At 29.3% G+C, this 57,671-nt stretch carries 52 protein-coding genes, 2 pseudogenes and 1 CRISPR repeat array (1 of these 55 running past the window's edge); of the genes and pseudogenes, 44 read left to right on the forward strand and 10 right to left on the reverse strand.

The annotated features are described in order from the left end of the window. From G594_RS0105980 to eno, 3 genes are all read left to right on the forward strand, one after another. Window positions 1–20 carry the 3' end of a TrkH family potassium uptake protein gene (locus G594_RS0105980; RefSeq protein ID WP_027097753.1) on the forward strand. 1,273 nt of this gene lie to the left of the window's left edge, so 20 of the gene's 1,293 nt are visible here — the last part of the coding sequence; its start codon lies beyond the left edge, outside the window; the stop codon is at window positions 18–20. Window positions 21–29: 9 nt separating this feature from the next. After that, window positions 30–701 (forward strand): potassium channel family protein, encoded by a 672-nt coding sequence (locus tag G594_RS0105985; RefSeq protein WP_027097754.1) that lies wholly within the window; start codon window positions 30–32, stop codon window positions 699–701. A 300-nt stretch (window positions 702–1,001) separates the two neighbouring features. After that, entirely contained in the window at window positions 1,002–2,294 is a 1,293-nt protein-coding gene (gene eno / locus G594_RS0105990) for a phosphopyruvate hydratase (protein WP_027097755.1), read from the forward strand. A gap of 45 nt (window positions 2,295–2,339) precedes the next feature. On the opposite strand, the gene G594_RS0105995 is transcribed toward eno, so the two are convergent. Together G594_RS0105995 and G594_RS0106000 are read right to left on the reverse strand one after the other, a co-directional pair. Next, window positions 2,340–3,713 carry a sensor histidine kinase gene (locus G594_RS0105995; protein ID WP_027097756.1) on the reverse strand — a complete coding sequence of 458 codons (1,374 nt, stop codon included), beginning with the start codon at window positions 3,711–3,713 and terminating at the stop codon, window positions 2,340–2,342. Next, window positions 3,703–4,404 (reverse strand): response regulator transcription factor, encoded by a 702-nt coding sequence (locus G594_RS0106000; RefSeq protein WP_242829704.1) that lies wholly within the window; start codon window positions 4,402–4,404, stop codon window positions 3,703–3,705. The genes G594_RS0105995 and G594_RS0106000 overlap by 11 nt, the downstream gene beginning before the upstream one ends. Window positions 4,405–4,561: 157 nt before the next feature. On the opposite strand from G594_RS0106000, the gene G594_RS0106005 reads away from it, so the two are divergent. Together G594_RS0106005 and G594_RS0106010 are read left to right on the forward strand one after the other, a co-directional pair. Further along, window positions 4,562–5,719 carry an ABC transporter permease gene (locus G594_RS0106005; protein WP_027097758.1) on the forward strand — a complete coding sequence of 386 codons (1,158 nt, stop codon included), beginning with the start codon at window positions 4,562–4,564 and terminating at the stop codon, window positions 5,717–5,719. Between the two features lie 9 nt (window positions 5,720–5,728). Further along, the gene (locus G594_RS0106010) at window positions 5,729–6,412 is read left to right on the forward strand and encodes an ABC transporter ATP-binding protein (protein ID WP_027097759.1); all 684 of its coding nucleotides are present in this window, start codon (window positions 5,729–5,731) and stop codon (window positions 6,410–6,412) included. Between the two features lie 89 nt (window positions 6,413–6,501). On the opposite strand, the gene G594_RS0106015 is transcribed toward G594_RS0106010, so the two are convergent. Further along, on the reverse strand, window positions 6,502–6,822 hold the full coding sequence (locus tag G594_RS0106015; RefSeq protein WP_027097760.1) for a hypothetical protein: 321 nt from the start codon (window positions 6,820–6,822) through the stop codon (window positions 6,502–6,504). 176 nt (window positions 6,823–6,998) lie between these two features. On the opposite strand from G594_RS0106015, the gene G594_RS0106020 reads away from it, so the two are divergent. The 3 genes and pseudogenes from G594_RS0106020 (at window position 6,999) to G594_RS18425 (ending at window position 10,036) form a co-directional block, all read left to right on the forward strand. Next, window positions 6,999–7,631, forward strand: coding sequence for a pentapeptide repeat-containing protein (locus G594_RS0106020; protein ID WP_027097761.1), 633 nt, complete (start codon window positions 6,999–7,001; stop codon window positions 7,629–7,631). 72 nt (window positions 7,632–7,703) lie between these two features. Then, window positions 7,704–8,294: a glycerol-3-phosphate 1-O-acyltransferase PlsY gene (gene plsY / locus G594_RS0106025; protein ID WP_034865941.1), complete on the forward strand. Its 591-nt coding sequence runs from the start codon at window positions 7,704–7,706 to the stop codon at window positions 8,292–8,294. 146 nt (window positions 8,295–8,440) lie between these two features. Beyond that, a pseudogene (locus G594_RS18425) lies at window positions 8,441–10,036 on the forward strand (beta-N-acetylhexosaminidase). 52 nt (window positions 10,037–10,088) lie between these two features. Here the strand turns inward: G594_RS18425 and G594_RS0106035 are convergent. Then, window positions 10,089–11,282: a coenzyme F420-0:L-glutamate ligase gene (locus G594_RS0106035; RefSeq protein WP_027097763.1), complete on the reverse strand. Its 1,194-nt coding sequence runs from the start codon at window positions 11,280–11,282 to the stop codon at window positions 10,089–10,091. A 118-nt stretch (window positions 11,283–11,400) separates the two neighbouring features. On the opposite strand from G594_RS0106035, the gene G594_RS0106040 reads away from it, so the two are divergent. From G594_RS0106040 to G594_RS19560, 6 genes are all read left to right on the forward strand, one after another. Beyond that, entirely contained in the window at window positions 11,401–12,288 is an 888-nt protein-coding gene (locus G594_RS0106040; RefSeq protein WP_027097764.1) for a LysR family transcriptional regulator, read from the forward strand. Window positions 12,289–12,357: 69 nt separating this feature from the next. Beyond that, window positions 12,358–12,699, forward strand: coding sequence for a zinc ribbon domain-containing protein YjdM (locus tag G594_RS0106045; RefSeq protein WP_027097765.1), 342 nt, complete (start codon window positions 12,358–12,360; stop codon window positions 12,697–12,699). A gap of 166 nt (window positions 12,700–12,865) precedes the next feature. Then, a complete protein-coding gene (locus G594_RS0106050) occupies window positions 12,866–13,270 on the forward strand; it encodes a hypothetical protein (protein ID WP_027097766.1) in 405 nt (134 codons plus the stop codon). A gap of 379 nt (window positions 13,271–13,649) precedes the next feature. Continuing rightward, window positions 13,650–14,234 carry a TetR/AcrR family transcriptional regulator gene (locus G594_RS19555; RefSeq protein ID WP_027097767.1) on the forward strand — a complete coding sequence of 195 codons (585 nt, stop codon included), beginning with the start codon at window positions 13,650–13,652 and terminating at the stop codon, window positions 14,232–14,234. Between the two features lie 23 nt (window positions 14,235–14,257). Further along, window positions 14,258–14,794 carry a flavodoxin family protein gene (locus G594_RS0106060; protein WP_242829707.1) on the forward strand — a complete coding sequence of 179 codons (537 nt, stop codon included), beginning with the start codon at window positions 14,258–14,260 and terminating at the stop codon, window positions 14,792–14,794. Window positions 14,795–15,100: 306 nt separating this feature from the next. After that, window positions 15,101–17,995, forward strand: a complete 2,895-nt coding sequence (locus tag G594_RS19560) for a cellulose binding domain-containing protein (protein ID WP_051195916.1) — start codon at window positions 15,101–15,103, stop codon at window positions 17,993–17,995. 257 nt (window positions 17,996–18,252) lie between these two features. After that, window positions 18,253–18,609: a CRISPR direct-repeat array (repeat unit 30 nt; unit sequence GATTAACATTAACATGAGATGTATTTAAAT). Between the two features lie 145 nt (window positions 18,610–18,754). Here the strand turns inward: G594_RS19560 and G594_RS0106075 are convergent. After that, on the reverse strand, window positions 18,755–19,255 hold the full coding sequence (locus G594_RS0106075) for an HD domain-containing protein (protein WP_027097769.1): 501 nt from the start codon (window positions 19,253–19,255) through the stop codon (window positions 18,755–18,757). Window positions 19,256–19,395: 140 nt separating this feature from the next. Here G594_RS0106075 and G594_RS0106080 point away from each other — a divergent pair, with 140 nt between their 5' ends. From G594_RS0106080 to G594_RS0106115, 8 genes are all read left to right on the forward strand, one after another. Then, entirely contained in the window at window positions 19,396–19,974 is a 579-nt protein-coding gene (locus tag G594_RS0106080) for an HD domain-containing protein (protein WP_027097770.1), read from the forward strand. A gap of 265 nt (window positions 19,975–20,239) precedes the next feature. Beyond that, window positions 20,240–22,363, forward strand: a complete 2,124-nt coding sequence (locus G594_RS19565) for an ATP-binding protein (protein ID WP_051195917.1) — start codon at window positions 20,240–20,242, stop codon at window positions 22,361–22,363. A gap of 27 nt (window positions 22,364–22,390) precedes the next feature. Next, complete coding sequence (locus G594_RS0106090) at window positions 22,391–22,753, forward strand: hypothetical protein (protein WP_027097771.1); 363 nt, start codon at window positions 22,391–22,393, stop codon at window positions 22,751–22,753. A 157-nt stretch (window positions 22,754–22,910) separates the two neighbouring features. Continuing rightward, the gene (locus G594_RS0106095) at window positions 22,911–24,002 is read left to right on the forward strand and encodes a DUF871 domain-containing protein (protein WP_027097772.1); all 1,092 of its coding nucleotides are present in this window, start codon (window positions 22,911–22,913) and stop codon (window positions 24,000–24,002) included. A 262-nt stretch (window positions 24,003–24,264) separates the two neighbouring features. Beyond that, window positions 24,265–24,597 (forward strand): hypothetical protein, encoded by a 333-nt coding sequence (locus tag G594_RS0106100; protein ID WP_027097773.1) that lies wholly within the window; start codon window positions 24,265–24,267, stop codon window positions 24,595–24,597. A gap of 55 nt (window positions 24,598–24,652) precedes the next feature. After that, window positions 24,653–25,021, forward strand: a complete 369-nt coding sequence (locus G594_RS0106105; protein ID WP_027097774.1) for a phage holin family protein — start codon at window positions 24,653–24,655, stop codon at window positions 25,019–25,021. A gap of 158 nt (window positions 25,022–25,179) precedes the next feature. Further along, the gene (locus tag G594_RS0106110) at window positions 25,180–26,688 is read left to right on the forward strand and encodes an IMP dehydrogenase (RefSeq protein ID WP_027097775.1); all 1,509 of its coding nucleotides are present in this window, start codon (window positions 25,180–25,182) and stop codon (window positions 26,686–26,688) included. Between the two features lie 337 nt (window positions 26,689–27,025). Beyond that, on the forward strand, window positions 27,026–27,229 hold the full coding sequence (locus G594_RS0106115) for a hypothetical protein (protein WP_027097776.1): 204 nt from the start codon (window positions 27,026–27,028) through the stop codon (window positions 27,227–27,229). A 144-nt stretch (window positions 27,230–27,373) separates the two neighbouring features. Here G594_RS0106115 and G594_RS0106120 read toward each other — a convergent pair whose 3' ends face one another. Continuing rightward, window positions 27,374–27,967, reverse strand: a complete 594-nt coding sequence (locus G594_RS0106120; RefSeq protein WP_027097777.1) for a zinc dependent phospholipase C family protein — start codon at window positions 27,965–27,967, stop codon at window positions 27,374–27,376. A gap of 308 nt (window positions 27,968–28,275) precedes the next feature. Here G594_RS0106120 and G594_RS0106125 point away from each other — a divergent pair, with 308 nt between their 5' ends. From G594_RS0106125 to G594_RS0106150, 6 genes are all read left to right on the forward strand, one after another. Continuing rightward, a complete protein-coding gene (locus G594_RS0106125) occupies window positions 28,276–28,650 on the forward strand; it encodes a GntR family transcriptional regulator (RefSeq protein ID WP_027097778.1) in 375 nt (124 codons plus the stop codon). 5 nt (window positions 28,651–28,655) lie between these two features. Beyond that, a complete protein-coding gene (locus G594_RS0106130) occupies window positions 28,656–29,516 on the forward strand; it encodes an ABC transporter ATP-binding protein (protein ID WP_027097779.1) in 861 nt (286 codons plus the stop codon). Further along, on the forward strand, window positions 29,509–30,126 hold the full coding sequence (locus G594_RS0106135; RefSeq protein ID WP_027097780.1) for an ABC-2 transporter permease: 618 nt from the start codon (window positions 29,509–29,511) through the stop codon (window positions 30,124–30,126). Before G594_RS0106130 ends, G594_RS0106135 begins: the two co-directional genes overlap by 8 nt. Window positions 30,127–30,147: 21 nt before the next feature. After that, window positions 30,148–30,768, forward strand: coding sequence for an ABC-2 transporter permease (locus tag G594_RS0106140; protein WP_027097781.1), 621 nt, complete (start codon window positions 30,148–30,150; stop codon window positions 30,766–30,768). Window positions 30,769–30,877: 109 nt separating this feature from the next. Further along, a complete protein-coding gene (locus tag G594_RS18445) occupies window positions 30,878–31,309 on the forward strand; it encodes a hypothetical protein (RefSeq protein WP_051195918.1) in 432 nt (143 codons plus the stop codon). A 47-nt stretch (window positions 31,310–31,356) separates the two neighbouring features. Then, complete coding sequence (locus G594_RS0106150; RefSeq protein WP_027097782.1) at window positions 31,357–32,304, forward strand: TRM11 family SAM-dependent methyltransferase; 948 nt, start codon at window positions 31,357–31,359, stop codon at window positions 32,302–32,304. A gap of 61 nt (window positions 32,305–32,365) precedes the next feature. On the opposite strand, the gene G594_RS0106155 is transcribed toward G594_RS0106150, so the two are convergent. Beyond that, the gene (locus G594_RS0106155; protein WP_027097783.1) at window positions 32,366–33,859 is read right to left on the reverse strand and encodes an immunoglobulin-like domain-containing protein; all 1,494 of its coding nucleotides are present in this window, start codon (window positions 33,857–33,859) and stop codon (window positions 32,366–32,368) included. Window positions 33,860–34,274: 415 nt separating this feature from the next. Here G594_RS0106155 and G594_RS0106160 point away from each other — a divergent pair, with 415 nt between their 5' ends. The 8 genes and pseudogenes from G594_RS0106160 (at window position 34,275) to G594_RS0106190 (ending at window position 46,330) form a co-directional block, all read left to right on the forward strand. Continuing rightward, entirely contained in the window at window positions 34,275–35,390 is a 1,116-nt protein-coding gene (locus G594_RS0106160; protein ID WP_027097784.1) for an SH3 domain-containing protein, read from the forward strand. Window positions 35,391–35,410: 20 nt separating this feature from the next. Beyond that, window positions 35,411–35,788, forward strand: a pseudogene (locus tag G594_RS20730) (SH3 domain-containing protein); the annotation flags it as partial. Between the two features lie 45 nt (window positions 35,789–35,833). Further along, window positions 35,834–36,832, forward strand: coding sequence for an N-acetylglucosaminidase (locus tag G594_RS18450; RefSeq protein ID WP_051195919.1), 999 nt, complete (start codon window positions 35,834–35,836; stop codon window positions 36,830–36,832). A gap of 257 nt (window positions 36,833–37,089) precedes the next feature. Beyond that, window positions 37,090–37,962: a hypothetical protein gene (locus G594_RS0106170; protein WP_027097785.1), complete on the forward strand. Its 873-nt coding sequence runs from the start codon at window positions 37,090–37,092 to the stop codon at window positions 37,960–37,962. 228 nt (window positions 37,963–38,190) lie between these two features. Then, complete coding sequence (locus G594_RS0106175; RefSeq protein WP_027097786.1) at window positions 38,191–38,694, forward strand: QueT transporter family protein; 504 nt, start codon at window positions 38,191–38,193, stop codon at window positions 38,692–38,694. 244 nt (window positions 38,695–38,938) lie between these two features. Beyond that, window positions 38,939–42,124 (forward strand): type I pullulanase, encoded by a 3,186-nt coding sequence (gene pulA / locus G594_RS19865; protein ID WP_081663585.1) that lies wholly within the window; start codon window positions 38,939–38,941, stop codon window positions 42,122–42,124. Between the two features lie 105 nt (window positions 42,125–42,229). After that, window positions 42,230–43,213, forward strand: coding sequence for a hypothetical protein (locus G594_RS18460; protein ID WP_027097787.1), 984 nt, complete (start codon window positions 42,230–42,232; stop codon window positions 43,211–43,213). 66 nt (window positions 43,214–43,279) lie between these two features. Next, the gene (locus tag G594_RS0106190; protein ID WP_027097788.1) at window positions 43,280–46,330 is read left to right on the forward strand and encodes a DEAD/DEAH box helicase; all 3,051 of its coding nucleotides are present in this window, start codon (window positions 43,280–43,282) and stop codon (window positions 46,328–46,330) included. 40 nt (window positions 46,331–46,370) lie between these two features. Here the strand turns inward: G594_RS0106190 and G594_RS0106195 are convergent, their stop codons facing one another. Continuing rightward, a complete protein-coding gene (locus G594_RS0106195; protein ID WP_027097789.1) occupies window positions 46,371–46,613 on the reverse strand; it encodes a hypothetical protein in 243 nt (80 codons plus the stop codon). Window positions 46,614–47,049: 436 nt separating this feature from the next. Here G594_RS0106195 and G594_RS0106200 point away from each other — a divergent pair, with 436 nt between their 5' ends. Then, on the forward strand, window positions 47,050–48,933 hold the full coding sequence (locus G594_RS0106200) for an endonuclease MutS2 (RefSeq protein WP_027097790.1): 1,884 nt from the start codon (window positions 47,050–47,052) through the stop codon (window positions 48,931–48,933). Window positions 48,934–48,964: 31 nt separating this feature from the next. On the opposite strand, the gene G594_RS0106205 is transcribed toward G594_RS0106200, so the two are convergent. Next, the gene (locus G594_RS0106205) at window positions 48,965–49,738 is read right to left on the reverse strand and encodes a MurR/RpiR family transcriptional regulator (protein WP_027097791.1); all 774 of its coding nucleotides are present in this window, start codon (window positions 49,736–49,738) and stop codon (window positions 48,965–48,967) included. Between the two features lie 205 nt (window positions 49,739–49,943). Here G594_RS0106205 and G594_RS0106210 point away from each other — a divergent pair, with 205 nt between their 5' ends. The 6 genes from G594_RS0106210 to G594_RS0106240 all read left to right on the forward strand — a co-directional run bounded on the left by G594_RS0106210 (window position 49,944) and on the right by G594_RS0106240 (window position 55,521). Next, complete coding sequence (locus G594_RS0106210) at window positions 49,944–51,251, forward strand: PTS sugar transporter subunit IIC (protein ID WP_027097792.1); 1,308 nt, start codon at window positions 49,944–49,946, stop codon at window positions 51,249–51,251. Between the two features lie 22 nt (window positions 51,252–51,273). Further along, window positions 51,274–52,749, forward strand: a complete 1,476-nt coding sequence (locus G594_RS0106215; protein WP_027097793.1) for a sulfatase family protein — start codon at window positions 51,274–51,276, stop codon at window positions 52,747–52,749. A 99-nt stretch (window positions 52,750–52,848) separates the two neighbouring features. After that, the gene (locus tag G594_RS0106220) at window positions 52,849–53,961 is read left to right on the forward strand and encodes a radical SAM/SPASM domain-containing protein (RefSeq protein ID WP_027097794.1); all 1,113 of its coding nucleotides are present in this window, start codon (window positions 52,849–52,851) and stop codon (window positions 53,959–53,961) included. A gap of 110 nt (window positions 53,962–54,071) precedes the next feature. After that, window positions 54,072–54,620 (forward strand): alkaline phosphatase family protein, encoded by a 549-nt coding sequence (locus G594_RS0106225; RefSeq protein ID WP_027097795.1) that lies wholly within the window; start codon window positions 54,072–54,074, stop codon window positions 54,618–54,620. Between the two features lie 83 nt (window positions 54,621–54,703). After that, window positions 54,704–54,913 (forward strand): hypothetical protein, encoded by a 210-nt coding sequence (locus G594_RS0106235; protein WP_027097796.1) that lies wholly within the window; start codon window positions 54,704–54,706, stop codon window positions 54,911–54,913. Between the two features lie 170 nt (window positions 54,914–55,083). Beyond that, the gene (locus tag G594_RS0106240) at window positions 55,084–55,521 is read left to right on the forward strand and encodes an immunoglobulin-like domain-containing protein (protein ID WP_027097797.1); all 438 of its coding nucleotides are present in this window, start codon (window positions 55,084–55,086) and stop codon (window positions 55,519–55,521) included. Window positions 55,522–55,564: 43 nt separating this feature from the next. On the opposite strand, the gene G594_RS0106245 is transcribed toward G594_RS0106240, so the two are convergent. Beyond that, window positions 55,565–56,314 (reverse strand): FAD-binding oxidoreductase, encoded by a 750-nt coding sequence (locus G594_RS0106245; RefSeq protein ID WP_034865950.1) that lies wholly within the window; start codon window positions 56,312–56,314, stop codon window positions 55,565–55,567. Between the two features lie 190 nt (window positions 56,315–56,504). Here G594_RS0106245 and G594_RS0106250 point away from each other — a divergent pair, with 190 nt between their 5' ends. Continuing rightward, a complete protein-coding gene (locus G594_RS0106250; RefSeq protein WP_027097799.1) occupies window positions 56,505–57,671 on the forward strand; it encodes an iron-containing alcohol dehydrogenase in 1,167 nt (388 codons plus the stop codon).

Consider the following 57,671-nt stretch of genomic DNA (forward strand, 5'->3'; position numbering starts at 1 on the left):
AGTCTGTAATTATTGGATAGGAGGATTTTATGTTTAAAGAGAATAAATTTATGGAGTATGGAATAATTGGACTTGGTAGGTTTGGGTTTGCTCTAGCAAAAACTTTAATAGAAGCTGGAAAAGAAGTATTAGTTATAGATAGTGATGAGAGCAAAATAAAACAAATAAGGCAATATACAAATAATGCTTTTGTTGTAGAGATACTAGATAGAGAAACATTAGAGGAGACAGGAATACAAAATTGTGAGACAGCAGTTGTATGTATTGGTGAAAAAATGGATGCTAGCATTCTTACAGCTTTAAATTTAATTAATATGGGAATCCCAAGAGTTATAGCAAAGGCAGTAAGTTTTGACCATGGATCTGTGTTAACAAAGATTGGGGCAGAAGTAGTATATCCAGAAAATGATATGGCTATAAGAGTTGCTAATAGACTTTTATATTCAAAGGCTTTAGATTTTATAGAGCTTAACGATGATATAAATATTTGTGAAATGGAGGTTCCTAAAAAACTTGATGGAATTCAAATAAGAGAGTCAAACATCCGAAAAAAGTACAAGCTTAATATTATTGCCATTGAAGGAAAGGGGGGAACCATATTAGAAATATCACCTGATTATATATTAAAGACTGGTGAACTAATAGTAGTTATAGGGAAAAAGAATAATATAACTAGCTTCGAAGAATATTTAGTTGATTAGTAAATACTTTAGGAGAAAGTATACACAGTTGGTATTTAAATAAAAGTATTGACAAAATATTTATACAATAGTATTATCTAGGTGAGAAGAATAATCAATAGTGATTAGTAATTACAATTATGGAAAGGTACAATATTTTTATCAATGTACTTACACACTACATTGACTTAATTGAATACATCATGAATCATATAAATTGTACTGCATAATTATAAATAGTTGGAGGCCTATACACTATGTGTAGGTCTCTTTTGTAAAATAGCTAAATTTTTATTTATATAGATTAAAGGAGTGATATTTATGAAAACTTATGTAGAAATAATCGACATAGTTGGAAGACAAATTTTGGATTCTAGGTGTTTCCCTACTGTAGAGGTTGAAGTTTACTTAGAAGATGGAACAGTAGGAAGAGCAGCTGTACCTTCAGGAGCATCAACAGGTATATACGAAGCTGTGGAATTAAGAGATGGTGACAAAGATAATTATTTAGGAAAGAGCGTAGAAAATGCTGTTAAAAACGTTAATGATATAATTGCAGAAGAATTAATAGGTTGCAATGTATTTGACCAAACATATATTGATAAAATTATGATTGAATTAGATGGTACACCAAATAAAGGAAAGCTTGGTGCTAATGCTATCTTAGGTGTATCTTTAGCATGTGCACAAGCAGCTGCTAACTCATTAGGATTACCTCTTTATAAGTATATTGGAGGAGTTAATGCTAAGACTTTACCAGTGCCAATGATGAACATTATAAATGGTGGTTCACATGCAGACAACTCAGTTGATTTACAAGAATTCATGGTTATGCCAGTAGGGGCTAAAACTTTTTCAGATGCTATGAGAATGTGCGCTACTGTGTACCACACTTTAAAGAAGACATTACATGATAAGGGATATTCAACAGCTATTGGAGATGAAGGTGGATTCGCTCCAAACCTTAAATCAAACGAAGAAGCTATCGAAGTTATTATCGAAGCTATAACTAAGGCTGGATATAAGGCTGGAGAAGATATGTTTATAGCTATCGATGCTGCATCTTCAGAATACTATAAAGATGGTAAGTATGTATTAGAACACGAAGGAAAGACTTTAACTGCTGAAGAAATGGTTGATTTCTTAGAAGCTTGGGTTGATAAGTATCCAATAATTTCAATCGAAGACGGTATGGCTGAAGAAGATTGGGAAGGATGGAAGCTACTTACTGACAGATTAGGTAAGAAGGTTCAATTAGTTGGAGATGACTTATTTGTAACTAACACTGAAAGATTAGAAATGGGAATTGAAAAGGGAGTTGCTAACTCAATTCTTATTAAGCTTAACCAAATCGGTACTTTAACTGAAACTTTAAATGCTATTGAAATGGCTAACAGAGCAGGAATGACTGCAGTAGTTTCTCATAGATCAGGAGAAACTGAAGATACAACAATAGCTGATTTAGTTGTTGCTGTTAATGCAGGACAAATTAAAACTGGTGCACCAGCAAGATCTGAAAGAGTTGCTAAGTACAATCAATTACTTAGAATTGAAGAAGAATTAGAAGATGTAGCTGAATATAGAGGAAGAAAAGCATTCTTCAATATAAAATAGTAAAGAATTTTAAAAGAACTGCCTTAGGCAGTTCTTTTCTTACGTCTATAAAAGTATAGTTATTTTCATTCCGTTACCTTCAAGACTTTCAGCATAAATAGCCCCTGAATGTGCTTCTATTATATCGTGAGCTATTGCCATACCTAATCCAGAACCTTCTATCTGGCTTGATGTATTAGTGCCTCTATAATATCTTTCAAAAATGTATCTTAAGTCTTTTGGGGATACACCTTTGCCATCATCTTTTATTACAATTTTCACCTTAGACTTATTTATTCTTTCAACCTTTACTTCTACATTAACCTTATAGTCGTTATGAAGGAAGGCGTTTATAATTAAATTAATAAAAACTCTTTTAATTAAGTTTTCATCTAAATTAATCTTTATATCTTTCTCATAAAAAGTAAAATTAATTGAGCCATTATTAAATTTGTCATCATTCATTATATCTATTATTACATGTCTTATTAGGGAAATAATATTAACTTCTTTTTTATTTAATAGTAAATTTTTATCTTTAAGATGAGAGGAAAGGTTTAAATCCTCAACTAAATTTTTAATGTAATCAACCTTATTAATAATTATGTTAGAATACCGAATTCTTTGTTCATCATTAATTTTATAATCTTCTACAGACATTATTTCTGCATTTCCCCTAATTGAAGTTAAGGGAGTTTTTATATCATGAGATATATTTGAAATCCATTCTTTTCTCATTTCCTCTAGTTTATTTCTTTCAAGTTCATTAGTATACAGCCTATTTGAAAGTATATTTAGACTTTCTCTAACATCTGAATATATTCCTTTCCCAACATTCTCTATAGAATATTTCCCTTTGGATAGGTTATTAATTCTATGGACTAATCTCTTAATTGGACGGGTAATATGTATTAAATAAATGCAGCTAATAAGTAGTATAAAAATTATAACTATTGCTATAAACAATGGAAAGTTATGAGCTTTAATTAATTGGTCTTTATTATAAGCAAATATTAATCTTTCAACTTTATTAGGATTAAAAAACAAAATAGTAGTATAATCATTTCCTTGGAAATAATTGGAAAACAAAAACATAGTTTGATCTGTATTTGTATATAGATTAATTAAGATTTCATTATTATATTCTTTTGGATAGTCCTTTGGTTTATTATAGCTATAAACTTCCTTATTATTTTTATCTAGTATTTGTAGTTTTACATCATTACTATTTAGTAAAGCTAAACCTTCAGAATCTACATAAATATTATCATTATTATCTAAATGTATATGTGTTTTAAATGAATTAATAAAGTCAGAAGGATAATAGTCTGAAGCAAAGCTATGTTTAACACTTACATCATATAGTCCTATTGTTATGCAAATTAATATTATTGCAATTATAGAAGAAACTATAAATTTTAATGAAGGTTTAAATATCATTTTTACCCTCCTTTATAAATTTATATCCAAGCCCTATTACTGTAGTTATATATTTAGGATTTGAGGGATCCTTTTCAATTTTCTTTCTAAGCTTTCTAATATGAACAGTTATAGTATTGTCATATCCAAAGAAATCTTCACCCCAAACTTCATTACAGATCATCTCTTTACTTAAAATTCTATTAGGATTATCAATAAAGTATAAAAGAAGCTTTAACTCTTTTGCAGTAAATTCTAAAAGGTTACCATCCTTATATACTGTTCCTTTATCTTTATGTATTTCTATATTGTCAAATTTAATTATTTTATTATCATCTATACTGATTTTACTAAAGGTTCTAAGACGAGCTTTAACCCTAAAAGCAACTTCTCTTGCACTAAAAGGTTTTGTAATATAATCATCAGCTCCTAGGGCAAAGCCTAGAAGTCTATCTACTTCTTCTGATTTTGCTGAAAGAAAGAGTATTGGAACTTCACTTATTTTTCTTATTTCTTTAAAAACATCATATCCTATAATGTCTGGAAGCATTATATCTAAAAGTACTATATCAGGATTTTCTTTTCTAAATAATTCTATTCCTTCTTTTCCTGAAGTTGCCCTATATATATACTTAAAACCTTCCATTTCTAAAACAGTAGTTAAAATATCTAAAATTTCAATTTCATCATCTATTAATAAAATTTTATTCATTTCAATCATCCTTTGTTTTTTATAAATTATAACATAAATAGTTTTTCCTAAAATATTTATGTAAATTAATTAAGATGGAATTAAGACCATTTTTATTTAGAATAAATATCTCTCCATTAAAGTAGTAGTGACAAAAGAAAAAAGTGAGGGAAAAACAATGAGAAATAATTTTAAAATAGCTTATAGATTTATAAAGTCTAATAAAGCTCAGACAATTTTAATAGCATTAGGTATTGCTTTAGGAGTCACAGTACAACTTTTCTTAGGGTTACTTATTAATAACTTAAATGATAATTTATTAAATAAAACAATAGGTAATACCTCTCAGATAACAGTTTCTTCAAAAGATAAGGGGATATCTAATTATAATGAGATTATATCTAATATAAAAGATAAAGAAGATAAGATTACAAATATAATGGGGGTATTAGATAATCCTGCAATAGTAAAAGAAGGAGATTCTAATAAATCAATTATAGTTAGAGGATTAGATTTATCTAAAGAAAATGATATCTATGATTTAACTAATAAAATAAGTGAAGGTAAATTTCCTGAAAATGAAAATGAAGTGTTAATTGGTAAGGGATTAAGTGAAGATTTAAGTTTAAAAGTGGATGATGAATTAATGTTTTCATCACCTAGCATTGGGGAAAAGAAGGTTAAGGTAACTGGAATAGTTGACTTGAAAGTAAAAGGAATGAATGATTCATGGGTAATTACAACATTAACTAACTCTCAAAATATTTTTTCTAAAGATGGGGAAGTGTCTTCTATAGAAATGAGGATTAATAATGAATATGTTTTTGAGAGTGATGAAATTAGTAAAAGTATATCTTCCTACATTCCTAGTGATTTAGATATTGTAAATTGGAAAGAGGATAATGAAAGTTTATTAGATGCATTAAGTGGACAGAAGACATCAAGTATTACAATACAAGTATTTATTATAATATCTGTAACTATGAGTATTGCTGGAGTGTTAGCTATTTCAGTTATTCAAAAGTCAAAGCAAATAGGAATACTTAAGGCAATGGGAATAAGAAATAGAAGTGCAGCATCTATTTTTATACTTCAAGGATTAATTTTTGGTGTAGTTGGAGCTTTATCTGGAGGAATATTAGGAATAACCTTATTTAAAATATTCACAGTTATGGTTAAAACATCTGATGGAAGTCCATTAGTTCCAGGAAATATGTATTATGGGTTTATTTTAATGAGCATAGTTATTTCAATTTTAGCAGCAGTTTTAGCTTCAATAATAGCAGCTAAAAAGTCACTTAAATTAGATCCAATAGATATTATAAGAAACAATTAGGAGGAAGTTATGAGTGCATTAGAGCTTAAAAATATAACAAAAGTATATGGAGAAAAAGTAAAAACTAAGGTATTAAATAATACAGATCTAACAATAAACGAAGGAGAATTTGTTTCTATTATAGGACAAAGTGGAAGTGGTAAAAGTACATTGCTAAACATAATGGGAACTTTATCTAAAGGAAGTAGTGGAACACTTTATATTAATGGTATTAATGTAGAAGGTATGAACAAGAATGAACTTGCTGATTTAAGAAATAGTGAACTAGGCTTTATATTTCAGTTTCATTATCTTTTACCTGAATTTACAGTTATTGAAAATATATTAATGCCTTATTCCATTTCAGGAAAGAAAGTAAACAAGGAAATCCTAGAAAGGGCTAATGAGCTTATAGATTTAGTAGGATTAACTAAAGTTAAAAATAACATGGCTACAGATTTATCTGGAGGACAGCAACAAAGAGCAGCAATAGCTAGAGCATTAATAAATAGTCCTAAAATAATTTTGGCAGATGAACCAACAGGAAATTTAGATTCAAATACGACTAATGATATATATAATCTACTTAGAGATATTAATAAAAAGTATAATACAACCTTTGTAATAATAACTCATGATAACAGAATAGCTGAAAAGGCAGATAGAGTTATAGAAGTATTAGATGGAAATATAATAAAAGACTATTTAAATTAGTTGAAGAAGTAATAAATCATTGATTTTATTATAAAAAGAGAGGATATTTATTTTGAACAGAATAAGCAAAATAAATACCCTCTCTAATTTTATTGTCTAATCCATTCTACAACACCAGGTGTAAGTGAAGCTAAATCTTCTTTATCAACTTTATTTACAAAAATCATATCTTTTTCTTCTAAGAAGTCTTTTAAGAATGAAACTATTTCTTCAGAGTTCTTATCAGTTTTTACTAAGAAACTTGTAGGCATTAAATGAGCCCATGCTCCTAATGTTTTAATATGTGCTGTTACTTCATAGTCATCACGTTCTTCATGATGATGGTGGTGATGATCATGGTCACCGTGGTTTTCACATCCACAAGAATGAGATTCTTCTTTTAAATAATAAGTTATTAAATATGTATTCATTTTTGTACCTACCTTTAATTAATGTTTAAATTAATAATAATATAGATAGCTTTTAAATGCTAGTTAAATATAAAATAAATAATTGGCATCTGCACCATGTAGGAGTATAATATCTAAGGAATTATATAAAGTAGACTAGCTTAATAAAGAATTTATATAGATAGTAGGAGAGGTATATGGTTAAGATACAGAAGCCTAAATTTATAAATTTAGAAGATGTTCAAGATTTTTATGATGAAGTTATATATGCAGAAGAAATAGTAAGTAAGATTGTTGAGGGATATTCTATAGAAGGAAAAAATGAACGAGGATTAACTATAGATTCATGCAAGTTTAAAAATGTTGTATTTACAAATTGTTCTTTTGAAAATCTTGATTTAATAGATACTAGATTTGAAAGCTGTGATTTATCAAATGTTAACTTAAGTAATAGTGGAATTCATAGAGTAGAATTTGTAAATTGTAAGCTTGTTGGTACAAGGTTTGATGAAAGTAATATAAAGGATGTACTAATTAAAGATTCTATAGGAAGATATTCTAATTTCTCTTTTTCAAAAGTAAATGGGATGAATATATTAAATAGTGATTTTGAAGAAGCAACCTTTCAAGAGGTTAAACATAAGAAGTTATCAGTTGAGGAAAGTAGTTTTATAAATGCATATTGTAACAAAACTTCCTTTGAAAAGGTGGATTTAACCTCCTGTGACATAGATGGTATAAATGTAGATATTGAAGATGTTAGGGGAGCTATTGTTACAACGATGCAAGCGTTACATCTAACAAAGTTATTAAATTTGCAAATTAAATAGGATTTTTAACTGACTATAAGCGCAAATTTTGTTATAATAAGACGAAAAAAACTAAGACAGATGGAGGAGTTTATGACAATATTAAGTATTATTGCTTCATTTTTTATAGGGGCTATACCTACAGGATTTATTTTAGCTAAGAAGTTTAAGGGAGTAGATATAAGAACTGAAGGTAGTGGAAATATTGGTTCGACAAATGTTAGAAGAGTATTAGGTCATAAATTGGCAGTAGCAACACAGGTTATTGATGTATTAAAGGGGCTTGTACCTGTAGCAATAGCAATAGGGATACATAAAAGTGGACTTATAGATATGGATTATTCTCTATATGTATCATTAGTAGCATTAGCTTCTATACTAGGACATAATTTTACACCTTTTCTATCTTTTAAGGGAGGAAAGGGAGTTAACACAACTCTAGGATCTTTCTTTTTATTAAGTCCTTTATCAGTAGTAGTAGGAGTAGCTACTTATTTTATATTAAAGTATTTTACTAAAATAGTATCTATTAGGTCTATAGCTCTTGGAATATCTATGCCAATCACTTGTTTATTAACAGGAGCAGATATGACAATTACAATTTCAGCGTTTTTATCTACACTATTATTAATTGTAAGGCATAAATCAAATATTATTAGAATAATGAATGGTACTGAAAAATAATAAGGTATAGTAATAAACCACCTAATTTTAGGTGGTTTTTAATTTAAGGAAACTACTACTATATACAATATTTTAGGATATTAGTGTATATTGATTATATGGAAGCAATAGGAATTTATAATGAGTAATTTCAAAGGGGGGAGGTTATGAGTGGGAAATTCAAAAGTAACTTTAATATTTCAACTTTATGCTTATTTTTTGGGGTAATACTAATATTTAATTTTATAGGTTGTGCAGATAATAATGAACTAACTGTTAAGGAAACACCTAAGTTAGATAATTATATTCTACCTAAACCTTTAAGTTATAAAAAAGGAGAAGGGGAATTTTCATTATCAAAGGATACAATTATATATGTAAAAGGAAATAGTGAAGAAGAAACAGAAGAGATATATAAGATAGGGAAGTATTTTAAAGATAAGATTAAACCATCTACAGACTTTGAACTAATTATTCATAAGTCATTAGGTGAAATGAATAATAGTATAACATTAACTACTGTAAATGGGGAAAAAAACTTAGGTGATGAGGGATACAAGTTATTTGTAACAGAGAAAGGGATTGAAATTGTTGCATACTCACCTGAAGGAATATTTAGAGGAATACAAAGTTTAAGACAGCTATTACCAGTAGAGATAGAGTCAAGGGAGGTTGTAGAAAATCATCATTGGAGCATTCCTTTTGTAGAAATAGAGGACATGCCAGAATATGAATACAGAGGGATAATGATAGATGTAGCAAGGCACTTTTTTCCTGTTGAAGACATAAAGCGGCAGATAGATTTAGTGGCTCAATATAAAATTAATAAGCTTCATTTACATTTAAGTGATGATCAAGGGTGGAGGTTAGAAATTAAAAAGTGGCCTGATTAAACTAATATTGGCTCTAAAAGTGAGGTTGGTGGAGGAAAAGGTGGTTATTACACTCAAGATGATTTTAAGGAAATAGTTAAATATGCTGCTGATAGATATATTGAGGTTATACCAGAATTTGATATGCCGGGTCATACAAATTCTGCGTTAGCATCCTATGGGTTCTTAAATTCTGATGGTAAGAAGAAGGAGCATTATACAGGTATAGATATTGGATTTAGTTCTTTAATGTGTAGAGATGAGAAAACTTATAAATTTATTGAAGATATAATAAGGGAAGTTTCAGAAATATCACCTTCTAAATACATTCATATAGGTGGTGATGAGGCTGATAGTACATCAAAAGAAGATTATAAGTATTTTATGGGTAGAGTTTCTAAAATAGTAGAGAATCACGGAAAGGTTCCAATTGGATGGGATCCAGCAGATACATCAGAAGATATATCTTCTAACTTCATTCTTCAAAACTGGTCTGGTTCTAATAAGGTAGCAAGGGAAAAGAATTTAAAAATGATAATTTCAATAGCTAAAAAATCATATTTAGATATGAAGTATCATGAAGATATAAAGCTTGGGTTAAAATGGGCTGGATATATTTCAATAATTAAAGGATATGATTGGGATCCTACTAATTGTGCTCCTAAGGAGTTGATTTTAGGAATTGAAGCTCCTCTTTGGAGTGAAACCTTAAGAAATCAAGAGGATATGGATTATATGATTTACCCAAGAGTCTTAGGATATGCAGAAATAGGATGGACTCCTAAAGAAGGTAGAAATACTGGAGAATATATTCAAAGAATGAAAGAAAATGCAAAGAGATTAGAACTTCAGGGAGTTAATTATTATAAAGATCCAAGCCTTTGGAAATAAGAAATAAAAGGGTTAAATTCTCATTGTGAGAATTTAACCCTTAATTATTATACTATTTAGTATAGTTATCAAAATATCCTTGGATGTATATAATAGGAGTTCCTTTATCACCACTACCAGATGTTAAATCAGATAAAGAACCTATTAAATCAGTAAGTCTTCTTGGAGTTGTTCCTTGAGAAGCCATATTACCAACTAAGTCTGCATCCTTATTCTTAATGTATTCAGATATAGCCTTCTTTAATTCTTCACCCTTTAAATCAGCGAAATCATTATCAGCAAGGTATTTTAATTTAATTTCATTTGGAGTTCCTTCTAATCCAGCAGTATAAGCAGGAGATACAACTGGGTCAGCAAGTTCCCATATTTTACCTACAGGATCCTTGAAAGCACCATCTCCATAAACCATAACTTCAACTTCTTTTCCTGTCTTTTCTTTTAATAGAGCTTGAATTTTATCAACTATTGGTTGACAGTTACGAGGGAAAAGCTTAACTTTGTCTTCTGTAGATTTGTTAGAACCTAAAAGACCATAAGCTTCATTACATCCACTTCCATCAATTGATTCTGATAATATGTTATCAAGACTGTATATCTTTTCTCCACCATTAGCCTTTAAGATTCTCTTAGTTCTAAATCTTGAGTGAATATCACAAGCTAGTACACTCTTTGTATAATTTAAAATTGTCTTTGCATCATTAGAGAAGATTACTTCACATTCTACACCATATTCTTCAATTAATGACTTGTAGTATTCAACATAGTCAACACCAGTGAAAGGATGCTTATTATATCCAAATAGCTCACGGAATTTTGCTTCTGTTAAAACATCAGTCCATGGGTTAACTCCCTTTTCATCTAACATGTCTAAATCAACTAAGTGATTACCAACTTCATCAGAAGGGTAGCTAAGCATAAGAACTATTTTCTTATGAGCTCCTTTAGCAATTCCTCTTAAGCATATAGCAAAACGGTTACGGCTAAGAATTGGGAATATAACACCTATTGTATCTTCACCAAATTTAGCTTGTACATCCTTAGCTATATTATCTATTGAAGCATAGTTACCTTGAGCACGAGCTACTATTGATTCAGTAACTGTAACTACATCCTTATCTTGAATTTCAAATCCTTCAACTTCAGATGCTTTTAATACGCTTTCAACAACTATATTTTCAATACTGTCACCTTCTTTAATAATAGGGCAACGTAACCCTCTAACAACAGTTCCTACTACTCTTTCCACTATACAATCTCCCCTTATTCAAAAAATATAATAATTATTTCCATATGCTTGTAATATACTCCATATAATGATATAAGTAAAATAAATAGATTAAATAGTAGGTATAAGGAGTGCTTATATGATTACAAAGTTAGATTTATATAAAGTATTTAGCCAAGTAGTAAAAAGTAAAAGTTTTTCTAAAGCAGCTAAAGAATTGTATATGACACAGCCAGCTGTTAGCCAAGCTATAATGGCCCTTGAAAGAGAGTTGGATATAAGATTGTTTAATAGAACTCCTAAGGGAGTATCTCTTACTAATGAGGGGAGTTTATTATTTGAATATATTAATTCAGCAATGAATTTAATAAAACTTGGTGAAGAAAAGATATTAGAGTTTCAGAACCTTGCAATTGGAGAGTTAAAGATTGGAGTGGGAGATACAATATCTAAATATTTTCTAGTACCTTTTTTAGAAAAGTTTCATAATAAATATCCTAATATAAAGTTTAAAATTAACAATAGTACAACATTAGAACTTTGTGAATTATTAAAATCAGGAGATATTGATATTGCTATATGTAATCTTCCTATAGAAGATACTTCAATTGAATCCAGTTCTTGCTTTGAAGTAGGTGATATTTTTATATGTGGTGAAAAATTTAAGCATTTATCAAGAGAAAGTATAGAATTTAGTGAGATATGTAAATATCCTTTAATATTTTTAGAGCCTAATTCTAATTCAAGAAAGTATGTTGAAAAGTTTTTGCTATCTAAGGGTGTTAAAATATCTCCAGAGTTTGAGCTTGGCTCATATGATTTACTTTTAGAATTTGCAAAGATAAATTTAGGGGTAGCATGTGTTGTAAAAGAATTCACTAAGGAATATTTAGATGAAGGTACTATATACCAAGTGAAATTGAAAGAAGATATTCCAAGAAGAAGTATAGGTATTTGTCATTTGAAAAGTGTTCCTATGTCTATAGCCTCAACTAAGTTTGTTGAAATAATTAATAATGGCATATAGAATTGTAAATAACATAATACTATGATATTATAAAATCTCAATATAAGATACGAAGGAGAAATGTAGATTATGAGCGATTTTCCAAATTGTCCAAAATGTAATTCTGAATACACTTATGAGGATGGAAGTCTTTTTGTTTGTCCAGAATGTGCTCATGAATGGAGTAAAGAAGGAAACAATGAAGCTAGCGAGGATGTTTTAGTTGTTAAAGATTCTAATGGAAACATTTTAAGTGATGGAGATACTGTAACAATAATTAAGGACCTTAAAGTAAAAGGTGCATCATCTGCTTTAAAAAAGGGAACTAAGGTTAAAAACATAAAATTAGTAGAAGGTGACCACAATATAGATTGTAAGATTGATGGATTTGGTGCTATGAGTCTTAAATCTGAATTTGTAAAAAAACTTTAGTATAAAAATTAACTGGACAAAACAGATGTCCAGTTAATTTTTTGTTTTATATACATAAAATGATGAAAGTAGAGATATTAATTGAATTTTATACATTTTACTCTTTAACGTAAGGTGTAATTTGGAATATAATAATATAAAGTACATTTTTTGAAAGGTGATGAATATGGGGTTAGGTAAATTTGTAAAGAATACAATAAATGTTGTTGGTACTGCTGCTAAGGTTGGGGTTGAACTTGGGGCTGATGCTGTTGGTGCAATAGCAGAAAAGATTGATGATAACCCAGGGAGCAAGGAAAAATATCAAAACATGGGAAAGAAGCTTGGTGCTAATATTAAGAGTGGTGCAAGTAAAATAGCTGATACTTCATTAGATGTGGTTGATAATGCAGTAGAATCAGGAAGTAAAATCTGCAAGAATATTGGAGATGGAATAAGTGAAAAGATAAGCTCTGTTAAGACAAAAACAACAGATGCAAAAAAAGGTACTGTTGTTAAGAATGTAGATTTTGAAGAAGTAAAAGAAGAAGGAAATTACGGAACTATTAATTTGGATAATGAAGATAAGTAAAAAGGTAATCTAGATACTTAGGATAAAATAGATAAGGTAAAAAGGATGTGGAAGAAACGCTGCTTGTGCTAGTGTTTCTTCTTTTTTACCGTCTAGTAAATTATAAAATTTCAATTAGCTATAAATCAAAGGTATTATTATATTTTCATATTAAAAAATATAAAATAAAGGATGGTAATTTTATAATTTCCTTACCTTTAGTACGCGTGGGGTGGATATTTGTTTCCATGTGACTTGGAGCTTGCGACGGAACAAGGGAAATAAATATCCGCCACACCTTTTTTATAAAATGAATGTTGCAGTGTGCGGAAGATAATGGTAATATAAAAACATAACAATGTTATTAAAAATAATTACGATATAAGAAGAGGAAAAGTGAATGGGAAGAGAAGGACAAAGTAAGAGAAGTGAACGTATTAAGCAAGAGATATTAAATACAGCTATGGAAATAGGGATAGAAGAAGGATTTGAAGCTCTAACAGTTAGAAAAATAAGTGATAGGATGGATTATACAACAGGAGTTATATACCATCACTTTAAGGATAAGCAAGAAATAATTGATGAGATTCAAAAAAATGCTAACTTAGAGATGAAGAAAAGAATTTTAGCAGTACTAAAGCCAGATAGGGGATTTATAGAGAATGCTACTAGAGTTTTTCATAGCGTAATGGAATTAGCCATTAATGAAAGGGAAAGATACAATCTTATTGTTTTGGATAAGTATTCTACAAATAAGAATGAAGAGAATAGTCAATTTCTTCAGCTACTAGAAGCTAATATTGAAAAGGGGATAGAGCTTAGAGAAATCAAAAAGGTAGATGTGAAGAAAACAGCCATTTGTATCTGGAGTTCATTTTTAGGCTTCAATTTAATTATGAGTAAAACTAATGGTATAACTATGGAAGAAGCTGAAGAGTTATTTAAGGTTCAAACATCATTAATTTTTGGTGGATTAAAAAAATAAGGGAGAGAAGGGAATTGAAAAGAATGGGAAAAGTTATTTTAATTATTTTAGGTGTTTTAATTGTACTGTTTATTGCAGCTATGTTATTTTTCAAGAGCTATTTAAATCTTAACATTAAAGAATTAAGTCCAAATGAAAAGATGTTAAATGGAAACACTGATAAGAAAGCTTTAGTACTATATCAAAAATCAAAGCATGATACTGCTACTAATATTACTATGGCATTAGCTGAAGAGTTAAACCAAAATGGATACACTGTAGTTATAAATCATCCATCCTCAGAATTGAATTATAATGTTGATGATTATGATCTTTTAGTATTTGGTAGTGCTGTATATATGGGAACAATATCAGGGCCATTACAAAAATATATGAATAATGCTCCTTTAGAAGGGAAGGACGTTATAGTTTATTCTGTTGGAGGTTCACTGGATGAAAAGCAGGAATTGGAATTGCTGAAAGGTAAAGCTTCTAGAGCAAAGAGCGTTAAGGGTATCAAAGTGTCTAAGGGACAAGAGGAGGTAATAAAAAGCTTTATAGAAAAGTGCATAAACAAATAAATATGTAAATATATATTTTTATAAATATATCAATATATAAATATGGGAAGCTCTAGAATTACGCTAGGGCTTTTCGTTTTATATTTAGGAAATTGTAATTGGAATTAAACTGTGATAGTTTCAAAATTATATTACTAATGAAGTTTCTTATTTATAAAATCACAAAGTAGTTTGGAAAACATTATGTGAATTTTCTGAAAATAACTTGAATATGAACAGAGTAGTTTTTAAAATATAAATTGTATACAGTATTTACCAAAGTGTCTGGTAAATAAAAATACTAAAGGTATAAAGGGGGAATATGCTATGCATATTAAAAAAAGAATTAAAAGGATGGCAGCCTTTGTAGTATTCTTAGGAATACTATTTACACTAATGCCATGTAAACTAACTAGTGCTTCTGCTTCGGGAGTACCTGGAAAACCAACATTGTCATCTGATCAGTATGGAGTTGATTATGATGGTGACTATAACATTACAATGAACATGTATTATGGGAATAATGCAACAAGCTATAAGCTTTATGAGAGGTATGGAATTAATGGAGAGTATAAGGTTATCTCAGAAGGTGAGTTAACAGATGGTACACCTGCAGTTCAATCAAAGGTTATAGAGGTAAGAGGTAGACAAAATATAGGTATTTACAGTTACTATGCAGAGTTTATAAATAGTTATGGAAGTGCTTGTAGTGATGTACTTGAGGTAAGAGTAGGAAAAGATGGGGATGCTAAGATTATTATAGATAAAGTTGATAATGAAGGCATTCAATATCAAACTACAATTGCTCAATGTAAAGAAAGTTATAAGATAACTAACAGAAAAAATACTTCATCAAAATTTAGTGTTATTTCAAGTAATACTTCTGTTGTAAAAGCTTCAATTAAAGATGGTAATACTTTAGTAGTTGAAGGAGTATCAGCAGGAAGATCAGGAATTAAAATTGTAGATGAATCTACTGGTGATATAAGACAAATTGGTTTTAGAGTAAAGAATTCTGATGGATCTTTACCTGGTATGCCAGATTATTTATCAATTGGACAAGTATCAGAGGATACTGATAATGATTTGAACTTTTGGAAAGATACAAGTAATAATGATACTAATAAACGTTGCGACATAAGATATATTTATGTTAATGGAGGACCATTTGGTGGATGGAGAAGTTGGACAACAGAAGATGGAGATAGAGTAAAAAGCTACATTCGTGAAAGTTTAAAGCTTGGTATGATACCATTCTTTGTTTATTACAATATACCAGATAGTGGTGAAAGCTATGAATTAGATTTAAAGCATATAAATGACAAAGCATATATGGAAGGATATTATAAAGATTTGAAATTCTTTTTAGATATTTGTAATGAGTATGCAGGTGACGAGACTGTTGGGATGATTTTTGAACCAGACTTTTTAGGTTATATGATGCAACAGAATAAGAAAGATCCATCAACAATAAGTGCACTAGTAGATACAGCATACACTTCAGGAGTCCTTGAAAAAGGAAAAGATCCGACATTTGAAAATTCAGTTAAGGGATTAGTAGAATCTATAAACTATACAGTAAGAAAAGAGTATAAGAATTCATATTTTGGATGGCAATTTAATATTTGGTCTTATGATAGTACAGAAATACCTAATCAAGGACTACTTCATAAAACAGAGTTTATTGGCTGGGATAATGGTAGACAGTTTATAAAACAAGTTGCTCAAGAAACTGCAGATTACTATAAATCAGCTGGAATTACTTCATATGATGCTGACTTTATATCTATTGATAAATATGGACTAGATGGTGCATATGAAGACAACGCAGCAACAAATCCTGAAGGGTCAAAATGGTTGTGGAATGCAGATATATGGAATAACTATTTGCTATATACCAAAACTTTGCATGAAGTCACAGAAAAACCAGTTATCCTATGGCAAATTCCAGTAGGGCACTTAAATAGTAGTGAAGAGCCTAACCCATATAATGGAGGCAAATTTGATGATTTAACCAACGCTGTAGGAAACTATGAAGACTCTGCACCAACTTATTTCTTTGGAGATACTTTTAATGCTAGTTCTGATGCAAGAAAAGAATATTTTGGTAAAAATCTTGCTAATGATTCAAAAATAAAGGTAGAAGGAAATAAAATTACTTGGGGAGACCATATGGAAGAGACAAAGGATGCTGGTGTTGTATCAATCTTATTTGGTGCTGGCGTTAATGCAAGTACTGATGCAGTGGGATCACCAGCCCCAGATAATTATTGGTGGATTACAAAAGCACAAAGATATTTAAAAAATCCTTTAAGTCTTGATATTACAATAAATCCACCAGCACCTTCTGATGAAAAGCCATTAAGTCCTGAAATATCTTCATCATCATTGGAGAGTAATGGCAATTATACTTTAAACATTAAAATTCCATCAAACTCTAAAGCTAAAGAGTACAAGCTATATGAAAATGGTAAGGTTATAAAGAATGGCTCTGTTGCTACTTCTGAAACAATAGTAAGACATGAAATATTAAATAAACCAACTGGAACTTATATGTATCAGGCTGAGCTTATTAATGGAAGTGCATCTAGTACAAGTCAAATTATAACAGTAAAAGTAAGTAATAATGTGGTTCCACCTATAGATGTTCCTCTAAAAGCTACATTAACAGTAGATAAAAGTTCTAATGATGGTAATTATAATTTAACTATTTCTATACCTGAAAAGTCTAATGCTACTTCCTATAATTTGTATGAAGATGACAAAATTATAAAAACAGGAGATGTTTCAATTCTTCCACAAGTAATTAATGTTAATTTTACTAATAAGATTAAGGGCACATATGTTTATAGAGTGGATTTAATTAATAAAGATGCTACAACTAAGAGTGATACTATAACTGTAAGTTGTAATCCTACAGTAGTTGAAAATGGAATAAAGGTTGAATATGCTACAACAGCTGACTGGGGAACAGGTGCAAACTTCCAAATTACTATATTTAATAATACAGACATGGATTTAGTAAATTGGACTTTATGCTTTGATTTTGATAAAAAAATAAATTCACTTCCAGATGTTAATTTCACACAGAATGGAAGTACTTATACTATAACACCAAAATCATGGAATAATGTTATACCTAAGGGTGGAAAGCTTGTTTTGTTTGGTGGATGTGAAGGTAACGTAAATAACTTAAATATATATAATGTAAAAGTAAATTAGGAAAAGAGCTTATACTAAAGTGTGATTTAGTATAAGCTCTTTTTATTATTTAACAATATTTTTTGATAACCTTAATAAGAGCAATTTTACCAAGTGATTTTTAAGTGAGAAATCTTGAAGTTGTTGATATTACAGTGATAGGAGGTGAAAGAAGAAAAACTATACCTAATGTTCATTTACCTGGTAAAAAAATGTGAATCTTGAATTAATAAGTGATTAGGGGGATAATAGATTTATTGAATGCCTTATTTCCAATGGATTAACATTAACATGAGATGTATTTAAATACTAATAGTTTGGGTTTTCCAAACTCTTATGCTTGATTAACATTAACATGAGATGTATTTAAATCTTCCTTTCAACATTAATTAATTTTTGGAGCAAGATGATTAACATTAACATGAGATGTATTTAAATACTTTTGCAGAATCATTATTGAAACAATAAGCAGTAGATTAACATTAACATGAGATGTATTTAAATGAAGTCATACTACTTCCTGGCACCCAACTAAAACCAGATTAACATTAACATGAGATGTATTTAAATTTTTTTAAACCTCCAAGAATAAAGGGCGTGGAGATGATTAACATTAACATGAGATGTATTTAAATAAGGTAAATTATATTTGAAAATATAAAGATATATAGAATAAGATAGCATGTCCTTATCTATCATAAAAGAAAAACCTAGAAAACTAGTTTTTTCTTTGTGAAGCAACATAACCAATAAATTAGTTAGATAGAGCAAGCTGTATATTTAAGATATCAATTTAGTTTTAAGAAAATTATGTAATAAATCTTTGCCAGTTCTAGTTTTTATAACTTCTTTCATTCTATCCAAACCAATCTCATAATATCCTTCTTCAAAAACATTAATCATAAGATCAGCTTCAACTAAAACTTGAAAATCCATTCTATCAATTTTTTCATAGCTGTGATGCATCTTTATTAAATAAAGTATTCTATGAATTGCTTTTTCTTCATATCCAGCATCTTTTAATAACTCACGAGCTAATAGGGGAGCCTCTTTTCTTTGAAGTTCTTGGCTTGCATCTCCATATTTTTCTTTACAAATTTTTATGCCTATATCATGTAATATAGCTGAGGCATGTAGTACTAGTTTTTCTTTTTCTGAAAGACCTTCACAGTCTCCAATGGTTTTTGCTAGAGCATAGACTTTTAAAATGTGATTGCTTCTACGGTTATGACCTTCTTCAAAATTAAGTGCTGAAAGCATAAGTTTAGATTCTTTGTTCATATGTCTTCTCCTATTTATAAAATGAATTTAATGGGATTAATTATAATACAATGATGGATAATATTCAACAAATAGTAAATTATTGTATTATAAAATTTAAATGCTAAAATTATATATACAAAGTTTTAGGAGGGAAAGTAATGAACACAATTTCTAGAGAAGAAGGATTAAATTTATTAAAGAAATATAATAAGGAACATTTTCATATATTACATGGATTAACTGTTGAAGGGGTAATGAGATACTTTGCAAAAGAACTAGGATATGGGGAAGAGGAAGACTTTTGGGCAATGGCAGGACTTTTGCATGATATAGATTTTGAGATGTATCCAGATGAACATTGTATTAAAGCCCCTGAACTATTAAAGAATGAAGGGGGAAGTGATGAGTTAATACATGCTGTATGTAGTCATGGCTATGGAATTACAGTTGATATAAAGCCTGAGCATCAAATGGAAAAAGTTCTTTTTGCAACTGATGAATTAACAGGGCTAATTGGTGCAACAGCAAGAATGAGGCCATCAAAGAGTGTTATGGATATGGAAGTATCAAGCTTAAAGAAGAAATTTAAGGATAAGAAATTTGCGGCTGGTTGTTCAAGGGATGTTATAAGACAAGGTGCTGAAATGTTGGGATGGGACTTAGAGAAGCTTATGGAAATGACAATTATTGCTATGAGATCTTGTGAAGGAAGAGTTAATGAAGAAATTACAGTGTAGTATGAAAGAAAGAGAATTAATTGGATGGTGAATGTATACAAAAGGTGTTAGAACTTGAAAACTTAAAATAGTAAAAAGGACTATGTAATTAAATATTCATAGTCCTTTTTTGTGTAATTATTGCTTTCGTATATATTAATTAAGAAGTATAGGAAGGTAGAAATATGAATATTTTTAAAATTATATATATAAAATATTACAAAAATGTTGATAAATGTAAGGCTAAAGTTATAATATATTATATAGTTGATTTAGGAGGCATAATATGCTTAATAGTTTTGTTAATAAGAGTTATGTTACTTCAACAGAGATTGAGGAATTATTAAAGAGTTCTATTGATAAATATGATGAGTGCATATGGATTAAAAATATAAATGGTAAATATCTTTATGTTAATAATAGTTTTTGTGATGTTATAGGACTAGAAAAAGAGTATTTACTAGAAAATAATTGCAAAGAAATATTTGATAGAAGATGTTATAAGATTGATATGGAAAATGACAGAGGGGTAATTAAAAATAAGAAATATAGTATTATAAATGAGTATCTGTGTATAAATGGCAAAGAGTGTTTGCTGCATGTTCACAAGATTCCTATAATTGATAATGATGATAAATGCTTATCATTAATTGCAATAGCAAAACAGTTAGATAGTAATAAGCTTACTGATGAGAAATATTTGGATTATGGCGACTTTACAGCTATTATTACAGAAAATAGAGAGAAGATTAACTTAAATAACTATAATGATGTATTAAGTTATATAGAAGAAGTTAATGATAATGAATCTGTTTTTGGTGTTAGTGTATGGATACTTAAAGATAAGTCAAAACTTAATAAGATGGTGGGGGTTGGTGTATTAGATAAATTTTTATATGATTATGAAGTAAACTTATCTAGGCAGGATATTCATTATTTAAAGAGTGTTAATTCAGATTTGTTACTACCTAAATACAGGGAAATTATAGCGGACTTTTACAGAAAAAATAAACTTGATAAAATTTATGATAAGCTATTTAAGGATACAGACAAATTAGTTATTCCTATACTAGCAGACAACAATTTATTAGGAATCATAAATTTATTTTGTAATATGGAAACTTATACAAAGAAAACTGAAAAGTATTTAAAAAGTGTAGCTAGTAGAATTGCCTATAGAATTCAAAATATAAAGTTATCAAAAGTAATAGCAGAACAGTTTTCTAAAAAAGTGAAAATAGAAAATGATCTAAATATTTTTTTGAAACTTTCAACTGACTTATGTATTATATTAGATTTAAAAGGAAATATAAAGAAAGTTAGTTCTAATGCAATAGAACTTTTAGGGTGGTCAAAAGAAGAACTATCTAAGATGACAATTGATAATATTACGGAGTTAACAGAGCGAAGTATAAATTTAAATGAAATTTATATGAATCATAGTCATAAATGCTATGGAGGTATATTTAAGCTTAGATGTAAAAATGGATTTTTAAAAGTTATGGAATGGTATTATTATCATGAATCAGCTACTGATCAGATATACATAATTGGAAGAGAGATAAGCTTTGTTTTTAGATTAGAGGAGGAACTAAAAGATATTGAAAATAAACTGAAGGAGGAGGTTTATAAATCAAAATTTATATCTAATATTTCTCATGAATTTAGAACTCCAATTAACATAATACTTTCAACAATACAGCTCTTAGAATTATATGAAGGAGATAATAAAAATAGTCAAAGATATAGATATCTTTCTACTGTTAAAAATAATGGATATAGATTATTACGCCTTATAAATAATTTAATTGATTTAAATAATATTAAAAGTAAAAAAATTAAGCTTAATAAAGAAATTATAAATATTGTTTCATTTATAGAAGACATAGTTGATTCTATAGTTGATTATGTTGCTAGGATGAAGAGAAGAATTATATTTGATACTGATGAAGAGGAAGTTTTTTTATCTATAGATATTAAAAGAATAGAAAAAGTAATTTTAAACCTTATTTCAAATGCTATTAAGTTTACTGATGAGAATGGAAATATAGAGGTTTATATAGAAACAGATTGGGAAGAAAGTAAAGTATATATATATGTAAAAGATGATGGTATAGGTATTTCAGAGAAAAATATAAAGAAAATTTTTAAAATATTTAAACAAGTAGATAATACATTTTCAAGAAGAGTAGAGGGAAGTGGAATAGGACTTTCTTTAATAAAAGCATTTGTTGAAATGCATGGTGGAGAAATATTATTAGAAAGTAAATTAGGGGTTGGGTCTAAGTTTGGCTTTTACTTACCTATAGATAGAATTGGGCCAAAAGAAATAGTATATAATATAGAAAAAAATTGGGATTCATCATTTAAAAGTGCTGAGATTGAGTTTTCTGATATATATGAAATTTAGTTTATAAAAAAGATAAGAGGTGTAATTGTGAAGGGGTGGGTAAATTTAAACTTAAATGAAATAAAGTTTGCATGTAATAGTAAATATAGCAAAGTTAACTTTAGTTGTATGTCATTTTATGAGCAGATTCGGTTTATTTTACAAATGTTAAAATATTATGGGTTTAGCAGTTTTTCAGTAGAAGATGTAAATACAATGTACCAATTGATAAATGTAAATTCTATTGAAAATACTAATGAGGTAGGAGATATACTAACTAAGCTTAATACCGATGATATTGAGACAAAACTATATGAAGATATATTGTTATATGGATATAAGAGAGAATATATTGAAGATAGTAATATATATTTTGGTAGAAGGTTAAATTATAAAGAAAGAAATGACTAGAGTATTAAGGCGATAAAGAAAAAGTTTAATTTATAGAAAGGTGCAAAAGTAAATCTTGCATCTTATTTTTATGAAAAAGTATATTAATATTGATAAACACAGAAAATTTGTATAACATGTAATTGTAAACATAAATATTAGTATTAGGAGGGGGATTATGGGAATAGGAATAAGTATTTATCCACTATTAAGTTCAAAAGAGGATAACATAAATTACATAAAAAAAGCTTATGATTTAGGTTATTCAAGAATTTTTACATCAATGCTTGAGGTGGATTCTGAAAAGGAAAAGGCACTTAAACAAATAGAGTGTTATAGAGAAATAATGAATTATGCTAAAATCTTAGGAATGAGAGTGTTTATAGATATAAATCCTCAGGTTCTTAAGAATATTGGAGTAGATCCAACTGACTTGAAGTTTTTCCTTGACTTGGGTGTTACAGGAATAAGGTTAGATGGAATATTTAATGGAATTCATGAAATGATGATGACATATAATGAGTATAATTTAGATATAGAAATAAATGGTTCCTTAAATACATCCTATGCAAATAATATAGTTGATTTTGGATGCAAGAAAGAGAAGCTAGTTGTATGCCATAATTTCTATCCTGAAGAGTATACAGGTCTTTCTTTAGAGTTTTTTAATAGCTGTATGGAGAGACATAAATCATTAGGATTAAAGACTGCAGCTTTTGTAAATGGAACTAAGGGGGGCAAGATGGGACCTTGGCCTACTAATGATGGTCTTCCAACATTAGAAAAACACAGATATAAAGATATAGTAGCTCAAGCAGATGAATTATTTGCCTTAGGTGTTGATGATGTAATAATAGGAAATGCTTTTGCTACCAATGAAGAGTTAGAAGCTTTGGCAAATCTAGATAAAGATATAATTAATCTTAAGTTTAAAGCATCAAAGAAATTAACAGAAGTGGAAAAAAGTTTCTTTAATAAGGTTCTTAATGATAGACATGAAAGTAGTGAGCAAATAATAAGATATTCAATGGGAAGAGTAGAGTTTAAGAATACATCTATTCCAAGTGATAATACTGGAAACAAGGTGGTTAAAAGAGGTACTGTTCTTATAAATAATGATGAATATCTAAATTATAAAGGTGAATTAATAATTGCAAGAGAAGAATTAAAAATAGATAATAGAAGAAATGTAATAGGTTCTATTGAAGAGGATTATTTAGATTTATTAGATTACATTAAGTATGGCAAAAAGTTCATTATTGAAGATTAAAATAAAAGGACTAACGATAGTTAGTTCCTCTTTTATTATGGATAAATATATTAAAATATATGTAATAATAATGGAAGAGAGATATAAAATTACCAAACATAAATCGGTAAAAAGGTTAATATAATGTAAACAAAGCGCAGAAATGATTCATAAAATGTTAAAAAATATATACTAAGAGAATAAATATGGATATCTATATAAATATATATATATGCTAAAATATGAAATATAAAATCTTTTAAAATAAATAAGGAGAAGTATTATGAGCGGGGGATATGAGGGGATATACAAATTAATTTCTATTGATGAAGAAAATGCTTTGTATGCATATTCAGGAGATAATTTTAGCTTTCCGGCTGAGGAAAAGTTAGCTGACTCATTAGATGGTAGACTGCAAATTAGTTTATGTGTTTTAGAAAATCATAAGTGTTTGGATTATTTTGAAAAAGGAAATGTTAAGGTTTTAAAGGATTGTTATTATGCTCAAAAAAATGAATTAGGAGTAGATATTTTTGCTTTTAGAGCAGTTCTTAACATCTTAAAAAGATATGATGAAAGCAAAGAATTACCTAAAGACGGTCATTGGGTAGTATAAAATGTATAGCTATTAAATTATAGAACATACTAAACTTATTAAAGGAGGTTTTTGTATGGGATATAATGGTGAAAAAAATACTTCTGGTAGTAATACTTTTTTAAGGTGGATAGGAAGAATGGTAATAGTAGCTATTGTTTTAGGAGTTACATCTTTCTTAACACCGGGCTTTACTATCTATGGATTATGGTCATATCTAATTGCAGCAGTTGTAATATCTGCTCTTGACTATTTTGTAGAGTCTTTTATGGATGAGAATATATCACCTTTTGGTAAAGGTATAAAGGGATTTCTAATTTCTGCTGTTATTATTTATGTAGCACAATTCTTTGTTCCATATATGGGAGTATCAATAATTGGTGCAATATTGGCAGCAGTTGTGATTGGCATATTAGATGCGATCTTCCCTATAAAAGTTTTATAATTATTTCTTCAGTAGAGGATTAGTGGATATTTGTTTTGATGTAACTTAATCAAAATAAATATCCACTTTACTTTTAGCGGTAATATTTAACACACAGTGTTGTAAATATGTGGTATAAGAGTTATAATTATCTTTAAAATATTATGGGAGGCATAGAAATGGCGTATTATTTTAATGAACCATCACATACATTTAGTGAATATTTATTGGTACCTGGATACTCATCAGCAGAATGTATACCAGCAAAAGCAAGTTTAAAAACACCAATTGTGAAATTTAAAAAAGGTGAAGAACCTTCTATAACTATGAATATTCCTCTTGTTTCTGCAGTTATGCAGTCAGTATCAGATGATAAAATGGCTATAGCCCTTGCTAAAGAGGGAGGAATATCATTTATATATGGTTCTCAAACTATTAAAAATCAAGCTGAAATGGTAAGAAGAGTTAAGAATTATAAAGCTGGGTTTGTTGCTAGTGATTCCAGTATAAAACCTGATGAAACTCTTGAAGATATACTTAATTTAAAAGAAAAAACTGGACATAGCACAGTTGCAGTAACAGATGATGGAACATCTACAGGAAAGTTGGTTGGAATTGTTACAAGTAGAGATTATCGTATAAGTCGTATGGACAAGTCTACTAAGGTTTCTGAATTTATGACGCCTATAGACAAGGTTATTTATGCAAAGGAAGGAATAAGTCTTCGTGAGGCAAACGACATAATTTGGGATAATAAACTTAATGCGCTTCCAATATTAAATGATGAACAAAGACTTGTTGCTTTTGTTTTTAGAAAGGATTATGATTCTCACAAAGAAAATCCAAATGAGCTTTTAGATGAGCAAAAGAGATTTGTTGTAGGGGCTGGAATTAATACAAGAGACTATGAAGAAAGAGTACCAGCATTAATAGATGCAGGAGCAGACATTCTTTGTATAGATTCATCTGAAGGGTTTACAGAATGGCAAAAGAGAACTATTACCTTTATTCGTGAAAAATATGGTGATAAGGTAAAGGTTGGGGCTGGAAACATAGTAGATAGAGAAGGCTTTAGATTCCTAGCTGAAGCAGGAGCAGATTTTGTAAAGATAGGTATAGGTGGAGGATCTATATGTATCACTCGTGAAACAAAAGGTATTGGAAGAGGACAAGCTACAGCTGTAATTGAGGTTGCAAAAGCACGTGATGAATATTATAAGGAAACGGGAATCTATATTCCAATATGTTCTGATGGTGGAATAGTTCATGATTATCATATTACCTTAGCTCTTGCCATGGGAGCAGATTTCTGCATGCTTGGTAGGTATTTTTCAAGATTTGAAGAAAGTCCAACAAATAAAGTAATTATAAATGGTAACTATATGAAGGAATATTGGGGAGAAGGTTCTGCAAGAGCAAGGAATTGGCAAAGATATGATATGGGGGGCGCAAACAAGCTTTCCTTTGAAGAGGGAGTAGATTCCTATGTTCCATATGCAGGCCACTTGCATGGCAACTTAGAGGTTACCTTAGCAAAAATTAAATCAACTATGTGCAATTGTGGGGCCTTAACAATTCCAGAACTTCAAGAAAAGGCAAGGATAACTTTAGTTTCATCTACAAGTATAGTTGAAGGTGGAGCACATGATGTTTTATTAAAAGACAAGAATGGAATGACGGTAAAATAGAAGGTATAAGGTAAGAAGGTACAAGCAGTGCTTCGCACAGTATAGATAAGAAGTTACGGAGGAAATTCTGCTAGCGCTAGTGTTTTTTACAATTAATAAGTCGGCTGTATTAAATGGAAAGTATATTTTATTGGAAGATAGTTTTTATTCTAATTTTATGTTCATTAGGATGGACAAGCACTTAGGAATAAAAATTTTCTGTAAGAAAATTATCCATAACTTTTCACTATTAACTATTATCTATCCACTAAAAAATTATTGCAGTGAAGGGATTTAAATAAATGTTTGTACTTTCATTAATACTAAGTATATTAAATAGTTTTGGAGGTGGCTTAGTATGAAAGTTAAAATGTTTTGTGATATTACAGGGAAAGGTGCTATGGTTAATCTTCCTATGGAACCTAGAATGCTATTAGATATGCAAGGGGAATTACTTGGAAGAGAGAATCTTGGATATATATTATGTGCAGATGTTAAATATTATGATGAAGATAATAATGAAATAGAAAATATATTTATACTTAACAAATCATTGTTTTAAAATTAGGGAAAATAGAATATTAGTAAAAGGAGCCAGTATTGGCTCCTTTTTTACTTACCTTTAGTACGGGTGGGGGGATATTTGTTTCCATGTGACTTGGAGCTTGCGACGGAACAAGGGAAATAAATATCCGCCACACCTTTTTTAGTTACTAAATGCTAATTTTCTATAAATTATGCTATAAGATGTACAAAGGTTAAATAAAGAATTAAATACAGTAGAGCATAGCTCTGTAGCATTTTTATAATCCCACATATAACTAGGGGCTCCTAGTCTATATGATTTAATTTGTTCAATTATATAATAATTCAAAGTTTTTGGCCCGTATAATATATTTGAGCTTTCAGTGTTTATATTATTATCCATTGCCACTTCGCTATTTTCCTCCTCAAGTATAAACTTCTCTAAATCATTTTCGTATTTAAGATGTTTTCTTAATGAATCGAAGTTTCCTCTTATATGAGCATGACAACAGAAATCACATAAATAATGAACTACTATACCTGCTCTTATAGAGTTAAATATATTAAGTTTACCTGAGTTTGAGATTTTTTCTATTTTGCTATAAACATATTCTGATGATTCTTCAAAGTAGTGGGGATGAACTTTATAAGAAGCAATCAAGTCAGGTAATATTGTTCCAAGATAAAAAAATGGTGAGTAATATTTTAATAAAACATTATCCTTGTTATTATTTATTATTTTTTTTGCTATAAATAAATGCGTTTTTAATTTCATAAAATCTAGCTCCCGTAAAAATTTTGTTACGTGGTTTTATTATATGCAAAAGTTCTTAAATTACTAACTTAAATATAACGGAGATAATTAAAAAAGTAAAACTGTAATTGTTACCTATAAGGGAATTTATTGTTCCGTAAAGTTTTAAAGTAGCTAAACTTAATCTTATATTACTAGGTTTTGAAATATTTTTCATTTAAAAGTATACATAATGTGGAAAAATATTAAAAAATTGATATTAGTATTGATTATTGTGTATATAGGTGTTAATATCTGTATATGGATAATATATACACTTAGGAGGAAAAATGAATATATTAATTAGTAATTCTTCATCAGTTCCATTATATGAACAAATTTCCAATCAAATAAAAAATCAGATATTAAATGGTGAATTAAAGCCTAGTGAAGCCTTACCTTCAATAAGAATGCTAGCAAAAGATTTGAAGGTAAGTATTATAACAACTAAAAGAGCATATGAAGAACTTGAAAAAGAAGGTTTTATAAAAACAGTAGCTGGAAAAGGAACCTTTGTATCAGAAGGTAATTCTGACAGACTTAAGGAGGCAGCTATATGTGAAATAGAAATTAAGTTAGATGATGCTATTAGTCAAGCTAAAGCTATTGGATTAACATTAGATGAATGCTTAGAAATATTTAAAAGTTTATTTTTGGAGGAGTAATTTTTATGAAAGCTATAGAATTTAAAGGAGTTAAGAAGAGAAGAGGGAACTTTCAACTCTCTATAGATGATTTGTTAATTGAAAGTGGTTATATAACAGGTTTTATTGGACCGAATGGTTCAGGTAAAACTACAACAATAAAATTAATAATGAATATGCTTAAGATGGATTCTGGAATCATAAAGGTTTTTAATAATGATATACGAGACTACTTCGCTTATAAAAGTGAAATTGGTTATGTTGGGGATGAAGCAGGTTTCCTAGATACTGTTAAGGTAAAGAATATAAAAAAGTACATGAGTAATTTTTATGAAAAATGGGATGAAGATTTATATAAAAAGTATATAAGTAAGTTTAGAATAGATGAAAATAAGCTATATAAAGATTTTTCAAAGGGGCAGAAAAAACAATTTGAACTTATAATTGCCTTATCTCATCATCCAAAGCTAATTATTATGGATGAGCCAACTGCTAACCTAGATCCAAGGGTTAGAAGTGAATTGTTAGAAATGCTTCAGGAGCATATTGAAAGAGAGGAAGCAACAGTTTTTTATTCTACTCATATAACATCTGATTTAGAAAAGACAGCAGATTATATAGTTATGATTTATGAAGGTAAAATAATTTTAACTGGAATAAAAGATGAACTATTAGAAGAACATGCCATTATAAGGGGAAAAACTGAGCTTTTAGACATGGAATCTGAGAAGATTTTAAGAGGAATAAAAATAAATAGGTATGGATTTGAGGGGATGACATCTGATAAGAATAAAGCTTTTGAGATATTTGGAAAAGAAGTGGTTTATGATAAGGCTACTTTAGAAGATATTTTACTATTTTATACTAGAGGTGATGAAAATGCGTAATGTTATAAGTCTTGTTAAAATGCAATTTGAAAATTTATTTTCATTAAATAGAACTTTTTTAGCTATGATTGGAATAAGTGTACTTATACCTTTTGTAATTCCAGAGATGGCCACATATGCTGTTGGAATAATAGTTATAGCATTTACCAATATTACTGTTGGAAGAGAGAAAGCATGTAATATAGATAATCTTGTAAGAACACTACCAATAAAGGTAAATGAATATATTTTATCTAGGTATGTATTTGGAATAATAGGAATTTTCATTTCTATTGGAATTATGAGTATAGTTGCAATATTCTTAAATGGAAGCCCATATATATCAGTGGAAAGTGTTATAATATCAGCTCTTGTAATTGGAAGTGTATTAGTAGGAATAATAACTCCTATTGTAACAATATTAGGCCCTGAAAAAGGTAAGATAGTTGTGATTATTCTTACAGTTTTACCACTTATGTTTACAATGAAATTACCTGAGCTATTAAGTGATATAAACATAAATATATTGAATAAGAATATATTATTTTTATTAATTATGTTGGTTACAATATTGATAATGTATATATCTTATTTAGTAACAGTTAATATATATAAGAGAGTAGAACTTTAATATTTATTAGGGGGATGGTCAATGAAGAACATAGAATATCTTTTGAGAATGCAATATATAAATATGATGTCAATGAACAAAACCATAATATTAACATTAAGCCTAGGAATTATAAGTTCATTGATTTTTCCTGAACTTTTATTAGTTTCTATAATAGCTGTATTCTTTGTAGTAATGTTCAGTTCATTAGGTGCAGAGAAGAGATGCAATGTTGATAATCTAGTTAGGTCTTTACCTGTATCTAATAAAGAATACATTTTTTCAAGATATCTTTTCAATATAATAAGTAGCATAATATCAATTATTATAATTACTATTTTAAGTATAATAATAAAAGATTCTATAGATTTAACTATTGGGATGGTATTTCTTTTGGAATTATTTTATGTTGGAGTATTATTGTCAATTACTTTACCTAGAACACTTTTTTATGATTTTAAGAAAGTCAATGCATTGGACTATTGTTTGATAATTATTCCTATGGTTCTTATAGTAAACTCAACATGGAAGTTAACAATTGAATCTTTTCCAAGTACCAACATATATGTATTAATTATTTTAGGCATTATTTGTTTGGTAATATGTGTTTTCTTTTCGTATGTGGTTGTTCTACATATCTACGAAAGAAAAGAATATAGTTAATTTAATGTAGACGGGCATCTTTATTGATGCACGTCTTTTTATAATTTTATCACAAAGAAAAAAGGCAAGGCTATATTATAAGTAGGTAGTAATCTTTAGGAGAGGCAAGGTGGAAAACAATAACTTTTATAATCTTACAGATGAAGATGTAGAAACATTGAGGCTTTTAGATCTGCAACTATATGGAAATTTAGTATTTATAGTGTCAGATGTTTTATCATATATATCAACTATTGAAAGTATAGACCTAGTTTATAGTAAATATGAGAATACATCAGAAAACTTGCCAGACCCAGATGTGCCTGCTTTAGAATCTGCTTATTTAGCAGTAATAGCAAGAAGTATTCTTTTTGATATAGGCTTTGCTAGGTATGGACATTTAGTAGAAAAATTTAATAATGGTGAAATAGATTTTTCACTTAGTCCTGATGAAGATATAAATTTAGGAAATATATTTGGAATGATTTCATATATGTATTTTTTAAGAGGTGTTATGGGAATTTATGAGAGAGATTTAAGCTTACCTGTATTTGGACTATAGATATGGTATACTTAGAATAATCTAAGTTATTGAAAGGAAATTATTATATGTTAGAAAATATAAATACAGATGATAAAAAGTATATATACGTTGCAAACTATCCTCCTTATGAAAAGGAGTTATATAAAATGGAAATGAAGTCTTTATTTAAGAATGACATAGAAGAAAAGTATTTTTTCTCTGATATATGGGTTAATCCTTCAAGAAGTCCATTTATAAAAGAAGCTTTAAAAGTGATTTATGAAGGAGATAGTGTAGAAGAAATTTGTAATAAAATAAAGGAAGAAAATCTATCTTATGACGATTTTAAGGTTGTTTATGTTAAAGCAGAAGAGAAGAACACAACCTATGAAGAGAGATTAAGCAGTTTAAGGGCAGTTGGTTTTGTTATAACTGGTGAGCCTGATATTCATAACCCTAGAGTAAGAATTGGAATTAGCAAAGTAGGGAACAGATGGTATTTTGGTGAATATGAAAAGAACGACTTTGAATGGCATATTCATGATAAAAAGCCTTACTCATATTCAAATTCCTTAGGTATAAAACTGGCAAGAGCCTTAGTTAATATAGCTGGAGGCAATGACGTTAATATAAAAATGGTGGACCCTTGTTGTGGAGTAGGAACAGTTGTTATAGAAGGAGTGTCCATGGGATTTAATATTAAAGGATTTGATATTAATAAACAGATCTGTAGTAATGCTAGAAGAAATTTAGAGTTCTTTGGTTATAATGATGTGGTTAAAGGAATGGATATTAAGGATATAGAAGAGAAATTTGATGTGGCAATAATAGATTTACCTTATGGATTATTTACACCAATAAGACCTAGTGAACAGATGGATATTATAAATTCTGCAAGGAAAATAGCAGATAAATTAATTTTAGTTACCTTTGAAGATATGGATGAATTTGTGTATAATGCTGGATTTAAAATTATTGATAGATGTAAGGTATCTAAAGGGAAATTTATTAGATACATAAGTATTTGTATTTAAATAGAGGGTGCTCACAAAAAGTGATGCACCCTCTAAAATTATAATTGGTAGAGATATAGGCTTAGCTTATTTTTTCCCAAGGCCCCCATTGTGATGCACCTGGAGTTTCTCCTAATGTCCACCATTTTGCTTTATATTGAACACCTTCGTACATTACAATATCTCCTGAAAGATAAATTTTCGATGAGTCATATACAGGAATAGATGTGTCTATTACAGTAACCTTTGAATAAGCTATAGTACTTCCACCTTTGCTATCTGTAACAGCATAAGTAATTGTGTAAGTTCCAGCCTTTGTAGTATCAACAGAGCCACTAACAATTATTTTATTTGTTAAGTCTCCGTCTTCTTTGTCAGTTGCAGTTATACCATCTAATGGACTAAAGCTGTCACCAATTAGAAGTTGTTTGTCTGCAACTCCTAAAATTATAGGTAAGGTATTACTTGGATCAGCTTGAGAAGATCCAAATGTTGCAAAAATTTTAGAATGTTCATATTGACTAGAAATTCCTGAATTATTATCAAGTAGTGCATCTCTATTTAATGACCAATAGGAGGTCATTCCTATATTATTTGCTTTTGCGTAATTAGTAACAAGTTGAGACCATGCAGGAGTAAATATAGGGTCTGAACCACTTTCATATCCTATAGAAACAGTTACACCTAATTTAGCATAAGCCTCTGAATCTGATAGGGTAGTATTTGCATATTTTTTGTAGTAATCCTTTATTTGATTTTTAGTAGAATCCATGGCTCTTACAGAAGCTGTACCATAGTTTTCATTAGGTTGTAGTACACCACTTCCATAGCACATTGCCATTATATTAATGTATTTTAAGTTTACGCCATTGGATAGATAAGCCTCTAAAACATCTAGTTGTGTTTGTGTAAGTCCTGATGGAAGAACAGGTAGAGTTAAAGAAACCTCAACTCCTGTTTCATCTTGTAACTTCTTTATTGCCTTTGCATTAGCAATATTATTTTGTTTGTTTTGAGCTCCACCTTCTACATCTAAATCTATTCTTGTTAAACCATATCCATTTACAATATCAAGATAAGTGTTATATAAAACATCAATATCTTGAGATGTTTGCCAAAAAGCAACTCCATTAGCTCCGCCAAAGGATATTGTAGCATCTCCGCCTAGCAATCGTAATTCTCTTAAAGATTGTTTAATTGCATCATATTGAGAATTCATCTTCCCTTCAGATAAAACAGAGTATCCACCCCATCCCCAATTAACTTTGCCATTAGAGATTGAACCAGTAGACTGAATAAATGCTAAGTTAAAGAATTTAATACCTGTATCTTGGGATAATTTACTTAAATTTGCGGGTCCTCCAGTATCTTCACCTACATAGTAGCCTTGTTTGGTTACCCAATCTACCATATCTACATATGGGGCATTTACTTGGGTTGGCCAATTTTTAATTCCTACTCCAGCACCAAAAGAACCTGCAGAAGTTGCTGCATTAACTTTTAAAGACATAGGTAACAAGAGAGATAGTATCATGATGCATGGACAAAAAACTTTCTTAAAGAAGTTTTTTCTCATTATTAATACGCCTCCTAATTTAATTAATATTTTCTTATGTCAATAAAATCTAGGTAAAAGTTTACATGTAATGCTGAGATGTAATTTTAGAGTTAATTTTTGAAATGTCATTTAAAGAATTCTTATAGCTAGAACTAGCTAATATCGCAATAGATATCCATTTATTAACAGTATAAGCCTGTTTGATAAATAAATCAAGCTGACTTTTATAAAAACTTTAATGAAATACTAATTGATTTTATATTAATAAATGCAAGTAAATAATTTAGTGATTGATGTATAGAATAAACCTTAAAAAATTTACTAAATTTATCAAAGTATATAGGAATGATGGTTAACTTAGTATATAATGTAAAATAAGAGTGATAATATTCGATGAATATTTACAATATAGTTATTAAGGAGAGTATTTTATATGAATAAGAAAAAAATACTACAAATAATTTTAGCTGGTGCAACTTTTTCAGGAGGAATGTCATTAGCTAATAGTTCTGTAGCTGCTACAGAATTAACTAATGATAATATTTTGGATATAGAAAGCATTATGAATTTAAATGATTCATACGAAGGAAAGGTTGTAAACGTTGATAGTAATTTGAGAGTAAGAGAAGGTGCAAGCTTACAATCAACAGTTATAGGATATTTAGTAAATGGTGAAGTAGTTAATATAAAGGGTGAAACTGAAGAATGGTATAGAATTGACTTTAAAGGACATGAAGCATATGTGTCAAAGGAATATATAGAAGTTACTACATTATCTAAAGCGTCTAGAGCGGTTCAAAAGGGACAGGTATATAACACAGGTGGAGTAGGATTAAATGTTAGACAAGCTGCTAGTTCAACTTCAGCCAGAATTGGAATATTAAAAGATGGAGAAGTTGTACAAGTTAACTCTAAAAGTGGAGATTGGTATAACATAAGTTATGGTAATAAAACAGGATTTGTACATAGTAAATATATTAAGCTTATTCAAACAACTGAATCTGGTACAAATAATAACATAACTAAAGGAAAAGTAAAGAATATTACAAGTAATCTTAGAGTTAGACAAGCCCCAAGCACAAGCGCTTTAACTATTGGATACCTTTTAGGTGGACAAGAGGTTGAAATAACTGGTGAAAGTGGAGAATGGTATAAAATTAACTTTAATGGGAAAGTAGGATATTCTCATAAAGATTACATTACAAAAATATCTAATGGTTCATCTGGTTCATCAAATAATAACAATGGTTCTACTGTTACTGAAAAGGATGGAACTGTTGATGCAACAGATGGATTAAGAGTAAGAGAGGGAGCAGGAACAAATACTAAGATACTAGGAGTATTAACTCATGGTTCAGCCGTAAAGATAGTTGATACTAATGGGAGCTGGTACAAGATAAAGTATGGTTCAGGGTATGGATATGTACATAAAGATTATATAAAAATAACTTTTTCAGGATTTACTGGGTCAACAGGTTCAGGATCTCAAAACAATAATTCATCAAATAATAACAATGGTTCTACTGTTACTGAAAGGATGGAACTGTAAATGCAACAGATGGATTAAGAGTAAGAGAGGGAGCAGGAACAAATACTAAGATACTAGGAGTATTAAATCACGGTTCAGTCGTAAAGATAGTTGATACTAATGGAAGTTGGTATAAGATAAAGTATGGTTCAGGATATGGATATGTACATAAGGACTACGTAACAATTAAAACATCAAGTAACAATAATAATACACAAGAAAAACCTGATAATAAGCCAGAAGTAGTTGTAAAAAAAGGTGAAGTTTATAATACAGGAAGTAATCTAAGAGTTAGATCAGCAGCAAATACTAATTCTATTGTATTAGGATATTTAGTTGATGGAACAAAGGTAGATATTATAGGTAGCGAGGGTAATTGGTATAAAATTAACTTTAAAGATAAAACTGGTTTCGTAAGTAAAGATTATGTAAGGCTACTAGATGAAAAGCCAACTACTCCAGTAGTGCCACCTGTAACTCCTGAAGTTCCGGATGTTCCAGAAGATAAGCCACAGATACCTGATGAAAAACCAGAAGAAAATCTAAAGGTTATATCTATTGGAGCTGTTAATGTATCTAACCTAAATGTTAGAAGTGGAGCTGGGACAAGTTATGCTATAAAGGGTTCAGTAACTATTAACCATATAGTAGAAATTGTTGGAGAAGAAAATGGTTGGTACAAAATAAAGTACAAAGATAATACAGCATATGTAAGTTCAAAGTATATTAATATAAGTACCGGATCAAGTAACTATGGATTAACTGTAGACAAATTTGCTGAGTTACAATTTCCTAAGTTAAATATGGTTCAAAAGGATGGAAAGTGGGTTAATGCTTCTCTTGAAGACATTAAATATTATATGAATCCAAATAACTTTATAAATGATGTTAGTAAGTATATGTTTATGAAGTTAAACTATGTAAATGGAATTCCTATGTCTGTAATTAATGAAGTTATACAAGGAAGAGGAATTTTATCTGGAAAAGGTAATGCATTCTTAGAAGGTGCTAAAAAGTACAATGTAAATGTAATGTATCTTCTTTCACATGCTAGACTTGAAACAGGTAATGGTACATCAACACTATCAAATGGCGTGTTAGTAACAGAAGTTGATGGTGTCCCAGTTGAACCAAGGGTTGTTTACAATATGTATGGTGTAGGAGCAATTGATAGTGATCCATTAAGAGGTGGCTCAGAATATGCATATAAACAAGGATGGTTTACTCCAGAACTAGCAATTTCAGAGGGGGCTAGTTGGATAAGCAAAAACTATATAAACAGTACTAAATATAATCAAAATACATTATATAAGATGAGATGGAATATGAGTTCTACAAGTATTGGATGGCATCAATATGCTTCTGATATAGCTTGGGCAGAAAAACAAGCTAGAATAATGGCACCATATTTAGAAAAGTGTGGAGTAGTCTTTGAATTTGACATACCGACATTCATAAATTAATTATTATTTAGAAAAGAGAAATTGTTTTGCAATTTCTCTTTTTTAATCTCTAGATTAGTTATAAAATTTTAATTAGCTATAAATCAAAGGTATTATTACATTTTCTTTACCATCAGTATGTGGGGAATAGATATTTATTTTTCTGTGATTTGGAACTTGCGATAAAACAAGCAAAATAAATACCCCCGACCTTTTTTGTTGATTAACTACTTCCTGTATTATACAATTAAGGTGAAGTAATGGATTTAGGGGGGAATATGAAAAAATATACTTTACAAATTATAATAGGAATTCTTATCTTTATAAATATTATTTCATTAAGTTATATAACTAAGCTTAATAAAAAAATAGATATTAATAATGATTATATAAATGGTTTAAGTGGAGAGTTAAACAGGATTAGATTCCAACCAAAAGATGATAACTCTCTTATAAGTGAAAGTAATGTTGAAATGATTAATGAGGAGTTAGCGTCACTAAAATGCACATATAAAATAAGCTTAGTGTTAAAAGAAATTACAGATACCACTGAAGTTATATATAGGATAAATAATAAAGATTATAAACTTAAGAGGGATGGAGTTAATTTTACTGGAACTATAGATATGCCTCTTTTAAGTGATTATGATCTTCCTTCATACTTGGTTATTAAGAACGGAAATACAGAAAAAATTGAAAATGCTAAAGGTTTATTTAATTATGATAGAAATATGAGCGAGATTATTAATTATTATGGTTCCATTAGCTATAGAAATGAAATTTTAAAACTAAAAGGTAACCTAGAAACTAATATATCTTACTTATCAGGTAGCTATCAGGATGGGGGTCCAAATGAAATTCAAATATATAAATATACAGTTGATATTCTTGAGAATAATAAGATTATTTCATCAAAGGAATTTGTAATTAATGACATAGGTACTAATAATAATCTTTCTATAGAAGAAAATGTAAAGAGGAATTCAAATTATGAAATACAAGTGAATGTAGTAGATAATTTAGGTGATAAATATAAGTATTCTTTAGTTAGTGGAAAAGCAACAGAGGTTAATTTTACTAATTTAGATCAGCAATATAGGGGAGAACTTATAGATGTATATAATAAGGATGGACAAGTGCTATATCAATGAAGTAATTAGAAAATAAAGAGCATAAGTATTGACTTTGTAATTTAGTTGATATATACTGTTTTAGTGAATTAAATAGAGACAGTTCGTGAGCCTCCTGTCAATAAACAAAACTACGGCAACAAAGCATAGGATTTATATTGCTTTTTATTGTCGTGGAAGAATTTCTTCTACGACTTTTTTGTTTTGCATGGCTTGAACTAATTCTCGAAGAATGGGGGAGTAGTTATTATGACAAATGAATTAAAAACAAAAAGACTTGTAAGAACAGCAGTAATAGCAGCTTTATATGCATTATTAACTGTTGCACTTGCACCAATAAGCTATGGGAATTTTCAGTTTAGAGTATCTGAAATTCTAGTATTATTAGCTTACTTTGATCCTTTCTACATAGGGGGACTAACTCTAGGATGTTTCATAGCTAACTTGCTTGGACCAAATGGAACAATGGATGTTATTTTTGGAACTTTAGCAACATTTATAAGTGTTGGAGCTATAAGCTTAACAGCAAAATATATAAAGAACAAAGCTTCTTTAGTTATAGCTTCATTATGGCCAACAATATTTAATGGAATAATTATTGGATGGATGTTAAATGTTACGGTAGGAGCACCTTTATGGTTAACCATGGGTGAAGTTGCATTAGGTGAATTTGTAGTTATTACAATAGTGGGGATTCCGATATTTAAAATGATACAAAATAGATATACTAGATTACTTAAGGAAGAATTTTAAGTATAAAAGAAGGCTCTAGCAAAAACTAGAGTCTTCTTTTTGCAATTAATGTAAAAGTAAAATGAGAAATATATTAGGTAAAATATATAATAAAGCCTAAAAGAAAGTTTTAAGTCAATTTACTTTCACAACTAAGATGTGTAATCATTACTTTAAAAGAATTTCGTTATTATAAAGGCTTGTAGAAATAATTTACATCAATACTGAAAATTAGTAGAATAAGTTTGATAATAGAATGGAGGAGATGATAAAATTGAAGAAGAGGAAAGTTTTCTCGTGGCTTATTGTAATCGTTTTTATTGTATCTTTAATACAAATGCCTATTTTTACAAGTGCTTCACTTGAAAATGAATCGGTTTTTATTAAGATTCGTTATAGTAGAGAAGATTCTAACTATGATGGATGGAATCTTTGGGTTTGGGAGGAAGATAAAGAGGGTAAAAGAGTAGACTTTATTGGTGATGACAGTGAGGGGAAGTTTGCTGTGGTCGAAACTAGTAAAGATGCAGGAAAGTTAGGATTTATCATTAGGAAAAGTGTTCAAGGAAATGATTGGGCAGAAAAAGTATTCAATGATGATAAGTATGTGGAATTAAATAAAGGCGATACAGAAGTTGTGGTAAATCAGAATGGTTCAGAACCGACATTATCAGAAAGGAAGATCAAATCAGATTTTGATAAGGTTACAGTAAACCTTAATTATTTCAGATTTGATGGTAAATATACTGATTGGGATGTATGGGGGTGGCTTGGAAGTAATGCTGGACAAGGTTATCCTTTTGTTGAGAGTAATTTTGGAAGAGTAAGTTCAATGTCTTATGACAATGTAGGTGCTGATGATAAGATAGGCTTTATTATAAGAAAATCAGATTGGTCTCAAAAGGATTGGGAGTCAGATAGATTTATAAATAAGGTTTATGCTAACAACGATGGATTAATTAATGCATATGTTGTTCAAGGAGAAGGTACTGTATATTACTCAGAAAAGGATGTAGTAAAGGACCCTAAAATAACATTTGCAAAAATTGACACTTTAAAAGATATAACTTTTAAGACTAACTTTAAGTTACCTTCAAAAGATATATTAAATAAAGTTACCTTAACAAAGGATAATAATAATCTTGAAATTGAAAGCGTAACAGTAAATGATAATTTAATGGAAGGTGCTATTAAGGTAAGAGAAAACTTAGATCTAAATTCTAAATATCAATTATCAATAGAAGGGTTTAATGGTAAGGAAGTTTCATTAGGAAAGATATATGATAGTGAAGAATTTGCAGAACTTTATACTTATTCGGGTACTTTAGGAGCTAATTATTCTAAGGATAAAACAAGGTTTGTATTATGGGCACCAACGGCAACAGAAGTTAAGCTTGCTTTGTATGGTAAGAGTGGAAGTAACTATACAAATAGTGCTGAAGAAGTACTAGCTATGACTAAAGGTGAAAATGGAATATGGTATATTGAAAAAGCTGGAGATTTAAATGGTTTGTATTATAACTATTTAGTAACAATAGATGGGAAGGTGAATGAGGTTACTGACCCATATGCTAAAGCTGTAGGGGTAAATGGTAACAGAGGAATGGTTATTGACTTAGCATCAACAAATCCTGAAGGATGGGAAAATGATACTAAGCCAGAATTAGTGGATCCTACAGACTCTATTATTTATGAAATGCATATAAGAGATTTTTCAATAGATGAGAACTCAGGTGTTACTTTAGAGTATAAGGGAAAATATAATGGAGTATGGCAATCAGGTACAACTATTCCAGGAAGTGATGTAAAAACTGGTGTTGATCACTTAAAGGAATTGGGAGTTACAACAGTTCATATTCTTCCAACATTTGACCATAGATCAATAGATGAAACAAAATTAGATACAAAACAATATAACTGGGGATATGATCCTCAAAACTATAATGTGCCTGAAGGTTCTTATTCTTCAGATCCATATGCTGGTGAAATAAGAATTAAAGAATTCAAGGAAATGGTTCAAGAATTGCATAAGTCAGGAATTAGAGTGGTTATGGATGTGGTTTATAATCATACAGGTGCTACTTTAGATTCTAATTTAAACCTAGCAGTTCCTGATTACTACTATAGACAAAATTCACAAGGTGGTTTCTCTAATGGATCAGGTTGTGGTAATGAAACAGCTTCAGAACGTTCAATGGTTAGAAAGCTAATTGTTGATTCAGTTGTATACTGGGCTAAAGAGTATCATATAGATGGATTTAGATTTGACTTAATGGGATTACATGATATAGACACTATGAAAGAAATTCGCACGGAACTTGATAAGATAGATCGAACTATACTTATCTATGGAGAGGGGTGGACAGGAGGAGATTCACCATTATCTTCTGAAGATGCAGCAATTAAAGCTAATACAACTAAATATGGAAACATGCAAATTGCTGCTTTTAGTGATGATATAAGAGATGGTATAAAAGGGCATGTATTTTCAGCTACTGCACCTGCTTTTGTAAATGGTGGCGAAGGTTTTGAAGAGACTATTAAGTTTGGTATAGTGGCAGCTACTGAGAACTCACAAGTAGATTATAGTAAGGTTGCCAATGGAACTAAGGCATGGGCTAATCAACCATATCAAACAATTAACTATGCTTCAGCTCATGATAACTTAACTCTATGGGACAAACTTCAAACTACTAATCCTAATGCATCAGAAGAAGAAGTGCTATTAATGAACAAGATGTCAGCTGCAATAGTATATACATCACAAGGTATTCCTTTTATGCAAGCAGGAGAAGAGTTTGCTAGAACGAAGATTAATCCAGATGGAAGCTTTAATGAAAATAGCTATAACGCTCCAGATAGTGTTAACAAAATAGATTGGAAAAGAAAGGTTGAATATAGTGATTTAAATAATTACTATAAAGGATTAATCTCTCTTAGAAAGTCACATAAGTCCTTTAGAATGAACACTACTGAAGATATTCAAAATAATCTTAAGTTTATAGATGTAGAAGACAAGAATTTAGTTGCTTATACATTAGATGGAACAAATGTAGGAGATTCTTGGGACAATATAGCAGTAGTATTTAATGCAAATAATGAAGCGAAGGAAGTAACTTTACCTGGTGAAGATTGGGTTGTAGTAGTGGATCAAAATAATGCTGGTATAGAGAAATTAGCAACTATTGAGGGCTCAAAGGTTACAATTCCAGCTCAAACTTCTTATGTCTTAGTTGATAAGTCAAGCTTTGATGAAGGAGAAATTGATAATGGTGAGGACTCTGATAAACCATCAGAGGATACTGATAATAATAAGGTAGAAGGTAATAATAGTAGTAACCCAAGCAAGACCGGTGATGAAACTAGCGTCTTACCAATTGTAATTATATTATTAGTTTCTGGTTTAGCAGTAGGCGTATTTGCTAAGAAGAAACGATCATTAAGTAAGTAATTTTCATAAAATGTACCCCTTTATATATGTGGGCTGTGTCAGATTTCTGATACAGTCCGTTTTTTTATTATAAAAAAGGGTTTAACAGAATAAAAATATAATAAAATGTTTATTAAAGGATTTGTTATGTTTATTGTTATTAATAAGAAAAGAATTATAATATTTGTTTTAATTTTTATATGTATATTAGGAACTGTATTCTATAAGTTTAGTAGAGAAGATAATACTCTTGTGGCTGGGGGAGTTTTGTTTAGAGGTGAAAAAGTTAAATATTACGAAGAAGAAGTAATTAGTATGAGTGATTATGAGAAATATTTTAGACCTTCAAATATTCCTATTTTAAATACATCTAGTGAAGCAGAAGAGTTATTAAACCAATATAGTGGAAATAGTAAAAAAGTAGTTATTCCAGACAATTATTTAATTACTCCTAATAAGACTATAATCAATTATTTTTCAGTACTAAGGGAAGCTGCAAATGTTGAGAGGGATAAGTGGGCTGGTTGTGGTACTATAGGCAGGTGGAGAGAGCCTTATAGAATAGCATATGAATTCTTTACAAAAGAATACAAGGAAAGGGTTAACTTTAAAGCTTATGAAAATTCCTTTTTAAATCTTCTGCACATAAATCTAATTAAGTTTAGAATTATTAATAATACAGAAAATGAAATGAAGTATTTCTTTGAAATAGAGACAATACAAGGATCAAAAGAGAATATTGCAAACTTTGTATATTATTATGGCTTTATAAATCTTTCTAATGAAAATGGTGTATATAAAATTAAAGATATAACTATATCACCAGAGGAATATCTTTGTGCACCATATCATGGGTGGAGCTATGATGGTAAATCTAAAGTTGAAATTGAATATGGTGATTGGTGTAAGCTTATTAAGGAATTTTATGAGGTAAACACTGAAGGATATGTGAAAAATATCTATTTTAAGGGAACAGATAATAAAGACTATAGAATTGAGTTCTACATTTTGACTAATGATTATGATATAGAGGTAGCTCAATACATTAAAGAGGATGGAAAATGGAAGAGTATAAAATTAGATCCAAATAAATGTTTAAAGGAAGAGTAAAGTACTCTTCTTTTCTAGTTTAAGAGAAGTATTTATGATAAAATATCCTATTGGAGGTGAGGAGTAATGAATATTAAAGTTGTTAGAGATAATGTTATGAAGTTTAGTTCTAGCTTTAGTAGAGAAGGGGCAACTTCCATACTTAAAGCTAAAGGAGTAAAAGATCTTAAGGGTAAGAAAATAGAAAATATTTATCATATATATGGGAAAATAAATAGCGAAAATAAGGATTACAACACGCATATTAAAGTTGATATGAAAACTAATAAGGTATTAGATACAAAATGCTCCTGTGATACCTTCATAGAAAATAGAAGACATATTAGAAACTATGTTTGCAAACATATTATAGCTACTAATCTAGCCTTTTATCTTGTTGGAAAATCTAAAGCATCAAATATAAATAAAAGAAGTGAAGAAGTTGTAAATAAGAGAAAATTAAAGTTACATATATCAATAAAATGTAGCATGTTAAATGAGATTAATACATATAAATGTGAATTTAGAATAGGAGAATCAACTACTAATTTAATTACATCACTTAAAGATTTCTTGGAAAAGGATACAATTATATTTAATGATCTATTTACATACCACTCTAGAAGAGACTTTTTTAGTGAAGAGGATACAAAAATAATAGAATTTTTAAAAAGTCATAAGGAAAAAATTAGTGACAGATTCTTAAATTTGAAAGGAAAAGATTTAAGAGAGTTCCTTTCGTTATTAAATGAAAGAAAAATAAGTTTTAATTATGATTTTATAACCTATGAATCTAAAGTGAAAAAGGAGAATGTTCCTCTTTCTCTTACAATAAGAGCTGATAAGGATAGTTTTATATTAAGATCACAAAAGAAGTTTCCTATTTTATTATCTAATACTGGAGATGTTATGTTCTATGATAGGGATATTTACCTTCCCCGTAAGAAAGCTATGGAAACCTATCTTCCTTATCATAAATTATTTATAAAAAATAACGAGATAAACTATGAGAAGAACTTAAAGGCTTTAAATAATCTTCTTTCAGACTTAAAGAGCATTACAAAGAATGTTGTGCTAGATGATGGAACAAGAGGGTTCTTAAGAGATATCTTTAAACCTACATTTAGAATATACAAAGTTGGAAAAGAAATTTACTGCAATGTAAAGATTGATTACTGTGGTTATATTATAGATTTAATTAAAGATAAAAATGATAAAAGCTTTTTAAGGGATTTTAAGAAGGAAAACTTAATAGATATAAAATTAGAAAAGGTAGGATTTATAAAAAGAGAAAGAGATTATTTTTATATAGGTAATGGAGAGTTTGACCTTTTAACAACAGGTGTTAAGTTATTAAGACCTATAGGAAAAGTTCAGTTTTCAAAAGAATTTGAAGATATTCAAATATTAGATAGTAGCTTTATTAATTCATCCATAGTAGAATTTGATAACTTTTATAGATTAAACTATGAAGTTGGTGATTTTACAGTTGAGGAATTAAGTAGTGCTATTGCATTTATGAAAAAAGGTGAAAGATTTTTCGAAAGTAAGGATAGATATCTAGATTTAGAAGACCCAGGAGTTTGTGAGTTTTTAAATTTAATTGGAGAATTATCAGAAGATAAATTAAGCCTTGAAATAGATATAGATAAGAACAAAAGCTTATATCTTCAAGAAAAACTTAGAGTATTAGATTTTATTAAAGGTGGGGATGTTCTCCAAAAAATTGTTCAAAAGCTAGTTAATAATGACTTTAAAAGGTCAGTTACCCCAAAATCCTTTAATGGAATCTTAAGAAAATATCAAAAAGAAGGATTTAAGTGGTTAAATGAACTTTCAGAATTAGGCTTTGGAGGAATATTAGCAGATGATATGGGCCTTGGAAAAACAATTCAGGTAATAACTTTTGTCCTTTCTAAAAGGAGTAAAAAAACCTTAATTATAACTCCAACCTCTGTTTTATATAATTGGAAGGATGAATTTGAAAGGTTTGCTCCTAATGTAAGGGTTGGTTTAGTTCATGGAACAAAAGCTCAAAGAGATAGGATGTTAAGTGAAATTAAAAAGTATGATGTGCTTATAACAACCTATGGAACCCTAAAGAATGATGAAAATGAATATGAAAAACTACAGTTTGATTATTGCATTATCGATGAAGGACAAAATATTAAAAATCCAACTTCAAAAACTACACTTTCTGTAAAGAAAATAAACTCAAAATGTAACTTTGCCCTAACAGGAACTCCAATTGAAAACAACTTAATGGAGCTTTGGTCAATATTTGATTTTGTAATGCCAGGTTTCTTATTTACAAAAGAAAGATTTAAGGGGAAGTTTATACAAAATAAAAATACAGAGGAACTTAAGTCTTTAATTACTCCATTTATCTTAAGAAGGGTAAAAGAGGATGTATTAGATGAGTTGCCAGAAAAGATTGAAAAAAAGTACTTGGTAGATATGACAACAAAGCAGAAGTCTATTTATAAGTCTTACGTAAAGGAGATAAAGGAAAAGCTGAAGTCGTCAAAGGGTAACACTAATATGCTTACTTTTATTACAAAGCTTAGAGAGGTGTGCTTGGATCCATCCCTAATAATGGATGATTACAATGGTGGAAGTGGAAAGATAAATGCATTAATGGAGCTACTGGATAATTATATTGCTGGAAATAAAAAGATATTAGTATTTTCTCAATTTACTTCAGCTCTTAAAAATATAGAAAAAAACTTAGAGGAAGTTGGAATAAACTATATATACTTAGATGGAAGTATAGGCAGCAAAGAAAGGGGAGAGCTTGTCAAAAAGTTTAATGAAGACCCTTTAATAAGTGTATTTTTAATATCCTTAAAAGCTGGTGGTGTAGGATTAAACTTAACATCAGCAAGTGTTGTTATTCATTTTGATCCATGGTGGAACCCAGCTATTGAAAATCAAGCTACAGATAGAGCCCATAGGTTTGGCCAAAAAAATGTGGTAGAGGTAATTAAGCTTATTTCTAAAGATACCATAGAGGAAAAGATTCTATTATTACAAGAAGATAAGAAGGAACTTATAGAAAGCTTAATGGATGAGAAAGAAATGGATGGTAAGAAGTTTAAGAGACTAAGTGAAGATGAAATATTAAATTTGTTAGGATAAATAAAGTAAAGGATGTCCTGGAATGTTACCAGGGCATTAATTATATACTGTATTTATCACCATTATAGCAATAATTATTATCAATAAAAATGAATGACTTAGAGTCTTCATTCCAGCTAATAAAGTTCTGGCGCTTAACCTCAGAAATAAAATTCAAATTGTCTTTTTCTATATTATAAATATATAATTTAAGGTTAGTTGAACTATCATTATTATTTCTATTACATCCTAATATAAAAAGAGAATTAAAAATAATAAATATAGCTAATAATTTGCTTTTCATACTAGTCCCTCTTTAATTATTTATTATATTTTCACATAATATAATAAATATGTAAATGTATGTGCGATAAATAATAGTCTTTAATGAGAGGAAGGTTAGAAATTACTGTTGCCAAAATAAAGATTATCTAATATACTAATACAAGATAGATTTCAAATGAAACGAGGGAAGTTTGTGAGTGTTTAGTATCAAAAAATAGTATATTTTAATATTAATTCTTAAAGATAGGGCGATAAAAGCCTTTATTTGTTATGGAATTAATTAAACTATTTTAAGATACAAGTCCACGAACTTACTTTAGGGTAGTATTATATCTACCTTATTAAAGTTGAATTTTTAAGCTGTGGAGGTATCCATAGCTTTTTTTATTTATATTTAATATTGAAATCTGTCAAAGGGTTCGTTGACTTAAATAGAGTTAAGGAAGGTTTAAGAAATGGATAAAATATCATTAGATAAATTAAATTATTATGATTTAAAGGAAATAGTAAAATCTTATTGTGTTAGTGGTTTGGGTAAAACATTAATAGATAAATTAGAACCAAGTTCAAACCTTAAGGTTGTAAATAGAAGATTAGATGAAACTTCAGAGGGAAGAAAGCTTTTAGATGTTTCTTATCATCTACCCCTTGAAGGAATACACAATATATTTCCTCTTATAGATAAAATGGATAAGGGAGGAGTTCTAGAACCGTCAGATTTAACAATGGTTTCAGATTTTTTAAGAGGATGCAGAAAAGTAAAAATGTTCTTAAAGGACAAGGAAAGATATGCCCCTACTTTATGTTCTTACGCAGAAAATATAAGTGATTTATCTTATATAGAAGAAGAAATAAATATATCTATAAGAGGTTCTGTAGTTGATTCAAATGCATCTAAAGATCTAAAGAAGATAAGAAAACAAATTGATACTTGTGAAGGAAAAATAAAAGAAAAGCTAGATAAATTTTTAAGAAATAGTAGCAATAAGGAATGTATTCAAGAGTTTTTTATAAGTCAAAGAAATGGAAGATATACAATTCCAATTAAAGCTGCCTATAAAAATAAAGTTGCAGGTTCAATAGTTGAGGTATCATCAAAAGGAACAACAGTCTTTATGGAGCCAGATATAGTGTCAAAGTTTACTTCAGAGCTTAATGTATTACAAGCTGAAGAAAGTATGGAGGTTTATAAGATACTAGCCATATTAACTGAGATGATATACCAAAGAATAAAGGATTTAAAAATTAATGTAGAAGTAATATCAGAGTATGATATGATTTGGGCTAAAGCAAAATATAGCTTAGACATTCAGGGGATTAAACCTAAGATTAATGATTATGGATATACAAAAATTTTAAAAGGAAGATATCCATTAATAAAAAACGGAGTTCCATTAGATTTTGAAATAGGTAAAGATTATAGAACTTTAATAATAACAGGACCTAATGCTGGAGGAAAAACAGTAGTTTTAAAGACATTAGGAATGTTAACTTTAGCTGTTCAATCAGGTTTTCATATTGGAGCTAAGGAGGGAACGGAAATAAGTATATTCCAAGATGTATTTGTTGATATTGGTGATAATCAAAGTGTTGAAAATGCATTAAGTACTTTTTCATCCCATGTACAAAATTTAGCTAGAATAATAAAGGAATCAGGAAAGTCTACACTTTTATTATTTGATGAAATAGGAAGTGGTACAGAACCTAATGAAGGTGCAGCTTTAGCTATAGCAATTTTAGAGGAGCTATATCACAAGGGTTGTATAACAGTTGCTACGACACATTATGGAGAAATTAAAGATTACTCACATAACCATCCAGACTTTGAAAATGCAGCTATGGAGTTTAAGAAGGAAACCTTAGAACCTTTATATAAGCTAACCATTGGAAAAACAGGAGATAGTAATGCTCTTTATATATCTAAAAAGATGGGGATTTCTGATTCTATTATAGAAAGAACTAGAACATACATTGAGAATAAAGACTATAATTATGCGACTATTAAAGAAAGCAAAAAGAAGAAGGTTAAAGAGGTAGAAAGTGAAGAAAAGTATTATGATTTCTCTGTTGGAGATAAGGTGCTTCTTTTAGATAAGAATGATTCTGCAATTATATACAAAGGCAGAGATGAATTTAATAATGTTGTAGTACTTTATGATAAAGAATTTATTGAGGTTAATTATAAAAGAGTTAAAATAGAATTAAAAGCAGAGGAGCTTTATCCAGAAGGATATGACTTAAATCAATTATTTGTAAGTTATAAGGATAGAAAGCTTGAAAGGGATATTGAAAGAGGATCAAAGAAAGCTTTAAAGAAGTTAAGAAAAGAAGGATTATAATAAAAAGCTGCTGATATTATTTCAGCAGCTTTTACTTTTTAGATGTAATATTAGCAAGCTCAGCTAGTATTATTTCAATAAATACGAAGAATATAACTTGGTCATCTAAGAACTTTGATCCTGATTGTTTAGATATAAGAGGCAATCTTATTATAGAATCACATTCTTTAGAAATGATGCTTTTTGGATTCATAGTAATTAACACTAGTGTACATCCTGTGTCACTCAAGCTTTTAGCACATTCTATATAAGGAGAAGTATTTCCTGTAATTGAGAAGATAATACATAAATCACCTTTCTTAAGTAAAGTTATAGCATCTCTCATAAGTACAGAATCAGTAATGGCTTCAGCATCAATTCCAATCTTAGAAAGTCTCATTCTAAGCTGATTTGCAGAAAGTCCTGTTCTATTTATTCCAAGTATTTTTACTCTATTAGAAGAATTTATCTTTTCTGCTAGGGCATGAACCTCCTCTAGTGTGATAGATGTATTAATTTTGCTTATGTATTCTATATAATTAGAAGTTATTGCATTGATAGAGGTTTCATTTTTATCTTTAATATTGTTTTGATTATTAGAAACTAAGTACCTAGACATATCAAATTTAAATTCTGAAAATCCATCATACCCAATCTTTTGACAAAGCCTTATAACTGCACTTTTCGATGTATTTGCTTTTTCAGCTATTTGTATAATAGAAAATTGTACTATATCCATAGGATTTTTCTTTATATATTCCATTATTTCTATTTCTGATTTTGTAAGGTTATTTTTGTTTAATTCTAATCTTTCAATAGGTCCCATATATACACCTCCAATAAAAGTATAACATAATATATAAATTATTTAAATTGGACAAAAGTCCAAAAAAAGATGAAAAAATAATTGGACTTTTGTCCAATATGTATTGAAACATTTTTAAATTTGTTTTATAATTAATTTATAAATTAAAACCGGTTTTATTATAGCAACATGTAAATGTATACAAGGTATAAATGGAGGAATTATAATGGAAAAGTTTACGTCTTTGATTGAAAAGTTTTTAATGCCATTAGCATCAAAATTATCTAGTAACAAATACTTAAAAGCAATTAGCAACGGATTTGGAATATTATTACCTGTGATTATGGTAGGTGCTATATTTACATTATTAGCCAACTTACAAATTGGTCCATATCAAAGTTTTGTACAAGCTACTCATTTAAAAGAAATTTTCTCATTTGCTCCAGCAGTAACAACAGATTTATTAGCAATATACGCAGTATTTTTAATAGCAAAAGCTCTTTCAGAGAACTTTGAGTTAGAAGAAAAGGATTGTACAATATCAGCAATTATAGCTTTATTATCATTTTTAATTTTAATACCTATGGGTGTTATGGGAACAGAAGGAGAAGTTACTGTAACAATAGCTGCAGCTATTGGAACTAAGTGGTTAGGTGCAGCTGGTTTATTCTCAGCTATGGTGGTAGGGTTGATTGTACCAACAATTTATAAGTTTATAAAGGATAAAAATATCGGAATTAAAATGCCAGATAGTGTTCCGCCAACTATTTCAAAATCATTTTCGGCCTTGTTACCAGCTTTTATAATAGCTTTTTTATTCTGTATAGTTAGATATTTATTTACCTTAACTACTTATGGAAGTGCAAATCAATTTATATATTCAATGTTACAAAAACCACTAACAGGGTTAGGAGCTAGTCCATTTACATTTGTATTGTTTATAATTCTTTGTTCACTATTATGGTTCTTTGGATTACATGGTGGAATGATTGTAATGCCATTCTTAACAATGTTATATGCTAGTGCAGGACTTGAAAATTTACAAGCATACGCAGCAGGAACAGAAATGCCAAACGTAATAACTAAAGCTTGGTGGCCAGCTTATGCTTCCTTAGGTGGCGCAGGAGGTACACTTGGATTATGTATTATAATGGTCTTATTTGCTAAAAGTAAACGTTATAAAGCCCTTGGTGGTTTGGCATTACCTTCAGGATTATGTGGAATTAATGAACCAATAACTTTTGGTTTACCAGTTGTATTAAACACAATTATAATTATTCCAGTTATCTTGGCACCAGTAATTACTTTTGGAATAGCTTATTTTGTAACTAATATAGGTTTGGTTCCAATACTAAATGGCGCAGAAATTCCTCTTGGAACACCAGTAATTTTCTCGGGGTGGATGACTGGAGGATTAAGAGCAGCAATATTACAAGTTATTTTAGTAATTGTACAAATGTTAATATACTTCCCATTCTTTAAAGTGTTAGATAATCAAGCTGTAAAAGAAGAGATGGAAGAAGTAGTAGAATAAAAGTAGTATAAGGAGAAACAGTATGGAAAAGCAAAATATTATAATGTTCGTAGCAGATCAGATGAGAAGTGATTCACTTCATCATTTAGGAAATAAAGCATCAATTACACCCAATTTAGATCAAATTGTAAATGAAGGTGTATCTTTTGAAAATGCATACTGTCAAAATCCAGTATGTGTACCTTCAAGGTGTAGCTTCTTAACAGGTCTTTATCCTCATACAACAGGACACAGAACTATGCATTATCTACAAAGGGAGGATGAGCCTAATATATTAAAAACAATGAAACAAAATGGTTATGATGTTGTATGGATAGGAAGAAATGATGTTGTTCCTGCAACTAGAGCAAAAACTGAATATTGTGATGAGTTCTATGATGGAAATTCAGATGAAAATCTTAGGGATGCAGAAGGTGTTAGTTTTATGCCTAAAAAAAGTGGTTCACGTAAGGAACAAGATATAACAGATGATAATTTTTATTCATTTTATATTGGAAAGTTAGAAGATAGTAATGGGTATGGTAGTGTAGATTGGAAATGTGTTGAACTTGCTTTAAAAACTATTGAAAGAAAAGCAAAAGAGAAGAATGGAAAACCTCTTTTCTTATATTGTACAATTTCATTTCCACATCCCCCTTATGGATGTGAAGAGCCATGGTACTCAAGTATAGATAGAAATAATCTTCCTGAAAGAAGACCTAACATCTCAACTATAGAAGGAAAAGCAAGTATGCTTTATGGAATAAACTCAAGGCAAAACCTTAATGGTTGGACAGAGGAGAGATTTAATGAACTAAGGGCTACATACCTAGCAATGGTTTCAAGATTTGACCATCAATTTGGTATGATAGTAGATAAGTTAAAAGAGACTAATCAATATGATAACTCAAATATATTTGTATTTAGTGATCATGGAGACTACACAGGTGATTATACAATAACAGAAAAAGTTCAAAACTGTTTTGAGGATCCAATATCAAATGTTCCGTTATTAATAAAACCAGCAAAGAATATTGGGGTTAAGCCAAGGGTATCAAATGCACTAGTTGAATTATTAGATATTCCAGCAACAATAGCCGATATGGCTGGGATAGAGTTAGACTACACTCAATTTGGTAAGTCTCTAATGAATTGTTTAAATGGTGACGAATCACATAAGGATGCAGTTTTCTGTGAAGGCGGAAGAATTCATGGTGAAGAACAAGCTATGGAAAAAGGACATGGACCTCAATCACCATATTGGCCAAGGTTAAGTTGTCAAGGTAGCGAAGGCCCAGAACATACCAAAGCTTGTATGATTAGGATGGGTGATGTAAAATATATAATGCGTCTTTATGAAAAAGATGAGTTATATAATTTGAAGGATGACCCAATGGAGATTAATAACCTTATTGATAATCCTGAATATAAGGAAACCGTTTTAAATATGAAAGAACGATTGCTTAAGTTTTACATGGAAACATCTGATTTTGTGCCTAATAAGAGAGATTTAAGATAAGTTTACAGTATATACTTAAAAATTCAGTGAAGAGTCAATAGGGAGAGTATTTAGTATAGTACTGATATTATCAGTACTATACAGTTTAGGAGGAAACATATGAGGAGAAATCTAAGTGTTATGGTTAAGCCATCATCAAGTAAGTGTAACTTAAAGTGTAAATACTGTTTCTATAATTCTATAGCTGATGAAAGAGAAGTTAGTGATTATGGATTTTTAAGTGAAGAAGCTCTTGAAGTAGTAGTTAATAGAATTGATGAATATTGTGATGGAGGATTTTGTAACATGGGCTTCCAAGGTGGAGAGCCTATGCTAATTGGATTGGATTTTTATAAAAAGCTTGTAGAGCTTACAAGTAGTAAAAAAACTAAATTTAATTTTATGATTCAAACAAATGGTACTTTAATAACAGAAGAGTTTGCTAAGTTCTTTTATGATAATAAATTCTTAGTTGGTATATCATTAGATGGGAATAAAGATATGCATGATTTAAATAGGGTCAATCATAGCCAAAATGGCAGTTTTAAGGAAGTTATGAAAGGAATATCCTTATTAAAAAAATATAATGTTAATTTTAATATTTTGGTAGTAGTTACGCGTGCATTAAGTAAGAAAATTGAAAGTTGTTACAAGTTTTTAAGAGAAAATGATTTTAACTATATTCAATTCATTCCATTTATAGAAGCCTTAGAGGATTGCAATAATAACAATTTGAATTTTCATATAACATCTAAACAATATGAAGATTATATTAAGAAGCTTTTTGATATGTGGTATGAAGATGTATCAAAAGGAAAAATGGTAAGCATAAGATACTTTGATAATATACTTGGTTTATTTTTGGGACAAGACTACGAGGCTTGTGATATGAGAGGAATATGCTCTTGTCAGCATATAATTGAAGGAGATGGAAGGGTATATCCTTGTGATTTTTATACATATGAAAAATATAGTATTGGAAATATATTTGATGAAAGTTTTGATAATATGCATGAAAAGGAGATAACAAGAAACTTTATAATTGAATCTGTTTCTAAAGATAAAAAGTGTGAGACATGTAAGTATAGAGCTCTTTGCAGAGGGGGATGTAAGAGGTATAGAGCAACTACTAAGGACAATAGATATATGTTCTGTGAAGCTAACTATAAATTCTTTGAGTATTCTTATGATAGATTTAGAGAACTAGCAATAAAGATAAGTAATAGAAGATAAAATATATGAGTTGGACTAAATTAGGTAAGTTAGTCCAACTTTATTTTTATTTGTAAAAATTTCTATTAAATATATGGGATCCTAGATATAAAAGATCAGGGGAAAGAACTATGAGTTTAGCTCAAACTATAGACATACCTCCAACTTTATTAGACTTCTTTAATGTTAGTGTAGATATGGATATGGATGGCAAAAGCTTAACACCTATTATAAAGGAAGATAAGGATATAAGGGAAACAGCTCTATTTGGTGTTCATGGCGGCCATGTAAATATAACAGATGGTGAATATGTTTATATGAAGAGCTCTGCTACTAATGAAAATGTACCATTATATGAATATACACTAATGCCTACTAGAATGAGAGGATATATGAGTGATGTATTGAACGAGGATATTGAGATAGTTAATATAGGAAGATTAAGCAATAATATGAAAGTGTTAAAAGTACAAGGAAAAACTTATGTATCACCTTATAAATTTGGAGACTTATTATTTAACGTTAAGGAAGATGTAGAGCAGAATAATAATCTCGCTAGTAATAAAGAAATTGTAAATAAATATAAGGAATTGATGATAAGGGAAATGGTAAAGGTAGGAGCACCAGAAGAACAATATATAAGACTAGGATTAGATAATAATGAGCTTAATACTATTTAGTGTTAGTTTGATTTCATCGCTAATTGGAGCTATAAGTGGAATAGGTGGAGGTCCTCTTAATATTGCTGTATTTCTTCTTATCTATGAGTGCTAAGGAGGCTGCAATAAGTTTCATATTTATAATACTATTTTCTCAGGTTACAAGTTTATCAAGTACAGTTATAACAGGAAGCATACCAGAGTTTGCTCATATGCACTTGGTGTTAATGTGTATAGGTGGAATTGGAGGAGCCTTATTAGGAAGTAGACTATCAAAGGAAATGGATGATGATAAAATAGAAAAGTTTTTTTGATTGTACTCTTTATATTAAGTTTTATAAATATAATTAATATAGTTAAATTCCTTTAAAAGAAATCGCTTAGCGGTTTCTTTTTTGTTAGTTACTGTTCTGTAATATAAATTTCAACCTTATGTAAGTTAAACATAATTAAAATTGGTATAATTAAAATGAGAGGTGAAATTATGAAAAGAAGATTATCTGTTATTTTGATACTTCTAACCTTTAGCTTAATAGCTATCTCTTGTGGAAATATGGTTAAAACTTCAAGCGGAGAAAAGGGTTCAGAAATTGAAAAAAGTAATGATATTGTTATAAGTATAAAGGAACAAAAAGAGAAAGACTTAACCTTATCTATAGAAAATAAAACTAATAATGAGTACGTTTATGGTTATGAATTTTATTTAGAGCAAGAGAATGATGGTAAGTGGAATAATATTCCTTTTATAAAGGACGTAGCTTTTATAGAAATTGGGATTATATTAAAACCAATGGATATTAATAACGAAAATATTAAGCTAGCAACATACTTTGGAAAATTGGAGAAGGGAAAGTATAGAATAATAAAAGAGTTTTATAAAGATGAAGAAAAGAAAAAGGTATTTGTAGAGTTTTCTTTATAAATTATAAAAAGTCTCAGGAATATAATTTCACTGAGACTTTTTTTTATTGTGTAAAAGATTCAAAATGAATTCTATCTTCTGGAACACCAAGTTCTGATAAAGATTTTTTTAAACTATTCATAAATGGAGGTGGTCCACAAAAGTAGAAGTCACCATTTAAAGGTGTATTTTTTTCAAGCCATTCCTTTGTTACATACCCTGTTTCCATATAGTCTATTCCTTTTATATCGGATTTTAAAGGATCAGAATAAAAAACAAAGTTTTTAAGGCCGTTTATATCAGCGAAATAATCTATATCATTTTTAAAAGGATGTACAGAAGAGTTTATAACTGCTTGAATAAATGTGATATTTTTTCCCTTAAGCGCTTCATAGTAAAGCATAGAAATTAGGGGGGTAATCCCTATACCACCAGATATAAATACTAGTGGAGTTTCAGTAGAATTTTCCTTTAAAGTAAATAGGCCAGTTGGAATCATAGCTTCAATTGAATCACCTATATTTAGTGAATCATGTAGATAGCTACTTATAAGGCCACCATCTACTTTTTTAACACTAATTCTATAAACATCCTCATTAGGAATCATAGATAAGCTGTATGTACGTATAATGTCTTTATATTTAGGATTATCAGTTTTTATTCTAATCGGAAGAAACTGACCTGCTATATGTCTTACTAATTTAGCACCATCTTTTGCTTTAAAATAAAAAGATTTAATTCCTTCACATTCTTTAGTTACATCAATTAGAACAAGCTCTCTAAATCCTGACCATTTTCCGTTTGTTAAAGTCATAAGTATCACTTCTTTCTAAAAGTTTATCTTATAATTATTATTAGTATATATTGCAAAAATAACAATTAAGATTTTGTAAATTATTAATTAATATTAAAAGTCAATCATTTTTATAGTTATTCTTAAATAAATTATAGAATATATAAGATGTTAAATCTTAATATAATTATATGAAGATGGAGGGATGAAAGTGGCACGTTTTACATTACCAAGAGATATATATCATGGTGAGGGGGCTTTAGAAGTTTTAAAGACCTTAAAAGGTAAAAAAGCATTTATAGTGGTAGGTGGAGGATCGATGAAAAGGTTTGGTTTTCTACAGAAGGCAGAAGATTATTTAAAAGAAGCTGGTATGGAAGTAGAGATGTATGAAGGAGTAGAACCAGATCCATCAGTAGAGACAGTTATGAAGGGTGCAGAAGCTATGAGAAAGTTTGAACCTGATTGGATTGTTTCAATGGGGGGAGGTTCAGCTATAGATGCTGCCAAGGCTATGTGGATTTTCTATGAATATCCTGATTTTACTTTTGAAGAAGCTATTGTACCTTTTGGGTTACCTGAACTTAGACAAAAAGCAAAATTTGTTGCAATACCATCTACTAGTGGTACAGCAACAGAAGTTACAGCTTTTTCTGTTATAACAAATTATACTGAAAAAATAAAATATCCACTTGCAGATTTTAATATAACTCCTGATATTGCTATAGTTGACCCCAATTTAGCACAAACTATGCCTAAAAAATTAGTAGCACATACAGGAATGGATGCATTAACTCATGCTATTGAAGCGTATACTGCATCACTTAAGTCTAACTTTTCTGATCCATTAGCTATGAAAGCTATAGAAATGGTTAGAGATAATTTAGTTAAGTCTTATGAAGGAGATGAAAAAGCTAGGAGTTTAATGCATGATGCTCAATGCCTAGCTGGTATGGCATTTTCAAATGCATTATTAGGAATTGTACATTCAATGGCTCATAAGGTAGGCGCAGTATTTCATATACCTCATGGATGTGCAAATGCAATATTCTTACCATATGTAATTCAATATAATAGAAAGAACTGTGAAGATAGATATGGTGATATATCAAAAATGTTAAATCTAGAAGGAAATACAAATGGTGAACTGACTGATTCATTAATAAAAATGATTGATGATATGAATGATAAGTTAGCTATTCCTCATACTATGAAGGAATATGGAATAGATGAATGTGATTTTAATGATAACTTAAAGTTTATATCTCATAATGCAGTACTTGATGCATGTACAGGATCTAATCCAAGAGAAATTGATGATGAGACTATGGAAAAATTATTTAAATGTACTTATTATGGAGACAAGGTAGAATTTTAA

Source organism: Clostridium paraputrificum AGR2156 (assembly GCF_000424025.1).
Taxonomy (GTDB): Bacteria; Bacillota; Clostridia; order Clostridiales; family Clostridiaceae; genus Clostridium; species Clostridium paraputrificum.

Bases quoted from the DNA above. Each gene is read 5' to 3' on its own strand.
- G594_RS0105985 (WP_027097754.1), top strand. From the start codon at position 30: ATGTTTAAAGAGAATAAATTTATGGAGTATGGAATAATTGGACTTGGT.
- eno (WP_027097755.1), top strand. From the start codon at position 1,002: ATGAAAACTTATGTAGAAATAATCGACATAGTTGGAAGACAAATTTTG.
- G594_RS0105995 (WP_027097756.1), bottom strand. From the start codon at position 3,713: ATGATATTTAAACCTTCATTAAAATTTATAGTTTCTTCTATAATTGCA.
- G594_RS0106000 (WP_242829704.1), bottom strand. From the start codon at position 4,404: ATGAATAAAATTTTATTAATAGATGATGAAATTGAAATTTTAGATATT.
- G594_RS0106005 (WP_027097758.1), top strand. From the start codon at position 4,562: ATGAGAAATAATTTTAAAATAGCTTATAGATTTATAAAGTCTAATAAA.
- G594_RS0106010 (WP_027097759.1), top strand. From the start codon at position 5,729: ATGAGTGCATTAGAGCTTAAAAATATAACAAAAGTATATGGAGAAAAA.
- G594_RS0106015 (WP_027097760.1), bottom strand. From the start codon at position 6,822: ATGAATACATATTTAATAACTTATTATTTAAAAGAAGAATCTCATTCT.
- G594_RS0106020 (WP_027097761.1), top strand. From the start codon at position 6,999: ATGGTTAAGATACAGAAGCCTAAATTTATAAATTTAGAAGATGTTCAA.
- plsY (WP_034865941.1), top strand. From the start codon at position 7,704: ATGACAATATTAAGTATTATTGCTTCATTTTTTATAGGGGCTATACCT.
- G594_RS0106040 (WP_027097764.1), top strand. From the start codon at position 11,401: ATGATTACAAAGTTAGATTTATATAAAGTATTTAGCCAAGTAGTAAAA.
- G594_RS0106045 (WP_027097765.1), top strand. From the start codon at position 12,358: ATGAGCGATTTTCCAAATTGTCCAAAATGTAATTCTGAATACACTTAT.
- G594_RS0106050 (WP_027097766.1), top strand. From the start codon at position 12,866: ATGGGGTTAGGTAAATTTGTAAAGAATACAATAAATGTTGTTGGTACT.
- G594_RS19555 (WP_027097767.1), top strand. From the start codon at position 13,650: ATGGGAAGAGAAGGACAAAGTAAGAGAAGTGAACGTATTAAGCAAGAG.
- G594_RS0106060 (WP_242829707.1), top strand. From the start codon at position 14,258: ATGGGAAAAGTTATTTTAATTATTTTAGGTGTTTTAATTGTACTGTTT.
- G594_RS19560 (WP_051195916.1), top strand. From the start codon at position 15,101: ATGCATATTAAAAAAAGAATTAAAAGGATGGCAGCCTTTGTAGTATTC.
- G594_RS0106075 (WP_027097769.1), bottom strand. From the start codon at position 19,255: ATGAACAAAGAATCTAAACTTATGCTTTCAGCACTTAATTTTGAAGAA.
- G594_RS0106080 (WP_027097770.1), top strand. From the start codon at position 19,396: ATGAACACAATTTCTAGAGAAGAAGGATTAAATTTATTAAAGAAATAT.
- G594_RS19565 (WP_051195917.1), top strand. From the start codon at position 20,240: ATGCTTAATAGTTTTGTTAATAAGAGTTATGTTACTTCAACAGAGATT.
- G594_RS0106095 (WP_027097772.1), top strand. From the start codon at position 22,911: ATGGGAATAGGAATAAGTATTTATCCACTATTAAGTTCAAAAGAGGAT.
- G594_RS0106100 (WP_027097773.1), top strand. From the start codon at position 24,265: ATGAGCGGGGGATATGAGGGGATATACAAATTAATTTCTATTGATGAA.
- G594_RS0106105 (WP_027097774.1), top strand. From the start codon at position 24,653: ATGGGATATAATGGTGAAAAAAATACTTCTGGTAGTAATACTTTTTTA.
- G594_RS0106110 (WP_027097775.1), top strand. From the start codon at position 25,180: ATGGCGTATTATTTTAATGAACCATCACATACATTTAGTGAATATTTA.
- G594_RS0106115 (WP_027097776.1), top strand. From the start codon at position 27,026: ATGAAAGTTAAAATGTTTTGTGATATTACAGGGAAAGGTGCTATGGTT.
- G594_RS0106120 (WP_027097777.1), bottom strand. From the start codon at position 27,967: ATGAAATTAAAAACGCATTTATTTATAGCAAAAAAAATAATAAATAAT.
- G594_RS0106125 (WP_027097778.1), top strand. From the start codon at position 28,276: ATGAATATATTAATTAGTAATTCTTCATCAGTTCCATTATATGAACAA.
- G594_RS0106130 (WP_027097779.1), top strand. From the start codon at position 28,656: ATGAAAGCTATAGAATTTAAAGGAGTTAAGAAGAGAAGAGGGAACTTT.
- G594_RS0106135 (WP_027097780.1), top strand. From the start codon at position 29,509: ATGCGTAATGTTATAAGTCTTGTTAAAATGCAATTTGAAAATTTATTT.
- G594_RS0106140 (WP_027097781.1), top strand. From the start codon at position 30,148: ATGAAGAACATAGAATATCTTTTGAGAATGCAATATATAAATATGATG.
- G594_RS0106150 (WP_027097782.1), top strand. From the start codon at position 31,357: ATGTTAGAAAATATAAATACAGATGATAAAAAGTATATATACGTTGCA.
- G594_RS0106155 (WP_027097783.1), bottom strand. From the start codon at position 33,859: ATGAGAAAAAACTTCTTTAAGAAAGTTTTTTGTCCATGCATCATGATA.
- G594_RS0106160 (WP_027097784.1), top strand. From the start codon at position 34,275: ATGAATAAGAAAAAAATACTACAAATAATTTTAGCTGGTGCAACTTTT.
- G594_RS0106170 (WP_027097785.1), top strand. From the start codon at position 37,090: ATGAAAAAATATACTTTACAAATTATAATAGGAATTCTTATCTTTATA.
- G594_RS0106175 (WP_027097786.1), top strand. From the start codon at position 38,191: ATGACAAATGAATTAAAAACAAAAAGACTTGTAAGAACAGCAGTAATA.
- pulA (WP_081663585.1), top strand. From the start codon at position 38,939: ATGATAAAATTGAAGAAGAGGAAAGTTTTCTCGTGGCTTATTGTAATC.
- G594_RS18460 (WP_027097787.1), top strand. From the start codon at position 42,230: ATGTTTATTAAAGGATTTGTTATGTTTATTGTTATTAATAAGAAAAGA.
- G594_RS0106190 (WP_027097788.1), top strand. From the start codon at position 43,280: ATGAATATTAAAGTTGTTAGAGATAATGTTATGAAGTTTAGTTCTAGC.
- G594_RS0106195 (WP_027097789.1), bottom strand. From the start codon at position 46,613: ATGAAAAGCAAATTATTAGCTATATTTATTATTTTTAATTCTCTTTTT.
- G594_RS0106200 (WP_027097790.1), top strand. From the start codon at position 47,050: ATGGATAAAATATCATTAGATAAATTAAATTATTATGATTTAAAGGAA.
- G594_RS0106205 (WP_027097791.1), bottom strand. From the start codon at position 49,738: ATGGGACCTATTGAAAGATTAGAATTAAACAAAAATAACCTTACAAAA.
- G594_RS0106210 (WP_027097792.1), top strand. From the start codon at position 49,944: ATGGAAAAGTTTACGTCTTTGATTGAAAAGTTTTTAATGCCATTAGCA.
- G594_RS0106215 (WP_027097793.1), top strand. From the start codon at position 51,274: ATGGAAAAGCAAAATATTATAATGTTCGTAGCAGATCAGATGAGAAGT.
- G594_RS0106220 (WP_027097794.1), top strand. From the start codon at position 52,849: ATGAGGAGAAATCTAAGTGTTATGGTTAAGCCATCATCAAGTAAGTGT.
- G594_RS0106225 (WP_027097795.1), top strand. From the start codon at position 54,072: ATGAGTTTAGCTCAAACTATAGACATACCTCCAACTTTATTAGACTTC.
- G594_RS0106235 (WP_027097796.1), top strand. From the start codon at position 54,704: ATGAGTGCTAAGGAGGCTGCAATAAGTTTCATATTTATAATACTATTT.
- G594_RS0106240 (WP_027097797.1), top strand. From the start codon at position 55,084: ATGAAAAGAAGATTATCTGTTATTTTGATACTTCTAACCTTTAGCTTA.
- G594_RS0106245 (WP_034865950.1), bottom strand. From the start codon at position 56,314: ATGACTTTAACAAACGGAAAATGGTCAGGATTTAGAGAGCTTGTTCTA.